At 56.8% G+C, this 56893-nt stretch carries 53 protein-coding genes and 5 pseudogenes (1 of these 58 cut by a window edge); 24 read left to right on the top strand and 34 right to left on the bottom strand.

The window, feature by feature from the left end; translation table 11 throughout:
- From ACR0L4_RS15710 to ACR0L4_RS15680, 7 genes are all read right to left on the bottom strand, one after another.
- Window positions 1-955, bottom strand: the 5' portion of a protein-coding gene (locus ACR0L4_RS15710; protein WP_480514060.1) for a dihydroxyacetone kinase subunit DhaK. The gene continues 668 nt to the left of window position 1, outside the view; the window shows 955 of its 1623 coding nt (coding positions 1-955); its start codon is at window positions 953-955; its stop codon lies beyond the left edge, outside the window.
- 11 nt (window positions 956-966) lie between these two features.
- Entirely contained in the window at window positions 967-1959 is a 993-nt protein-coding gene (locus ACR0L4_RS15705; protein ID WP_480514058.1) for an ABC transporter ATP-binding protein, read from the bottom strand.
- On the bottom strand, window positions 1952-3049 hold the full coding sequence (locus tag ACR0L4_RS15700) for an ABC transporter ATP-binding protein (RefSeq protein ID WP_170752745.1): 1098 nt from the start codon (window positions 3047-3049) through the stop codon (window positions 1952-1954). The genes ACR0L4_RS15705 and ACR0L4_RS15700 overlap by 8 nt, the downstream gene beginning before the upstream one ends.
- Window positions 3050-3051: 2 nt before the next feature.
- Window positions 3052-3240, bottom strand: coding sequence for a hypothetical protein (locus tag ACR0L4_RS15695; protein WP_480514056.1), 189 nt, complete (start codon window positions 3238-3240; stop codon window positions 3052-3054).
- Window positions 3237-4175: a carbohydrate ABC transporter permease gene (locus ACR0L4_RS15690; protein ID WP_170752749.1), complete on the bottom strand. Its 939-nt coding sequence runs from the start codon at window positions 4173-4175 to the stop codon at window positions 3237-3239. Before ACR0L4_RS15690 ends, ACR0L4_RS15695 begins: the two co-directional genes overlap by 4 nt.
- Window positions 4172-5119, bottom strand: coding sequence for a carbohydrate ABC transporter permease (locus ACR0L4_RS15685; protein ID WP_170752751.1), 948 nt, complete (start codon window positions 5117-5119; stop codon window positions 4172-4174). The genes ACR0L4_RS15690 and ACR0L4_RS15685 overlap by 4 nt, the downstream gene beginning before the upstream one ends.
- Window positions 5120-5200: 81 nt before the next feature.
- A complete protein-coding gene (locus tag ACR0L4_RS15680) occupies window positions 5201-6520 on the bottom strand; it encodes an ABC transporter substrate-binding protein (protein ID WP_480514053.1) in 1320 nt (439 codons plus the stop codon).
- Between the two features lie 378 nt (window positions 6521-6898).
- On the opposite strand from ACR0L4_RS15680, the gene ACR0L4_RS15675 reads away from it, so the two are divergent.
- A complete protein-coding gene (locus tag ACR0L4_RS15675; RefSeq protein WP_480514051.1) occupies window positions 6899-7696 on the top strand; it encodes an MOSC domain-containing protein in 798 nt (265 codons plus the stop codon).
- Between the two features lie 159 nt (window positions 7697-7855).
- On the opposite strand, the gene ACR0L4_RS15670 is transcribed toward ACR0L4_RS15675, so the two are convergent.
- The 7 genes from ACR0L4_RS15670 to ACR0L4_RS15640 all read right to left on the bottom strand — a co-directional run bounded on the left by ACR0L4_RS15670 (window position 7856) and on the right by ACR0L4_RS15640 (window position 14431).
- Complete coding sequence (locus tag ACR0L4_RS15670; RefSeq protein WP_480514049.1) at window positions 7856-8527, bottom strand: lipid-binding SYLF domain-containing protein; 672 nt, start codon at window positions 8525-8527, stop codon at window positions 7856-7858.
- 218 nt (window positions 8528-8745) lie between these two features.
- On the bottom strand, window positions 8746-8955 hold the full coding sequence (locus tag ACR0L4_RS15665; RefSeq protein ID WP_480514047.1) for a hypothetical protein: 210 nt from the start codon (window positions 8953-8955) through the stop codon (window positions 8746-8748).
- Between the two features lie 370 nt (window positions 8956-9325).
- Window positions 9326-10264, bottom strand: coding sequence for a glucokinase (locus ACR0L4_RS15660; protein WP_480514045.1), 939 nt, complete (start codon window positions 10262-10264; stop codon window positions 9326-9328).
- 4 nt (window positions 10265-10268) lie between these two features.
- Window positions 10269-11366 carry an ABC transporter ATP-binding protein gene (locus tag ACR0L4_RS15655; protein ID WP_480514043.1) on the bottom strand — a complete coding sequence of 366 codons (1098 nt, stop codon included), beginning with the start codon at window positions 11364-11366 and terminating at the stop codon, window positions 10269-10271.
- Between the two features lie 5 nt (window positions 11367-11371).
- Window positions 11372-12265, bottom strand: a complete 894-nt coding sequence (locus ACR0L4_RS15650; RefSeq protein ID WP_170752762.1) for a carbohydrate ABC transporter permease — start codon at window positions 12263-12265, stop codon at window positions 11372-11374.
- Window positions 12258-13130, bottom strand: coding sequence for a carbohydrate ABC transporter permease (locus tag ACR0L4_RS15645; RefSeq protein ID WP_170752764.1), 873 nt, complete (start codon window positions 13128-13130; stop codon window positions 12258-12260). Before ACR0L4_RS15645 ends, ACR0L4_RS15650 begins: the two co-directional genes overlap by 8 nt.
- A 56-nt stretch (window positions 13131-13186) precedes the next feature.
- Window positions 13187-14431, bottom strand: a complete 1245-nt coding sequence (locus tag ACR0L4_RS15640) for an ABC transporter substrate-binding protein (protein WP_480514040.1) — start codon at window positions 14429-14431, stop codon at window positions 13187-13189.
- Between the two features lie 218 nt (window positions 14432-14649).
- Between ACR0L4_RS15640 and ACR0L4_RS15635 the strand changes: the two genes are divergently transcribed.
- On the top strand, window positions 14650-15387 hold the full coding sequence (locus tag ACR0L4_RS15635; protein ID WP_170752768.1) for a response regulator transcription factor: 738 nt from the start codon (window positions 14650-14652) through the stop codon (window positions 15385-15387).
- Window positions 15384-16835: a sensor histidine kinase gene (locus ACR0L4_RS15630; protein WP_480514038.1), complete on the top strand. Its 1452-nt coding sequence runs from the start codon at window positions 15384-15386 to the stop codon at window positions 16833-16835. The genes ACR0L4_RS15635 and ACR0L4_RS15630 overlap by 4 nt, the downstream gene beginning before the upstream one ends.
- Window positions 16836-16958: 123 nt before the next feature.
- Here the strand turns inward: ACR0L4_RS15630 and ACR0L4_RS15625 are convergent, their stop codons facing one another.
- A complete protein-coding gene (locus ACR0L4_RS15625) occupies window positions 16959-19865 on the bottom strand; it encodes a hypothetical protein (RefSeq protein ID WP_480514036.1) in 2907 nt (968 codons plus the stop codon).
- A 345-nt stretch (window positions 19866-20210) separates the two neighbouring features.
- On the opposite strand from ACR0L4_RS15625, the gene ACR0L4_RS15620 reads away from it, so the two are divergent.
- From ACR0L4_RS15620 to ACR0L4_RS15570, 11 genes are all read left to right on the top strand, one after another.
- Window positions 20211-21311: an MHYT domain-containing protein gene (locus ACR0L4_RS15620; protein ID WP_480514034.1), complete on the top strand. Its 1101-nt coding sequence runs from the start codon at window positions 20211-20213 to the stop codon at window positions 21309-21311.
- A gap of 139 nt (window positions 21312-21450) precedes the next feature.
- Window positions 21451-22284: an FAD binding domain-containing protein gene (locus ACR0L4_RS15615; RefSeq protein ID WP_480514032.1), complete on the top strand. Its 834-nt coding sequence runs from the start codon at window positions 21451-21453 to the stop codon at window positions 22282-22284.
- Between the two features lie 12 nt (window positions 22285-22296).
- The gene (locus ACR0L4_RS15610) at window positions 22297-22791 is read left to right on the top strand and encodes a (2Fe-2S)-binding protein (protein WP_170752777.1); all 495 of its coding nucleotides are present in this window, start codon (window positions 22297-22299) and stop codon (window positions 22789-22791) included.
- Complete coding sequence (locus ACR0L4_RS15605; RefSeq protein ID WP_480514030.1) at window positions 22788-25205, top strand: aerobic carbon-monoxide dehydrogenase large subunit; 2418 nt, start codon at window positions 22788-22790, stop codon at window positions 25203-25205. Before ACR0L4_RS15610 ends, ACR0L4_RS15605 begins: the two co-directional genes overlap by 4 nt.
- A 119-nt stretch (window positions 25206-25324) precedes the next feature.
- Complete coding sequence (locus ACR0L4_RS15600; RefSeq protein WP_480514173.1) at window positions 25325-26176, top strand: AAA family ATPase; 852 nt, start codon at window positions 25325-25327, stop codon at window positions 26174-26176.
- The gene (locus ACR0L4_RS15595) at window positions 26176-27363 is read left to right on the top strand and encodes a vWA domain-containing protein (protein ID WP_480514172.1); all 1188 of its coding nucleotides are present in this window, start codon (window positions 26176-26178) and stop codon (window positions 27361-27363) included. Before ACR0L4_RS15600 ends, ACR0L4_RS15595 begins: the two co-directional genes overlap by 1 nt.
- A gap of 12 nt (window positions 27364-27375) precedes the next feature.
- Complete coding sequence (locus ACR0L4_RS15590) at window positions 27376-28188, top strand: XdhC family protein (protein ID WP_480514028.1); 813 nt, start codon at window positions 27376-27378, stop codon at window positions 28186-28188.
- Between the two features lie 107 nt (window positions 28189-28295).
- Entirely contained in the window at window positions 28296-28748 is a 453-nt protein-coding gene (locus ACR0L4_RS15585) for an SRPBCC family protein (RefSeq protein ID WP_480514026.1), read from the top strand.
- Between the two features lie 323 nt (window positions 28749-29071).
- Window positions 29072-29746, top strand: coding sequence for a phosphatidylserine decarboxylase (locus tag ACR0L4_RS15580; RefSeq protein WP_170752787.1), 675 nt, complete (start codon window positions 29072-29074; stop codon window positions 29744-29746).
- Window positions 29747-30505, top strand: coding sequence for a CDP-diacylglycerol--serine O-phosphatidyltransferase (pssA, locus tag ACR0L4_RS15575; protein WP_480514024.1), 759 nt, complete (start codon window positions 29747-29749; stop codon window positions 30503-30505). It abuts the gene before it with no gap.
- Between the two features lie 9 nt (window positions 30506-30514).
- The gene (locus tag ACR0L4_RS15570) at window positions 30515-31138 is read left to right on the top strand and encodes a class I SAM-dependent methyltransferase (protein ID WP_170752791.1); all 624 of its coding nucleotides are present in this window, start codon (window positions 30515-30517) and stop codon (window positions 31136-31138) included.
- 105 nt (window positions 31139-31243) lie between these two features.
- Here ACR0L4_RS15570 and ACR0L4_RS15565 read toward each other — a convergent pair whose 3' ends face one another.
- The 4 genes from ACR0L4_RS15565 to ACR0L4_RS15550 form a co-directional block, all read right to left on the bottom strand.
- Window positions 31244-31984, bottom strand: coding sequence for a maleate cis-trans isomerase family protein (locus ACR0L4_RS15565; RefSeq protein ID WP_480514021.1), 741 nt, complete (start codon window positions 31982-31984; stop codon window positions 31244-31246).
- 8 nt (window positions 31985-31992) lie between these two features.
- Complete coding sequence (locus ACR0L4_RS15560; RefSeq protein ID WP_480514019.1) at window positions 31993-33156, bottom strand: M24 family metallopeptidase; 1164 nt, start codon at window positions 33154-33156, stop codon at window positions 31993-31995.
- Entirely contained in the window at window positions 33153-34307 is a 1155-nt protein-coding gene (locus ACR0L4_RS15555) for an amidohydrolase (protein WP_480514017.1), read from the bottom strand. Before ACR0L4_RS15555 ends, ACR0L4_RS15560 begins: the two co-directional genes overlap by 4 nt.
- A gap of 193 nt (window positions 34308-34500) precedes the next feature.
- Window positions 34501-34965 (bottom strand): Lrp/AsnC family transcriptional regulator, encoded by a 465-nt coding sequence (locus ACR0L4_RS15550; protein WP_480514015.1) that lies wholly within the window; start codon window positions 34963-34965, stop codon window positions 34501-34503.
- Between the two features lie 125 nt (window positions 34966-35090).
- On the opposite strand from ACR0L4_RS15550, the gene ACR0L4_RS15545 reads away from it, so the two are divergent.
- From ACR0L4_RS15545 to ACR0L4_RS15525, 5 genes and pseudogenes are all read left to right on the top strand, one after another.
- Window positions 35091-36140, top strand: coding sequence for a pyridoxal-phosphate dependent enzyme (locus ACR0L4_RS15545; RefSeq protein ID WP_480514013.1), 1050 nt, complete (start codon window positions 35091-35093; stop codon window positions 36138-36140).
- 23 nt (window positions 36141-36163) lie between these two features.
- Window positions 36164-37216: a TRAP transporter substrate-binding protein gene (locus tag ACR0L4_RS15540; protein ID WP_480514011.1), complete on the top strand. Its 1053-nt coding sequence runs from the start codon at window positions 36164-36166 to the stop codon at window positions 37214-37216.
- Between the two features lie 93 nt (window positions 37217-37309).
- A complete protein-coding gene (locus tag ACR0L4_RS15535; RefSeq protein WP_480514009.1) occupies window positions 37310-37846 on the top strand; it encodes a TRAP transporter small permease in 537 nt (178 codons plus the stop codon).
- A gap of 61 nt (window positions 37847-37907) precedes the next feature.
- A complete protein-coding gene (locus tag ACR0L4_RS15530; RefSeq protein WP_480514171.1) occupies window positions 37908-39191 on the top strand; it encodes a TRAP transporter large permease in 1284 nt (427 codons plus the stop codon).
- 125 nt (window positions 39192-39316) lie between these two features.
- Window positions 39317-39844, top strand: a pseudogene (locus ACR0L4_RS15525) (pyruvate carboxylase); the annotation flags it as partial.
- A 359-nt stretch (window positions 39845-40203) separates the two neighbouring features.
- Here the strand turns inward: ACR0L4_RS15525 and ACR0L4_RS15520 are convergent.
- The 4 genes from ACR0L4_RS15520 to ACR0L4_RS15505 form a co-directional block, all read right to left on the bottom strand.
- Window positions 40204-41610 (bottom strand): bifunctional enoyl-CoA hydratase/phosphate acetyltransferase, encoded by a 1407-nt coding sequence (locus ACR0L4_RS15520; RefSeq protein ID WP_480514007.1) that lies wholly within the window; start codon window positions 41608-41610, stop codon window positions 40204-40206.
- Window positions 41600-42373: an enoyl-ACP reductase FabI gene (gene fabI, locus ACR0L4_RS15515; RefSeq protein ID WP_480514005.1), complete on the bottom strand. Its 774-nt coding sequence runs from the start codon at window positions 42371-42373 to the stop codon at window positions 41600-41602. The genes ACR0L4_RS15520 and fabI overlap by 11 nt, the downstream gene beginning before the upstream one ends.
- Before the next feature lie 3 nt (window positions 42374-42376).
- Window positions 42377-44032, bottom strand: a complete 1656-nt coding sequence (locus tag ACR0L4_RS15510) for a PHA/PHB synthase family protein (RefSeq protein ID WP_480514003.1) — start codon at window positions 44030-44032, stop codon at window positions 42377-42379.
- 287 nt (window positions 44033-44319) lie between these two features.
- Window positions 44320-45078, bottom strand: a complete 759-nt coding sequence (locus ACR0L4_RS15505; protein WP_480514001.1) for a sulfite exporter TauE/SafE family protein — start codon at window positions 45076-45078, stop codon at window positions 44320-44322.
- Window positions 45079-45164: 86 nt separating this feature from the next.
- On the opposite strand from ACR0L4_RS15505, the gene ACR0L4_RS15500 reads away from it, so the two are divergent.
- On the top strand, window positions 45165-46025 hold the full coding sequence (locus ACR0L4_RS15500; RefSeq protein ID WP_480513999.1) for a LysR family transcriptional regulator: 861 nt from the start codon (window positions 45165-45167) through the stop codon (window positions 46023-46025).
- A 50-nt stretch (window positions 46026-46075) separates the two neighbouring features.
- Here the strand turns inward: ACR0L4_RS15500 and ACR0L4_RS15495 are convergent, their stop codons facing one another.
- The 8 genes and pseudogenes from ACR0L4_RS15495 to ACR0L4_RS15460 form a co-directional block, all read right to left on the bottom strand.
- Window positions 46076-46618: a GNAT family N-acetyltransferase gene (locus ACR0L4_RS15495; protein WP_480513997.1), complete on the bottom strand. Its 543-nt coding sequence runs from the start codon at window positions 46616-46618 to the stop codon at window positions 46076-46078.
- Between the two features lie 63 nt (window positions 46619-46681).
- A pseudogene (locus ACR0L4_RS15490) lies at window positions 46682-47143 on the bottom strand (sulfurtransferase).
- Window positions 47144-47220: 77 nt separating this feature from the next.
- Window positions 47221-47384: pseudogene (locus ACR0L4_RS15485) on the bottom strand (IS3 family transposase); the annotation flags it as partial.
- Window positions 47385-47386: 2 nt separating this feature from the next.
- Window positions 47387-48160, bottom strand: a complete 774-nt coding sequence (locus ACR0L4_RS15480; protein WP_480513995.1) for a citryl-CoA lyase — start codon at window positions 48158-48160, stop codon at window positions 47387-47389.
- Window positions 48157-49344, bottom strand: a complete 1188-nt coding sequence (locus ACR0L4_RS15475; RefSeq protein WP_480513993.1) for a CaiB/BaiF CoA transferase family protein — start codon at window positions 49342-49344, stop codon at window positions 48157-48159. The genes ACR0L4_RS15480 and ACR0L4_RS15475 overlap by 4 nt, the downstream gene beginning before the upstream one ends.
- Entirely contained in the window at window positions 49334-50845 is a 1512-nt protein-coding gene (locus ACR0L4_RS15470) for a tripartite tricarboxylate transporter permease (RefSeq protein ID WP_170754910.1), read from the bottom strand. Before ACR0L4_RS15470 ends, ACR0L4_RS15475 begins: the two co-directional genes overlap by 11 nt.
- 1 nt (window position 50846) lies before the next feature.
- On the bottom strand, window positions 50847-51329 hold the full coding sequence (locus ACR0L4_RS15465; protein WP_170754908.1) for a tripartite tricarboxylate transporter TctB family protein: 483 nt from the start codon (window positions 51327-51329) through the stop codon (window positions 50847-50849).
- 67 nt (window positions 51330-51396) lie between these two features.
- The gene (locus ACR0L4_RS15460) at window positions 51397-52380 is read right to left on the bottom strand and encodes a Bug family tripartite tricarboxylate transporter substrate binding protein (RefSeq protein ID WP_480513990.1); all 984 of its coding nucleotides are present in this window, start codon (window positions 52378-52380) and stop codon (window positions 51397-51399) included.
- A gap of 108 nt (window positions 52381-52488) precedes the next feature.
- Here ACR0L4_RS15460 and ACR0L4_RS15455 point away from each other — a divergent pair, with 108 nt between their 5' ends.
- The 3 genes from ACR0L4_RS15455 to ACR0L4_RS15445 are packed head-to-tail and all read left to right on the top strand — an operon-like array spanning window position 52489 to window position 55500.
- Window positions 52489-53157 (top strand): response regulator transcription factor, encoded by a 669-nt coding sequence (locus ACR0L4_RS15455; RefSeq protein WP_480513988.1) that lies wholly within the window; start codon window positions 52489-52491, stop codon window positions 53155-53157.
- Window positions 53147-54514: a sensor histidine kinase gene (locus ACR0L4_RS15450; RefSeq protein ID WP_170754902.1), complete on the top strand. Its 1368-nt coding sequence runs from the start codon at window positions 53147-53149 to the stop codon at window positions 54512-54514. The genes ACR0L4_RS15455 and ACR0L4_RS15450 overlap by 11 nt, the downstream gene beginning before the upstream one ends.
- A complete protein-coding gene (locus tag ACR0L4_RS15445) occupies window positions 54493-55500 on the top strand; it encodes an ABC transporter substrate-binding protein (RefSeq protein ID WP_480513986.1) in 1008 nt (335 codons plus the stop codon). Before ACR0L4_RS15450 ends, ACR0L4_RS15445 begins: the two co-directional genes overlap by 22 nt.
- A 71-nt stretch (window positions 55501-55571) precedes the next feature.
- Here ACR0L4_RS15445 and ACR0L4_RS15440 read toward each other — a convergent pair.
- Both ACR0L4_RS15440 and ACR0L4_RS15435 read right to left on the bottom strand, forming a co-directional pair.
- Window positions 55572-55820, bottom strand: a pseudogene (locus ACR0L4_RS15440) (SRPBCC family protein); the annotation flags it as partial.
- Window positions 55821-55838: 18 nt separating this feature from the next.
- Complete coding sequence (locus tag ACR0L4_RS15435; RefSeq protein WP_480513984.1) at window positions 55839-55988, bottom strand: SRPBCC family protein; 150 nt, start codon at window positions 55986-55988, stop codon at window positions 55839-55841.
- 110 nt (window positions 55989-56098) lie between these two features.
- On the opposite strand from ACR0L4_RS15435, the gene ACR0L4_RS15430 reads away from it, so the two are divergent.
- Complete coding sequence (locus ACR0L4_RS15430; protein ID WP_480513982.1) at window positions 56099-56662, top strand: helix-turn-helix transcriptional regulator; 564 nt, start codon at window positions 56099-56101, stop codon at window positions 56660-56662.
- A gap of 72 nt (window positions 56663-56734) precedes the next feature.
- On the opposite strand, the pseudogene ACR0L4_RS15425 reads toward ACR0L4_RS15430, so the two are convergent.
- Window positions 56735-56893 (bottom strand): annotated as a pseudogene (locus ACR0L4_RS15425) (type III glutamate--ammonia ligase); the annotation flags it as partial.

Genomic DNA, 56893 nt, shown 5'->3' with positions numbered 1-56893 from the left:
CCACCAGACCAACCGGAGCTTCAAGCGCCGACAATTCGTCCTGATTGGCAGGCAGCACCGAAACCGAGAACCCGTGCATGTCCAGCGATGTCATCATAGGCGCAGGGCCAACAATGTGGCGTGCCAGCTCTGTCTCGGTCAAAGCGTGCGTCAGCACGGCCATTTCCAAAGGCGTTGTGGATCCAAGGTTGTTGACCAAGGCCACACACTCCCCTGAACCCACCCGTTGTTTCAGCTTTTCCACAACGGTGGACATAGCCGTGACGGCATTCGCGAAATCCACCTGCTCGACACCGGGTTCGCCGTGGATACCCAGACCCAACTCTGCTTTACCCGGCGCAATTCTGTCTTCTTTCGGAGACCCGGGAACGGTGCAAGTGTCCAAACTCATCCCGATGCTGACCACTTTGTCGATGACGCTTTTTGCGGCCTTGGTCACCGTGTCCAGGTCTGCTCCGTCCTCTGCAAGCGCGCCCGCGATCTTGTGCACAAACAAGGTTCCCGCCACACCGCGCGGTTGCGGCAGGTCGGGCAAGGCGATGTCGTCATCCACCACCACCATTTCTACCTTGCGTCCCAACGCACGGGCGCGTTCAGCGGCAAGCCCAAAGTTCAATCGATCACCAGTGTAATTCTTGACGATCAGCAAACACCCCGCCTTGCCGGTCACGGCAAGAATACCCGCAAGCACCGCTTCGACCGATGGCGATGCAAAGACTTCTCCGCAGACAGCGGCGGTCAGCATCCCTGCCCCGACAAAACCCGCATGCGCGGGCTCGTGACCGGAGCCGCCACCAGAAACCAGCGCCACTTTCGTTTTGTCCCAATCCGAGCGGTAGACCACCTTGATATGCGGATAACCGTCCAACCGGGTCAGTGTTCCTCCGGAAGACGCCAAAAGACCGTCTATCGCCTCTGTTACAAGAGTTTCCTTTGTGTTGAGGAACTGGGCCATGCTTTTGCTCCTTAAGTCACACGCGCGCCAGACGCGTCAAAATACAAGGGGTTTTGAGGGCGGATTTTTATCGTTTGTCCGGCGGGATAGTCCTGATGAACATCAATCAGGGTCACAACCACGTGGCCGTTCAAATCCAGGTGTAACCGCGTTTGGTCGCCCAGGTGTTCGGCACGGATCACGCGGGCATCGCTGCCCTCACCTTCCACGATATTCTCGGGACGCAGGCCAATCTGAGGGCCCTTGTGATCCCCGCCGAACAATTCGGATGGCAGGATATTGATCCTCGGCAAACCCAGTCGGCTGGCAACATACACACTACGCGGGTTTTCATAGATGTCCCGAGGTGTGCCGTATTGAACCAACCGGCCCTCTTCCAGCACGCCGATATGTGTCGCCATCGTCATCGCCTCGACCTGATCATGCGTCACGTATAAAAGCGTAGACCCCAAATCCGCCTGAATCCGCTTGAGTTCGACCCGCAAATCCGCCCGCAACTTGGCATCCAACGAACTGAGCGGTTCGTCCATGAGAAAGATCTGTGGATCGCGCACCAGCGCACGCCCGATCGACACGCGCTGCATCTCGCCACCGGAAAGCTCAGTGGCCTTGTTGTCCAGTTTATGCGGGATCTGCAGAATCTCTGCGACTTCGTTGACCTTCCTTGTGATCTCGTCTTCAGGCGTCCGGAGGATCGGGGATCGCAGCGGAAACGACAGGTTCTCGCGCACCGTCATATGCGGGTACAGCGAGTATTGCTGGAAGACCATGGCCACATCACGCTGTGCGGGCGTTTCAAGCCCTACGTCCCGTCCTGCAATGCGAACCGACCCTGAATCCAATTTCTCCAACCCGGAAATCAACCGCAGCGTTGTTGTTTTTCCTGCGCCGGTCGGACCCAACAGCACCACAAAAGCCCCGTCAGAGATCGTCATCGAGATTTCGTCGACTGCTTTGATATTGCCGAAGGACTTTGAGATGTTTTCCAGAACGACTTCAGCCATGCCCTAGCACCTCATCGTTCAAAACGGACCTTAACGCCCGGCCCGTGGACTGTTCAAAAAGGCTCACGGTCGGGGAACGAAACTCCAGACCGACGGTTTCCCCGGGGCTGACTGTCTCGCGCGCGTTGATGCGGGCCTTCAACTCGCCATTCGGGCTTTGCAATGTCACAATCTGGGTGGTCCCCAGATATTCAGCCGCCAAAACCTTGGCGCGGTAGCCACTTGCGTCTGACAGAAACACATGCTCGGGCCGGACACCAAAGACAAGATCACCTTCGGCCCCTTCCATCAGTTTCGGGACAGCCTCGTCATGGCCGTTCAACCGTACCAATTCAGAACCGGGTGCGACCTTGCCCTGAAACGGCAGGAAGTTCATTGAAGGAGAACCTATGAAATCCGCGACAAACATGGTCGCCGGTTTGTCATAGATTTCCTGCGGCGTTCCGAATTGCTCGATCACGGCGTTGTTCATCACGACGATTTTGTCGCCCATCTGCATCGCTTCGAGCTGATCGTGCGTAACATAGACGGTGGTCGCGCCCATGCGATCGTGCAGCGCGCGCAATTCCTCGGCCATATGTTCCCGAAACTCAGCGTCCAAGGCGCCAAGAGGTTCGTCCATCATGAAGGCCTTGGGTTCACGTACAATCGCGCGTCCAAGCGCAACACGCTGTCTGTCACCACCTGAAAGCCCGCCGACCGGACTGTCCAGAATGTCTGTTATCCCCAGAATTCCGGCAACTTCCTCCACCTTGGCTTTGACAGCCGCGCGCGGCATCCCCTGCGAAATCAACGGATAGCTGATGTTCTTGCGTACATTCATGTGCGGATACAGCGCGAACATCTGGAACACAAAGGCGATATCCCGTTCGGATGGCGGCCTTTGGCTGATCTCTTCTCCGTCGAGATAGATCTCACCCGATGTCGGAAGCTCCAACCCTGCAATCATCCGCAGCGTCGTTGTCTTGCCGCACCCCGATGGTCCGAGCAGCATGAAGAACTCACCATCCTCAATCGTGAACGAGCTTTCCCGGACAGCCGTGAAATCGCCGAACATCTTCTTGACGTTGTTAACTACGATCTGGGCCATTTCTACTCCGGAAAATGGCTGACGATGATGAACATGACGGTTCCGGTCAGCGTGACGACAAAGGAATAGGTGAATGCCCAAAGGACAAAGGGCTGCATCAGCATAAACACACCAACAGCTATCAGTATGGTCGCAACCATCTCCCATGGTCCGCGGCGAAATCGCATCAGCCCTGTCAGAAACTCGCTCATTTGCGCACAGCTCCGAATGTGATCCCGCGCAGCAGGTGCTTGCGCATCAGGATGGTGAAAATCATGACCGGGATCAGGAAGATCGTGGCGCCCGCAGCGACGGCAGGCCAGTCCAGACCACCGATACCAATGATGGTTGGGATAAAGGGCGGTGCAGTCTGCGCGTTGGCCGAGGTCAGCAGCACCGCAAAGGCGTATTCATTCCAGGCGAAGATCAGACAGAAGATTGCAGTCGACGCTATGCCAGTTGCTGCCTGCGGCAGGACCACTTTGTAGAACGCCTGAAACCGGGTGTAGCCGTCGATCAGAGCTGCTTCTTCGTATTCTCGCGGGATTTCATCGATAAATCCCTTCAGCAACCAGACCGCCAATGAGATATTCACGCCGGTATACAACAGGATCATGCCCAGATGCGTATCACTCAGCCCTAGGTTCCTGAACATCAGGAAAATCGGGATCGCGACCGCCACAGGAGGCATCATTCTGGTACTCAGGATAAAAAACAAAAGATCATCCTTGAGCGGCACCTTGAACCTGCTGAACGCGTAGGCCGCCAATGTCCCCAAGAAGATGCTGAGGAACGTCGATCCGAACCCGATGATGACCGAGTTCATGAACCGCTCGCCAAACTTGGAAGGGCCAACGATCACCATGTCGTATTGGCGCACAATCTCGTCGGCCCAATTCTGCGGCGGGTTCGCTTCCAAAAACTCCTGTGTCTGGCGCGTGCGGGTGGTGAACAGGTTGACGTAGCCCTCAAGCGTTGGATCAAAAACCACCTTGGGCGGATAGCTGATGGCATCAGAAGGGGATTTGAATCCGGTCAATAGAATCCACACCAAGGGGATCATTGTGATCAGCGCGTAGGTGATGACCAAGCCACCTGCGATCCATTTTGATCGTTTCGAAGGTTCGGTGACGGAAAAACTGCTCATCTCTGTTTCACCTTGTTCAGGGCTTTGACGTAGATCGACGCAAGGCCGAACACGGTGACAAAAAGGATGATTGCATAAGCCGAGGCATAGCCCGTGCGCCATTTCTCAAAGGCTTCGCGTTTCAGGTTGATCGAGGTCAGTTCCGTGACAGACCCCGGCCCGCCACCGGTCAGCTGAACCACCAGATCGAACATCTTGAAGTTCTCGATCCCCCGGAACAGCACCGCCAGCATCAGGAACGGCAGCACCATCGGAATGGTGATCGTGAAGAACTGCCGGAGCTTGCTGGCTCGGTCGATTTCGGCGGCTTCGTAGATGTAGTCGGGAATGCTGCGCAGCCCGGCCAGACAGATCAGCATCACAAACGGCGTCCACATCCAAGTGTCGACAATGACGATCGCCCACGGCGCCAGCGTCACCGATCCCAGCATTTCAAAGCTCGACGGGTCTTTGCCCGTGAACCACGACACAATGTAGTTGAACAACCCGATCTGAGGCTGATACAGGAACTTCCAGAAGTTTCCGACCACGGCCGGGGACAACATCATCGGAAGCACGATGATGGTCGTCCAAAGATCATTGCCCTTGAATTTCTTGTTGATCAGCCAAGCCAGCGTGAACCCGATCAGGACCTGAAAGAAAATCGTCCAGAACAGGAAATGCGCGGTGGCCTGCATGTTCAGCCAGGTGTCCGAGTCGGTCAGGATTCGTTCATAATTCCTGAACCCGACATCCTTGACCTCTCGCCCGATCCGGTTAGCCTTGTAGTTGGTAAAGCTCAGCTGGATGGTCCAGATCAATGGAAAGATGTTGATCGCCAGAAGCAGGAAAATCGTAGGAGAGATAAAGATCCAGGCGATCGCCCGATCCGATAACCCTCTGATTTTGCGCGCAACTCGCGCGGGCGTTGCCCGGGCAACGCGATCTACGGTCCTGTCAGACATCTCTTTGCCAGTTCTTGTCGGTTTCGGACGAGGGGGGTGATGGAGGAGCGGGTCACTGCCCGCTCCAACCCTGGTGCCGGATTACAGCTTGCCTTCGTCTTCGAAGACTTCCGTCCAGTCCTCGATCAACAGATCAAGTGCTTCCTGAGCCGTGCCCTGATCAGCAACGACATAGTCGTGGATGCGTTTTTGCATGGCCAACAGTAGCTCCGCATACGCGGGTTCCTGCCAGAAATCCTGCACCCCACCCATTGCTTCTAGGAAATCACCGGCAAACGGTTGGCTGTCCACGAACCCGGGGTCTTCCAGCACCGAGTTATGTGCGGAATAGCCACCCAGTTCCCACCATTTGGCCTGAACTTCGGGCTGAGCAAACCACTTGATATATTCAAGTGCTGCATCCTGTTTGTCAGAATAGCTGACAACAGAAATCCCCTGCCCTCCCAATGTCGAACCAGCCTGGTTCTGGGGCGGGTTCACGAAGAAGTCGATCTTGTCGCCGCCCGTGTTCGGATCAGCATAAAGACCCGGGAAGAACGCAAACCAATTCATCGCCATGGCGACCTGACCAGACTTAAAGGCGTCCAGGCTTTCACCCATGTACGAGTTGGTGTAGCCCGGCGGCGTCGCGGTCTTGTAGAACTCTTTGTAGAATTCCAATGCCTCAACCGCTTCCGGTGAGTTCACGGCGCCTTCCATGTCATAGGAACCGGGCGTGTTTTCGTATTTGAATCCCCAAGGATACAATGCCCCGGTCACGCCCATCGTGATCCCTTCGGACCCGCGCTCTGTAAAGATTGCTGCGCCGTAAACCGTCTTTCCGTCGATCTCGCGACCCTGGAAGAACTGGGCAATCTGCAGCAGTTCTTTCTGGGATTGAGGCTCACGCAGGTCCTGACCGGTGGCCTCTTTATAGGCCGCCTGGATATCCGGGTTTTCGAACCAGTCCTTGCGATAGAACCAACCGTTCGCATCTCCCATGGCCGGAAGCGCATAGTAATTCGGCGTGCCCTTTGGCCATGTCGAGTAGGCATAAACCGTAGCAGGTGCGAAATCGTCCATGCTGATGCTCTCGGCATCGAAGAAGTTGTTCAGCTTCACGTAGTGCCCGTTCTCGGCGCCACCGCCGATCCATTGGCTGTCTCCGATCAACAGATCACACAGCTTCCCGCCAGAGTTCAGTTCGTTCAGCATCCGGTCCGCAAAGTTCGGCCAGGGCACAAATTCAAAGTTCATCGTGTGGCCGGACTGAGCTTCGAACTCTTTGGAGAGCTCGACAAGTGCATTGGCCGGGTCCCACGCCGCCCAACACAGCGTCAGATCTTCGGCATTTGCCTTGGTGGAAAGAGTAGTAGCGGCAAGGACTATTGCGCTGGCCGAAGCCAGTTTCGTGTAAGTCATCCATTCCTCCCTTTTTTGCGCCGTCAATCGAGGATGTGCGAATCGCGGCATGTTTCCAAGGCTATTTGAGGTACGCACCTCAAGTCCAGAATTTTTTGAGGTTCGTACCTCATACTTCACATTAAGGGTCACCTTATATCGATATAACATATTGTTTTAATAACGATTATTGACAAAAAAATGACAAAAAAATCAAACACGGCGACGTGGATTGATCCAATAAGGAAGCCGTCAGTTGGTTTATTTTTTCACCTCGACACTGTCTTGCTGCATCGATCCCGGCAGAGTTTTCGACTCCCAAGTGGTTAAGTGCTGACAACATGTACAAGACCATCCATACCAACGGAGGGACCACTTCGGTCAATCAGGGATGAACATATGAACAACATCACGATTGCCGCCATCAACCGTTACCCAATCAAAGGTTTGAGCGCCGAACCTCTTGGCACGGTGGAACTGCGTCAAGCAGAAGGCATTCCTGATGATCGGCTATACGGGTTTGCGCGCTACAACTCCGGTTTCGACCCGCTTAGTCCTCAACCCCTGCCAAAAGATCGTTTTGTGGTGCTTCTCAAAAACGCGGCTCTGGCGGGTTTGAAAACGGTCTTCAATTCAGACACACAATTGCTGGAGATTGACAACGGTGGAAAAGTCCATCGTTTCGATATGCACGCGCCTCAAAATCAAAGGGAGGCTGAACGCTTTATTCACACCACCCTGGGCCTAGAGGACCCTGAACCCCCAACGTTTGTTTCCTCCCACCCACACCGCTTTACCGATGTCTCGGTTGTGTCGCCGCAAATGATGAACGCGATATCCATCCTGAACCTGGCCTCTGTCGACGCACTATGCAGAACGCTCGATGAAAATATCGACCCTGCGCGTTTCCGGGCAAACATTGAAATCGACGGCTTGCCTCCGTATGCCGAATTGGAGGCCGTCGGGTCCACCATGAGATTTGGGACTGTCGAACTAAAAATACTCTCCAGGACCAAGAGATGCGCCGCGACCGAAGTAAATCCGAAAACAGCACAGCGTGACCTGAGGGTACCCTATCTGCTTAGAAAGCACTTGGGTCACATGGATATGGGCGTCTATGTTGAGGTGGCGACCGGAGGCGCACTCTCCGTTGGACAATCCGGTAAGCTGGTGGGGTTCGACCAATCTACGATTTAGCGTAGTCCGGCCGGTTCTTCAAAAAATCCGACAATGCCACCAATTGCCCTCATACCCCCGATCACGGCAAGAAGACGTGTTTGTCCAAACTACTTCGCCCAACTTGCCCGTAGGTTCGATTGTGAGGTGAAGAACTGCGCGATCGGGTTTGGGACGATTTCAATTCAAGTCCGGTGCCCGCCAGTACTTTGTTCCTGTAGCATTTGCAGCAACGCGCCAGCCCTTTTTGGTGAGTACGAAAAAAGACCGGCCATCGACAAACCTGATGTTTTCACCGGCTTTGCCGCCTCCGAACATCGCGGCGGTTTCCGCAGTTGCATCGTATCCGTCATTGATAAACTTCAGAAAATCGCCGGATGTTTCGAACAGGATCACGATCTGCGACTCGAACCCGCCAATACCCAATGCGGCCCCCACACCACCTGTTCCCATGTTCATGTAGGTCTCGGAACCATTTTCTCGCGAGATTGCAACACCACGTCCATACCCCGCTGTAACGGGCATGATCGTAATCTTTCGTGTGTCAAAAACGGCGTACCCGGCACTGATCTGATAGAGAGCATCCGCATCCGGATTTTCGGTTGTCAGCCTATCGATCACCGTGGTGGCCATTTGATCCAGTTCGGCCCGGGTTTCGTCTGCGGTGGCTTCGTTTGTCACCAGATCTACAGTGGAATCGACGGTCTCGCCCACACGTTCAATACCCGTTTCGACCGAAGCACCAACTTTTCCGGCACCTTTTTTCAGTCCTTGCAAAAAGTTCTCCGCAGAGGCTTCACACCCCAGAACCACACCGAACCCAATTGCAACTACCTTTTTGAGAATGCTCATTGTTCCACCTCCGCGCCGTTATTGTCTTTGGGCGTGTGCGTGCGCAGTCCGAGTGTGCTCTGACATCTGGATCGGCGCAAGCGCTGAAACAGCTCATCGCACTCAGAGCAATGTAGCAAAACCCTTTGAGGATCGCCGCTCAGTCCCTCACCCAAACAATATATGACGCGAATAGGCCATCTTTATCAAAAACAGTTGGAAACGAATTCACCAAACATTTATATCTTCACGGCAGTTCGGGCCTTGGGCAGATAGACAAACCATGTTGGAGCGTCAGGCGCCCACAATGTCCCGGGGAAAACTTCTATCAGGAGTCCCTTTCCCAGTTCTTCCTTGATCGCCAGACGCGATTTGATTGAAAGGCCCAGACCGTACAGTACGGTTGCAGTCAACGCCTCATAGTTCAAGACAAGCACGCTTGAACGCACGGTTGCCTCTTTCTGATGTGCCTTTCTATCAGCAATCGCGATCCAGATGTGCCATGCCGGGACAGGTAGTCAGGCGAGGCGTAGATGATGCGCTGTTTCTCGGTCAACTTGCGGGCAACAAGGGCGCTGTCCGGCAAGTTGATTACGCGGATTTCCGTCGCTCGGAATCGCGATCAACGTGAGATGAAACCATACTGCGGTGTTTACAATGCACAGTGAAACACGACACCGCGTGGCAACAGACCTACTGTCTGGCCGGTGGGGAGAAGAGGCTCTTGGCACCAAATCGGTCAGCGTCGTCAGTTTCGGAAGAAGGCTTGTGAACCCAGGGGGATTGCGATTGTCGAAGTCAGTTCCCCGATACGCTTGATCAATCGCTCTTTGGCTTACCTATCACCAGCGAGGCACATCCGGTCAAAGCCGCCGCGTCGTCGTCTACGATCCAGACAGACGGCGAAAGAGATACGTATTCGTTGTCATGCAATAGCGCCGAACAGCAAATCCCGGCCCGTTCCCCCACAAGCGAACTGCGGGCCACACCACCGGCCAGAAAGATGCCTCCGGTGGGCAGATAGGCAACTTTCAACTCGCGCAACAACACGCCGATTAAATGTGCGTAGCCGTCGAGTACGGCATCAAACTCTTCATTTCCGGGTCGACCAGTTTTGGCGATGTACGGCGTTGCGCTGGCAGCTGTCTCATCAGTAAGCAAGGACAAAAACCTGCGACGACCACGACCCGAGAACAGTGTCTCAACGGTCGGGAAAGCAGCCGAAAGACCCGGTTTCAGGTTGTTCAACTCTGCGCTGACCGAAGCATAGAGGCTGGTATGGCCGGCCTCGACTGGCAGGCAGACGGTCTGATCCCCCAGATCAATCGCGGGACTGACATTGAAGCCGGTACCAATGCCAACCACCAGCGCCTGTCTTTGCCGGGATCGTGGTGCATCGTTGGTAACAAGCGATACCAGTTGCGCAGGTTGCAAATGGAACGCGGCATGTCCCAAAGCCGTCAAATCGTTGATTATGCACACGGTGGCACCCGAGAACCGGGACGACAGAGCCGCGCCATCGATCACCCAATCCAGATTTGTCAGCCTGCCCCTGTTTCCATTGACCGGCCCGGCCATTGCGACCACAATCTGTTCCGGAATGCAGGTGCCGACCTCATCGAAGAAGGCAAGGATCACATCCTCGAAACAGGCGTAGTCCGCGTTCCTGTACCCCCGAGGGCTTTCGACCTCGGCGGTGTTGGGTCCCGTTAGGGCCAGCCGTGTGTTCGTACCGCCGATATCCGCAACCAGACGCATAGTGCTAGTTCAACCGCTCGCCGGTCTCTTTTGCGAAATAAGACACTTTGCTCATATCGATGGCAAAGTTCAGCACTTCGCCGGCCCTGGCACTGGTTTCAGCGTGCAGACGCGCCGTAACCTGTTTACCACCCAATTCCGAGACGACATATGTGTCCGCACCAGCGGGTTCGACCATATCGACCAGACATGCGGCCTCTTGCACCCCTGCCCCGGCACGGAAGCCAGCCTCGGCAATATCTTCGGGACGCAAGCCGAGGATCACATCCTTAGGCAGAGAAAGATCGCGGGCGTCGTTCAGAACCAACGTCTCGCCTGATGCACGCGAAATGGCAATCTGCGTGCCCGACCCGTTATTAGTGGCCTGTGCCGGGATTAGGTTCATCGCTGGCGAACCCATGAAATCGGCCACAAAAAGATTGGCCGGATTGTTGTAAATCTCGGCCGGGCTGCCAATTTGTTGCACGACCCCGCCTTTGAGAACCACGATTTTGGTGGCCAACGTCATGGCCTCGATCTGGTCATGGGTCACGTACACGATGGAAGCATCCAGCGTCTGGTGCAGCTTTTTGATCTCGGTCCGCATCTCGACCCGCAGCTTGGCGTCGAGGTTCGATAGGGGTTCATCAAACAGAAACAGCTTGGGATCACGCACCAGCGCCCGGCCCATCGCGACCCGCTGACGCTGACCGCCCGACAATTGGCTTGGGCGACGGTTCAGCAGCGGTTCGATCTGCAAGAGCGACGCGACCTCTTTCAGCTTGGCGTCCTGCGTCGTGGGGTCTACCCCGCGCACTTTCATACCAAAGGTGATGTTTTTGGCCACGGTCATCGTCGGGTAGAGCGCATACGACTGGAACACCATCGCTATGTCGCGATCCTTGGGGCTGACATGGGTCATGTCGTTGCCGCCGATGGAGAGCGTCCCACCGGTTATTTCCTCCAGTCCGGCGATACAGTTCAGCAGGGTGGATTTACCGCAGCCAGAGGGACCAACCAGAACCAGAAAATCACCGGGTTCGATCGAGATGTTGATGTCTTTCAGAATCTCGGTCGCGCCGTAATTCTTATAGAGCTTATTGATGTCGAGAATAGGAGCCATGGGTCTTACCCCTTCACTGAGCCAGCGGTCAGGCCGCGGATGAAATACTTACCGGCAACGACATAGACGAGCAGCGTCGGCAGCCCCGCGATGATCGCGGCAGCCATGTCGACGTTGTACTCTTTGACGCCGGTGGTGGAGTTTACGATGTTGTTAAGCGCAACAGTCACGGGCTGCGTCCCCGCCTGGCTGAACGACACACCGAACAGGAAGTCATTCCAGATCTGCGTGAACTGCCAGATCACTGTCACCACGATGATGGGCAACGACAGCGGCAGGAAGATCGACCAGAAAATCCGCAGGAACCCAGCCCCGTCGACACGGGCGGCCTTGGTCAGCTCTGCCGGAATGGTGACATAGTAGTTGCGGAAGAACAGCGTGGTGAAGCCCAGCCCATAGATCACATGGACGAAGATCAGGCCCGGAATGGTTCCGGCGATCCCCATCATGCCCAGCAGACGCGCCATCGGCAGCAGGACAACTTGGAACGGGATGAAGCAACCAAACAGCATCAGTGAGAAGATGATGTTGGCCCCTTTGAATCGCCATTGCGCCACGACATAGCCGTTCAGCGCACCCAGCAGGGTCGACAAAAACACCGCAGGCACCGCGATCAGGACCGAATTCCAGAAATAGGGCCGCAAGCCTTCACACTGGATGCCGGTACAGGCCCCGGACCATGCGGTTTTCCAGGCATCGAAGCTGACCTCACGTGGCAGCGAAATCAGGCTGCCGGTGCGAATTTCCTCAAGGCTTTTTAGCGATGTCGTCAACATAACGAACAGCGGCATCAGGTAATACAGCGCAAACAGGCCCAGCAGGACATACAGCAACCAGCGCAGGGCAATCTTGCCGGCGGCACTTTGGCTGCGGGTTTGGGGCATCGACAGATCAGTCATTTTTCGCCCTCAGCTCTGAATAAAGATAGGGAACCACGATGGCAAAGACGACCAGCATCATGATCATCGCAGATGACGCCGCCTGACCGATATCGCCGCGCGAAAAGGCCATTGCATACATGTAGGTGGCGGGCAGATCGGTGGCATAACCGGGTCCACCACCGGTCAGGGCGATTACCAGGTCAAAACTCTTGATCGCCAGATGCGCCAGCACGATGAAGGCGGACAGGAATATCGGAGCCATCGAAGGGATGATGATCGCCGTATAAATGCGCCATGTGGGGATACCATCGACCTGCGCGGCCTTGATGATCTCTCCGTCCACTGACCGCAGGCCGGCAAGAAACAGCGCCATGACGAAACCCGAGCTTTGCCAGATCGCGGCAATCACAATGGTGTAGATTGCGTAATCTGGGTTCACCAGCCAGTCGAATTCGAAATTCGTAAAGCCCCAACCCTGCACCATGGATTCAATACCCAGGCCCGGGTTCAGGATCCACTTCCAGGCTGTCCCGGTCACAATCATCGACAGCGCCATGGGATACAGGTAGATCGTGCGAATGGCCCCTTCGACCCGGATCTTCTGATCCAGCAGGATGGCCAACAACAGGCCCAGCACCATCGCGATCACGATGAACAGAGCGCCAAAGATATAAAGGTTGTTGATTGCCGTGTCCCAACGGGGCGAGTCGAACAGGCGTTCATATTGAATGAAGCCATTGATCTCGTATTTCGGCAGTAGTTTAGATCGGGTCAGCGACACCCATGCGGTCCATCCGATAAATCCGTAGACAAAGATCAATACGGCGATGAACGACGGTGCCAGCACCACCTTGGGTAGGTGGTTTTCCAGCCATTCGGACATTTTAGCCTCCGGGGAAAGGTGCTCTGCCCCGCATCATGGGGGCAGAGCGTGTTGGATCAGTAGCTGTTTGCTACTGCGGTCGCCAATTGCTGAACCGCGTCAGCCGACGACATATCCGAGTTGAAATGCGCGGTTACAACATCCGTTATCGCACCGGACTGCGAGCCGCGCAGCGCCATGCCATGGGCATAGGACGGCAGCAGGGAGCCCGCGTCCGAGGTCGAGCCCATGTCTTCGGCCGACAGGTTGGCACAGATGTCGAAGTCATCCAGCGCAACGTCGGTTCGCGCGGGGATCGAGCCCTTGTTCAGGTTGAACACCTTCTGGAAGTTCGGTGCCACGATCAGCTTGGCCAGCAGGTCCTGACCAGCTTTCTTGTCATCGCCATCCACGTCGAACATGGCAAAGCTGTCGACGTTGTACAGGTAGCCGTCGCCAGGGGTCGAGGCGCACAGGAAATCCTCGCCGGGCTTTTTGCCTGCCGCCAGAAACTCGCCCTTGGCCCAGTCACCCATGATCTGGAACGCGGCTTCGCCGTTCATGACCATTGCAGTAGCGAGGTTCCAGTCGCGGCCCGAGAAGTTCTCGTCCACGTACCCGCGCATTGTACGCATCTGGTCAAAAACCTGAACCATTGTGTCCGATGTCAGCGCCTCGGGGTCCAGATCAACCAGTGCTTTCTGGAAGAACTCGGGCCCGCCGATACCCAGAACCACTGTTTCAAAAACGGTTGCATCCTGCCACGCCTGACCACCATGGGCCAACGGGATCACACCCGCGGCTTGCAGCTTGTCAGCGGCAGCGTTGAATTCGTCCCACGTGGTCGGCATCTCGATGCCGTTTGCGGCCAGTACGTCTGCATTGGCCCAGATCCAGTCAACACGGTGAACGTTCACTGGCGCCGCACACCAGGCACCATCGCATTTCATGTGACCCGCAATTGACGCTGGCAGCACATTGCCCCAGCCTTCAGCTTCGGCGACAGATGAGATATCGGCCAGTACGCCTTCTTCATACCATTCCTGAATGGCGGGGCCTTTCAGCTGAACGGCGGTCGGTGCGTTTCCCGACAATACGCGGGCTCGCAGCGCAGTCATCGCCGCGTCACCACCGCCACCTGCAACCGGCATATCGGTCCAGGTGCCACCGTTCGAGGCGAACTCTTCCTGCAACACCGCCACCGATTTGGCCTCGCCACCCGACGTCCACCAGTGCAGAACCTCGGCCTCTGGTCCGGCCAGAACCGACGACCCGGCCACAACGGCCAGCGTCGATACGGTTGCAAACGCAAAACGCTTCATATCGTGTCTCCTCCCTAGAGAACTCTGTAACTGCAAATGCAGCGATGCCCGCCATGTTGCGGGCTGTTCTTCATCTGGCAACGCGGAATCCGCTCTGAAGCTGCGCCACCATCCAGATTTTCACCGCTTTTGTTACAGCGTGTTACGTTGACATTGAATTTGTTTCCGTTCGTTACAATGCATGATGTCGGAGACGCAGGAGTTGGGAGGAAATCCGCGTGAGCATTCCGCGACTATTGGTGGTGGACGATGACCCCGAGATGCGGTCAATGATGACCCAGTTCTTGCAACAGAACGGATTCATTGCCCTGCCTGCCAGCTCAGAAAACGAAATCCGTACGCATCTGACCTCAGGCCGGATCGACCTGATCCTGCTGGACGTATTGCTTGGGGATGAAAACGGGGTCGAGATATGCGCCCGTCTGCGCGCCGAGCAGGATGTTCCGATTATCCTGGTCTCAGCTTTGTCGGCCGATCATCAGCGCATGGCGGGGTACGAGGTTGGGGCCGATGACTATATCGCCAAACCCTTCAACCCCAAGCTTCTGCTGGCGCGCGTCCGCGCTGTGATGCAGCGCGCCCGGCGCACACCTTCTTTGACCTATCGCCGTCGCACCAAGTGCTTTCGTTTCAACAACTGGACCTATGATGGCAAACGGGATGAGGTTCACTCGCCCGAGGGTTATCTGGTCTCGCTGTCGCAACGGGAAACGGCGCTGCTCAAGGTTCTGCTGGCCAATCCGCATATCCCCCTGACCCGGGACGAGATCGCCGTCGCGCTGGATGTCACTGGCAGCACCGACAAACCCGAAGCACCAGGCCGCGCCATTGACATGCTGGTCGGGCGGCTACGCTCAAAGCTTGAGACCAACCCGAAAGACCCACAGATGCTGCGAACCGAACGCGGGGTCGGCTATGTGTTCGCCGCCGAGGTCACGGTGGAAGAGGACGCATGAACGCGCGCGCGCCGCGCCTGCGCAGCCTCGGCTGGATTTGGACCGGTGCGGCTTTTGCTTCCGGCCTGCTTGCAGCGGGACTCTGGTTCGCTTCGGCCCGCGCCTGGGATGACTTTTTGACTCGCGCGTATGTTGTTGGTTTCGCGGTTTACGAGGATCTGCGAGCAGGACAAACCCCGCCGCCGGGAATCTCGATCATCCCCTTGCCACCAGAAGTCGCCCGGCTTGCGGATGCCGGTCTGTTCGAACAACTGCCGGGCTTGTCAGATCGCAGTTTTGTCACCAACCTGTCGATCCTGTCTGACAACACCGACCCATTGGGCGGTCGTGAGCTGACTCTGGCAGTGATGTCCGACCGGCTGGTTTATCCCGTTTCGGACATTATGTCCGGCATTGATCAGACCGGACCCGAGAAAATGGGCAACCTCACCCGCCTTCTGGCCACCTATTGCAGCGAACCGATCCTGATCGCTCAGTTTGGACGCAGCCCCTGGCAGCGTGTGGATGGCAGCAAATTCTGGGGTTGTGGTGCCGCCCCCGCCGATTTGCGTCTACCCGCCATGCTGGCCGCAGTCGTGGCGCTTGCGGTCATTCTGACCTCGGTCGGCAACGTCTCGGACAGCTTCACCCGGTTTGCCACTGCGCTGCGCGATCGCAAGCGCCGGGGTGGGCCGAACAACTATGACGCAGATGGCCCTTTGGAACTGCGCGAGATTGTGTCGGCGGTGAACGCGCATCTGGACGACGAACGCATGCAATTGGAAAAACGCGCGACGGTCTTGTCCGGTGTCAGTCATGATCTGGGCACACCTGCAACCCGCGTGCGCTTGCGGGCGGCATTGATTGACGATGAAGAGCTACGCGAAAAACTTGAAGCCGACGTGGACCAAATGACCGGCATGATCGAAAGCGTGCTGACCTACACCCGATCGGAACTGAGCATCGAAGAGCCTCAGCAGATTTCACTGACCGCCCTCGTCGAGTCTCTGGTAGCCGATTATCAGGACATGGACCTGCCGGTCTCGCTCAGAAAAATTGCTCCGGTCGAAATGAAAGGGGCCTCTTCCCTGTTCATGTCGCGACGAGGGCATGGGTCATTGCCGGAAACGCGAAGGATGCTTGTGATGGCTCGACCGATCTCGCTGAAGCGAGCGCTGACCAACCTGATCGACAATGCCCTGAAATATGGGCGCCGCGCCGAGGTGCAGCTGGAAACCGACGCCACCACCGCGACGATCACGGTCGAGGACAAAGGCACTGATCTGTCAGTTTCGGATATCGAAGCGCTCATGTCGCCGTTCCGGCGCGGTTCGAATACCGGGTCATCGGACGGGTTCGGCCTGGGTCTGACCATCGTCGCGACTGTCGCAGAACAGCACGGTGGTGCGTTGCGCTTCGAGGCCGGTGATCCGGGTCTGCGCGCGCAGTTGCAGATCACCCGGCAGTAGGTGCATTGCGATCCTTGCCGCAGAAACCAGCTGGGCTTGAAGGCGAACCGGCATTCGGTGCCATGAATTGGCGAATCCCTCAAGCAGGTTGGGTCGCCGTACTTGGCTAGGCTATCGAAATTCCTACAAATTGAGTCTGCGAACAAAATTGTTGTCGAAACTTGCAGGCTGCCCTTCACCAAACATCTGCCGGATGGCGCGCCAAGCGTCGATGCGGCGGTAGCCGGGGTTGGATACCATGGGCTGTCTCACCGGCATGTGGTTGAGATCGTCTGCGATCATCTGGTCCGTTTCGAGTCCCCAGTGCAACACGCCATCAAGGCCGTCCTCACGGTTCAGGCGAAGTGTTTCGCGTTGAATCTCGTCCATCAGGACATTGGATTCGATAGTGCGCAGGCCCACGACCTCGACCATAACCGAATAGGGCTCGAACTGCTGCATTCCCATTAATGTCCGCGTGGCTGGGCAAACACGGATCGAGATGTACCCAATGAGCGGGTTGTTTTCCCCATTCATGAGCGGATCCAGAATGGCATCGAAAATCGTGCGCTGAAGATAGGTGAAGGCGACATCACGATGCAACGCAACCTCAATGCCTCTACCCGGTATGCCGCCTTCTGGCCAGCCTATGGCGCCGACCTCGTAGGACACTCCTGTCGTGGTTGACGTCAGTCCTTCGCGTGTTCCCTGAAGAGCGTGCAGAACCGTGTCGAGGATGTCGCCAAGGAACTGATGACCGCGATCGGCGGGTCTGTTTTCGATCTCGTTCAGAACCGCCTGCACATTTATTGTGGACAAAAGCGTCGCCAATATCTGTGGGCGCGACGTCACGAAACCGATCAGACGGGACAGTTGATCCACATTGTTCGCAAGGTCCAGCACACTTGTGCCGTAGCTCAGGAAATCATGGAGCCGACCCAAAGTCGCGTCCGCCAGGAGATCGGCCACAAGGATAGTTTTTGAGTTGCGTGACAGCATTGCATCCGCAGTCGAAAGATACGTGTCAAAATCCAGCGGAAGTGGATTGGGATCGAGCGGTAGCCGCTCGGTGACCCGCCGATTGACCACCCAACACGCGCGGTTGATCGGATTGATGGCAAGATCGACATAGACGTTGTCGGTCGCCGCAATCCCGGATCCATTGGCGGCACCGTCAATCAGAAAATCCAACACGCGATGATTGCTTTCGATATCGCCGTCTCGCAGATCGTCCATGCGGACATCGGCAAGCCCAAGAAGCCGTCCCCATGACCCCAGCGAAACGGTGCGCTGTTCCAACCCATATTGTTCCACCACTTCAAGTACGATGGAATAGGCAACACCCATAGTTCCCATCGATACGATCAGCGCGTTTAACACGTCCTGCCCGGTCAGATCGTCCAAGCCCTCCCATGCGCCAGTAATAAAACGCTCTTGTTCCACACCGGGGTACAAGGCATGAACAGCTTCGAAATCCGCAATCGGGGTCTCGCCTTCAATCCACCATTCCAGACCGCCGGGACCGACAAGATGTATCGCGCGGACCATGTCGACCAGAAGCGGCCAGCGGAACTCGCCCCCATGGGTTGCGGTTGCAATGGTTCCGGCCAAAGTAGCACCCGGTGATCCCCCACTGGCTCTGAGCGCCAACCGCGGGCTCTGGTGATCAAGCAACACGTTCAGGTTTGCCATGGTGATCCCTGCCTCAACCCAGACATAGTGGGACCCGTTTTCAATTGCAGCCTGCGCGTCCTGTCCCAGGACGCGCGCCATGTCCGCTTGCAGGCTGCCTCGAAGACCGCGGGTATCAATGATGCTGTAGCGGTCCGACGCGAACGGCATGTTCGGTCCCGGCGCAACCTCCTCTGCCAGCGCTTGTTGATTGTAGCGCCGTCCCTGACGATAGCCCTGATCAAAGGTCTGGGGTCTGAGATCAATTGGCAGACGTTCGCGACCACCCCGCCCCATAAGCGTGTTTCGAAAATCGTGTTCTACCGGACCCCGGCCATCCTGAATGGAAACAGCATTAACTTCATCCTGAGTTGCGAAGGGTAGAACCGCGTCACCGAAGGACCACGCCCCTCCCATCGCTTTCACCCTGTCGTCCGCCCCGAGGTCCTGAATTGCCGCCACCAGTTCTGCCAGACTTTGCGGTTGAATGCGTTTGGAATACGCGAACCCGTAGCTCCAGCCCCAGTTGCGGAACAGCGTTCCGGATTCGCCATCAAAACTGCCAGGACAGGGCCAGACGCCGCCAATCCAGTCGGTCTCAAGAACGGTATCGTCGTCGGTTTCGCCCTCGATGGTCAACGCACCTTCAGGCCAGAACTGGACGCTTGTGTTGTTGTCCCGCACATTACCTGCAACAACGATCCGGGATGACTGCGCCGCAAGGCGCACAGCCGCCCCGCGAACGATGTCCCCCGTAATTTCGATTTCACCGCAGGCAACGAAGTCCACACGGCATTCATCGCTGATTTTTCCGTCGACAAAGATGTCTTCGCCTGCGGTGGCGCGGACATCACAATCATTGTTTATCTTGCGTTCATCGTCACCTCCTTCGGTGGCAATCGAGACCGACCCGCCCGCAGAAATCTCGACCTTGCAGGCATTGTCGATCTTTCCTCCGATGCTCACCGAACCATCGAGACTGGTCAGGCGTACGTTGCTGTCCTTGTCAATCTTCCGATCCCCGCTGCCGCCCGTCGTGCCGATCGAGATATCGCCACGGGCCTCGACGCGCACATTGCTGTTGCCGTCTATCTTGCCTTTTAGTTCGACGATGCCGCCGCTCGACGTCGCCACCAAGGTGCTTCGGCCATCACATTTTGATCCACCTGGGTCATCCTCCGTTCCGATAACGATATCGCCAAAAGCCGTCAGCGACGCAGAGCTGGCACCGTCAATTTTTCCATCAATCGTTATAGACCCGGTTGTGCTGACAAGATTGAGCGCGCTTCGACCGTCAATTTTGCCCTCAAGGTGAATGTCGTCATCAATGACCAGATTGAAGGTCTCGCCACCGTCAATATCACGAGAAATGGTATGCATCGTCCGTCCTCCAAACGTCTGTGCCAAACCGAAAAACTCGTGAAAACAAAAATGGGTCACACAACGGTCCGGCCTCGCCATTCGACGATCATCGAAAATGGAGTGATTGGCAGAAGTAGGGGTGGGTTTTCCGCCATTTGCCCATCTTGCTCAAACCGTCGGCAAAGCATAATCGACCTTGCTTTTGGCCATGATACCATGAATTTTCGCTATGTGTTGACCAAGACCCTCGCATGAGACAGGTCCAATAGGTCACTGGGAAAAACACGTACAAAACTGACATTTGTATCACGAATTTCAGTTTGATAACGTCAAACACGCGCTGGGGAGGGCGCGTACATCTTCATGTTGGACTATTCGCACAATGCGTGGCTCGTGGCGGCCTCTTTGGCCGTGGCACTTATGGCCGGGTTTACAGGTCTCTACCTGACCCATGGCGCGTCTAAACTAGATAGTCAAAAGCGGAAATTCATAGTTGCGCTTGCCGCCATCATTTTGGGTGGTGGCATCTGGTCCATGCACTTTGTCGCGATGTTGGGTCTGCAGCTTCCAATCCTGTTCTACTATGACGCCTTGGTGACATTGATTTCGGCGCTGGTTGCCATTCTGATGGTGGGTTTGGCGTTACTTTTGCTGCATTTTCGTCCCAGAACTCTGCCAACCATCGTTGGTGCCGGCGTGATCGTGGGGCTTGGCATCGTCGCAATGCACTACATCGGAATGGCCGGGATGGAGCTTTGCCGCCCGGTCTACAATGTGCAGGACGTGGTGATCGCAACGTTAGCATCCGTGGTGTTGTCGGTTCTGGCCATCTGGGTGGCCTATGACAATCGAACGCAACGCAACATTCTGCTTGGTACGGTCTGTTTCGGAATGGCGGTGTTCACCATGCACTTCGTGGCAACGGGACTGACCGACTTTGTCGCCAGCGAGAATACAGGCGGCGCCGGTCCGGCGCTGAACAATCAGGTGCTTGCCATGGGTGTTACGGTGGCGGTTTTCCTGATCTGCGGAGCTTTTCTGCTGACAGGGGTGACATTCTTTGGGTTTGAGCCAGAGCAAGAGGCGCAGCTGGACACGCCCGATCCGGAACAGGCTGCCCCGGTTCAGATGCGGGCAGGTGTCCCATTCGAGCGTGAGGGCCAGACATTTTTCAGCCCGGCTGGTGATATCGCGGCAGTCCGGGCCGAAGGGCACTACACCGTTCTTTACCTGGGTGCCGAGAAACTGTTCTGCCCCTGGTCGATCACCGAGGCCGAATCGCGCCTGAAACCTGACGGTTTTCTGCGGGCGCACCGCAGCTATCTGGTGAACCCAAAACATGTATCGAGCTTTGAGCGCCACAAGGACAACGGCACCTGTTATTTTGACGGCGTCGACGCATTGGCCAAAGTTCCAGTCAGTCGATCCCGCCTCAACGACATCCGCGAGGCTTTGGGCCTCTGATCGCAACTCGTGCAGCTTATTCGCATTTCGTGAAACAAGCTGCGCGCCCTGTTTTCATTGGCTGGCACAGACGGTCCTCCCATCTTTTCCTGAGGCCAGGTTCCCCAAGGCAATTTGTCCGGACCCAGGGAGGAAAAAGATGATACCAGCCGGTTTCGAGTATCACCGGCCAGGCGATATCGCCTCGGCCATTGGCATTTTACAGGAGCACGGAGACGAGGCGCGCGTGATCGCGGGGGGGCACAGCCTGATCCCGATGATGAAACTGCGCATGGCCGAGATGGGCCATCTGGTCGATCTTCAGGCCATTGACGAACTCAGGGGCATCGAATTCGGGTCCGACACCGTGACCCTGGGTGCGATGGTCACGCAGCATGAGTTGATTACTCATGACGGTCTGGCCGCGGCCATTCCTTTGATCCGCGAGGCGGCATTACAGATTGCGGATCCCCAAGTGCGGTACATGGGCACCGTTGGTGGCAATGTGGCCAATGGCGATCCGGGCAATGACATGCCGGGGCTGATGCAGTGTCTCAACGCAACATTCGTACTGGCAGGTCCTGACGGAAGCCGCAACGTGGCCGCGCGTGATTTTTATGAAGCTGCCTATTTCACGGCGCGGGACGATGAAGAAATTCTGACGCGGATTTCGATCCCTGTGCCGGGTTCAGGTGTCGGTCAGGCCTATGAAAAGCAAAAGCGCAAGATCGGGGACTACGCGACTGCTGCTGCGGCTGTAATCGTCGGCAACGGTCAGGCCTCGGTTGCGATGACCAATCTCGCCGATACGCCCATCTGGTCCGAAAGCGCCAGCAGCGCCCTGGCGGGCGGAGATGTCGAAGGCTGTGTGACCGCAATGCTTTCCGCAATCGATCCGGTGGCCGACAATCGTGGGCCTGTCGAATTCAAGAAACATGTGGCCGCCGTGATGCTGCGCCGCGCCATCGACCGTGCGCAAAGCCGCGCGGGTTGAGGGGAGGAAATCATGTCCAAAATGCACGTCAAACTGACCGTGAACGGCAAGCAGGTCGAAGGTCTGGCCGAGCCGCGCACGCTGCTGATCCACTTCCTGCGGGAAGATCTGAAAATCACCGGCCCTCATATCGGTTGCGAGACCAGCCATTGCGGCGCCTGCACCGTCGATATCGACGGCAAGTCCGTCAAGTCCTGCACCACTTTTGTGGCGCAGGTGAACGGGGCCGATGTCACCACCGTCGAAGGACTGACCAACGATGACGGCAGCCTCGGCGTTCTGCAGGAAATGTTCCGCGAACATCACGGGCTGCAATGTGGCTTCTGCACGCCTGGCATGATCACCCGCGCGCATCGCTTGCTACAGGAAAACCCGAACCCGACCGAAGAAGACATCCGCTTTGGCATGGCCGGGAACCTTTGCCGCTGCACCGGGTATCAGAACATCGTCAAGGCGATCTCGGCTTCGGCTGACATGCTGAACGCTCAGAAGGAGGCTGCGGAATGAATGACCAGACTCTGACCCCCGAAGAACGCGCCGCCAATCTCAAAGGGATGGGCAGTTCGCGCAAACGCGTCGAAGATGTCCGTTTTACCCAGGGCAAAGGCAACTATGTCGATGACATCAAGCTGGATGGAATGTTGTTCGGTGACTTTGTACGCTCCCCCTATGCGCACGCACGCGTCGTCAGCGTGAACAAAGAGGCCGCTTTGGCGTTGCCCGGCGTGATCGCCGTTTTGACTGCCGAAGACCTGTCGCCACTTGGCCTGCACTGGATGCCGACGCTGGCCGGTGACAAGCAAATGGTACTTGCCGACGGAAAGGTCCTGTTTCAAGGCCAGGAAGTTGCCTATGTCGTTGCCGAAGACCGCTACATTGCGGCAGATGCGGTGGAACTGGTCGAGGTCGACTATGAAGAACTGCCGGTTCTGACCGACCCGTTTGAGGCCCTGAAATCCGATGTTGTCCTGCGCGAAGACCTTGAGGGGCAGACCGAAGGCGCGCATGGCCCTCGCAAGCATCACAACCACATCTTCACCTGGGAACAGGGCGACAAAGACGCGACCGAGGCTATTCTGGCCGAGGCCGATGTGGTGGCCGAAGAGATGGTCTACTACCATCGCACCCACCCGTGCCCGCTGGAGACCTGTGGCTGCGTGGCGTCGATGGACAAGGTAACCGGCAAGCTGACGCTCTATGGCACCTTCCAGGCTCCACATGCGATCCGGACGGTTGTGTCGCTGATCTCGGGTCTGGCCGAGCACAATATCCGGGTGATCAGCCCCGATATCGGTGGCGGTTTCGGCAACAAGGTTGGGGCCTACGCCGGATATGTTTGTTCTGTAGTTGCGTCGATCGTGACTGGCCAGCCCGTGAAGTGGGTTGAGGATCGGATGGAAAACCTGATGTCGACCGCCTTTGCGCGCGACTACTGGATGCAGGGCAAGATCGCCGCGACGAAGGACGGTAAGATCACCGGCCTGTGGTGCCACACCACGGCAGACCACGGCGGTTTTGACGCCTGCGCCGACCCGACCAAGTTCCCAGCGGGGTTCATGAACATCTGCACCGGGTCTTATGACATCCCGACAGCCTATCTTGCTGTGGACGGCGTATACACCAACAAGGCGCCGGGTGGCGTGGCCTATCGTTGCTCTTTCCGGGTGACCGAAGCCGCGTATTTCATCGAACGCATGATTGAGGTTCTGGCCATCAAGCTGAACATGGACGCAGCCGAGCTGCGCCGGATCAACTTCATCAAGGCCGATCAGTTCCCATACCAGTCCGCGCTGGGCTGGGAGTATGACTCGGGCGATTATCACACTGCCTGGGACAAGGCGCTGAAGGCAGTCGACTATGACGGTCTAAGGGCCGAACAGGCGCAGAGGATCGAGGATTTCAAAGCAGGTAAGACACGCAAACTGCTAGGGATTGGCTTGACGCATTTTACTGAAATCGTCGGTGCAGGACCTGTGAAGAACTGCGATATCCTTGGGCTGGGCATGTTCGATAGTTGCGAAATCCGTATCCACCCGACGGGCTCTGCCATCGCGCGACTGGGAACAATCTCTCAGGGTCAGGGCCATGCGACGACCTTTGCACAGATCATCGCCAGTGAAATCGGTCTGCCCGCCGATGATATCACACTGGAGGAAGGCGACACCGACACCGCACCTTATGGGCTGGGAACCTATGGGTCCCGGTCGACGCCAGTGGCCGGTGCGGCAACGGCAATGGCCGCGCGCAAGATCCGCGCCAAAGCGCAGATGATCGCGGCCTATCTGCTGGAGGTCCATGACGACGATGTCGAATGGGACGTGGATCGGTTTGCGGTCAAAGGCGCGCCCGAGCGGTTCAAGTCCATGAAAGAGATCGCCTTTGCCGCCTACAATCAGGCGATCCCCGGTCTCGAACCTGGGCTGGAGGCGGTCAGCTACTATGACCCGCCGAACATGACGTATCCTTTCGGAGCTTATGTCTGCGTCATGGAGATCGACGTAGATACCGGCGAATGGGAGGTCCGGCAATTCTACGCTTTGGACGACTGCGGCACGCGCATCAACCCGATGATCATCGAAGGCCAGGTCCACGGCGGAGTGACGGAAGCTTTGGCCATCGCCATGGGTCAGGAGATTGCCTATGATGAGATGGGTAATGTGAAGACCGGCACGCTGATGGATTTCTTCCTGCCGACGGCCTGGGAGACGCCGAATTACACCACCGATCACACGGTGACACCGTCGCCGCATCATCCGATTGGGGCCAAGGGTGTCGGGGAAAGTCCAAATGTGGGCGGCGTGCCTGCTTTCTCGAACGCGGTGCATGATGCGTTCCGACCGTTTGGGTTGGTTCAAAGTCACATGCCGCACGACCACTGGCGAATCTGGAAGATTGCCAATGGGTTGGGGATGCATGGATAACTGGGTTCGGACCGGCTGATGCCGGTCCGACCAGGCGGAGGGGGTCAGCCTCCTCCGCACCTCCCCCGGGATATTTTTGGCCAGATGAAGAATGGATCCTGGTTTTGACTTTAAGTGAAATGCAGAATGGATTGGCCGCGCAGGGTTATGTTGCCGATAACAGGTTGGCGATGGCGTTGCATCTGGCACAGGCATTGGGCCGGCCGTTACTGTTGGAAGGACCGGCTGGGGTCGGTAAAACCGAAGTCGCAAAGGCACTTGCCGCTCATCGAGACGCGCGGTTGATCCGTTTGCAGTGCTACGAAGGGTTGGATGCGAACCACGCCATCTATGAGTGGAACTATCAACGGCAGTTGCTCGCTATTCGCGCAAGCGATGCACAAGGCGGTACACGCGAAGAACACCTGTTTTCGGACGACTACTTGTTGAAACGACCTTTGCTGGAGGCAATCAGCCAAGACGTCCCGCCGGTACTGTTGATCGATGAGATTGATCGAGCGGATGAAGAGTTCGAGGCCTATCTGCTTGAGATACTTTCGGACTTTCAGATCACGATTCCTGAACTTGGCACAATAAAAGCGCGATCTCGGCCAATCGTTGTCCTGACGGCCAATGGAACTCGGGACCTGTCTGATGCACTGCGCCGTCGGTGCTTGTACAGCCACATTGACTACCCGTCTCGCGAAACAGAGTTGGCCATATTGAAAGCACGCATGCCCAAAGTCGAGGGCGTGTTGGCTCGGCAGATCATTGGTGTTGTCCAGGCGATGCGGAAGGAAGATCTTGAAAAGACGCCCGGTATTGCCGAGATGCTGGACTGGGCGGCCGCTCTTTCAGGATTGGGCGTAAATGATCTGGCTCGGTCCCGCGAAGAGGTTCAGGCCACCCTTGTGTGTCTGTTGAAAACCGCGTCTGACTATGATGCTGCTCCGCCCGAAGTCCTGGATCGGCTGATCGGAAAGGTCGCGTGATGCAGATCACCCGCTTTCCTTCCCGCGCAGCAGGATTGGCGGACCGCATGGGCGGATTTATGGCGCATCTTCGCGTGAACGGGATAGGCGTGGGGCCCGCCGAAACCGCGGATGCGCTGGCAGCGCTTGCCGCCATTGACGCGACGGATTTCAAACAAGCCCGGGAAGCCCTGCGCGTTCTGTTGTCCGGCAGCAGCGAAGACTGGCAGCGGTTTGACGATCTGTTCGAAGCCTACTGGTTCAACGTCGGAAAACAACGCAGCGGAACCGCAAACACCAAACATGTTCGGGTGCAGTCCGCCAAGCCAATGATTTGGGAGCAGGCCGCAACGGACGCGCAGGATGCAGGTTCGGGCTTGGACCAAAGCACAACACCCGACCCCGGCGATGGCGAGGCCGAAGGCAAAGACGGGCAACTGATTGCAACCCAGACTGTCAATCTGGCGCGTCGCGATCTGCGCGAATTGATGGATGACGCGGCATTGAGGCAGGCAGAACAGGTCGCGACCCGGTTTGCAAAAGCCATTCGCGACCGGCGCTCGCGGCGTCGAAAACAGGCCGCAAGGGGGAAGGCTTTGGATATGCGGCGTATCCAACGCGCCAGCCTGTCAAGAGGTGGAGAGCCGTTGTACATTTACTATCGGGCCCGCCCACCACGCCCGATGCGGATCGTTGCGCTGTGTGACGTCAGCGGGTCGATGACCGTCTACTCACGGGTTTTTCTCTCGTTTCTCAAAGGTTTGGTTGGCAGCGGAACCGAAGCGGACGCTTATCTGTTCCACACGCGTCTGATGCGTGTCACGGATGCACTGCGCGATCACGATTCGTTGCGCGCGGCCGGACGGTTGTCTCTCATGGCCGAAGGATTCGGTGGCGGCACTGATATTTCGGGCAGTCTGGAGCGGTTTCTGAACGCATACGGGGCACGGGCATTGAACGGGCGAACCGTCGTCGTGATCCTTTCGGACGGCTATTGCAGTTCGGCTCCACAGGCGTTGGCAGATGCATTGGCGCGGATCCGGCGCAAGGCCCGGCGGATTGTCTGGCTGAACCCTTTGAAAGGCTGGCAAAACTATCAACCCACTGCGGCCGCCATGCAGGCCGCAGAACCTTACCTCGACGCGCATCTGCCCGCCAACACGCTCGACGCGCTGGCGGCGCTGGAACCTGAATTCCGTAAACTGTGAAAGGGCACGATCATGGCAGCTTTTGACATTTTCGATACGATTGAAGAGTTGCGCCGCAACGGTGACACCTTTTGCCTGGCAACGGTCCTGCGCACGGCCGATGCAACCTCAGCCAAAGCAGGCGGCAAGGCTGCGGTCACTCGGGATGGGCGCATTTTGGGACATCTGGGCGGCGCCTGTGTACAGCGCGCCGTTCGAGCTTCCGCGCAGGAGGCCCTGCGGGCGGGCACCCCGCAAATGATCCGCGTAAAACCCTCGGATAAGGTTGTGGCTATGACAGACCCGGACGGTGTTCAAACCTTCAAAAGCGGGTGCCCGTCGGGAGGCACGGTTGATCTGCTGATAGAGCCTTACCAGGCGGCACCGCGTCTGATCATTTTTGGAGACTCGCCGATCGCGCACGCGCTTGCCTCTCACGCATCACTTGCTGGGTTGCGTGTTTTCGTGCCTGAGGATTCTGAGAACGCTGTCGAGTTTAACGGCTTCGACCCGAACGATCTCAGAACCCTGAGCGTAGAACCACGCGACTTCGTTGTGGTTGCCTCGCAAGGACAAGGCGATGGCGTTGCCTTAAAGGCGGCGTTGGAAACCCCGGCCCGGTGTGTGTCAATGGTTGCGAGCCGGCGGAAAGCCAAGGTGCTGTGCGACAGGCTTGAGGCGCAGGGACTTGCCGCCGAGAAGACCAAGCGGCTCAAGTCCCCTGCAGGTCTGGACATTCACGCTATTGATCCGCACGAAATTGCCCTGTCGATCCTGGCAGAGATCATCCTGTGGCGGAACTCTGGTACATCCGAGGAGACATCGCATGATGAAAAAATGGCTTAGCTGGTTGAAATCCATCCGGGGGGAACACCCGAAGCTGACACCGGAAGAAGCAACCGAAGCTGCCCTCCGCGTATTCCCGAAATGCTGTTGAGACAAGGACCTCTCAAATGGAACTGACAGACGAAATCCGCATCGCCGCCCCGCAAGACGCAGTGTACCGGGCACTGAATGATCCCGATGTACTGCGCGCATGCATTCCCGGGTGCGAGGAACTGATACAACATTCGCCAGAACATCTTGAGGCCAAGGTTGTATTGAAAGTCGGCCCGGTCAAAGCGCGGTTCAGTGGCGACGTGACTTTGGATAACTCAAAAGCACCGGACGGGTTTTCGTTGACCGGCGAAGGAAAAGGCGGCGCTGCCGGTTTTGCCAAAGGGGGTGCGGATGTCACCCTTGTGGCCGACGGGGATGAAACCGTTCTGTCATACACCGCCAAAGTTGATGTCGGTGGAAAGATCGCGCAACTGGGCAGCCGGTTAATTGCGGGAACCGCCAAAAAACTTTCAGGCAAGTTTTTTGACAGCTTCGCGGACATCGTCGCCGAGCAATTTGTGGACTAAGCGCGGCACCGCAAAGGACTGTTTAACCGTTCCGTCGGAAGGCTGGGGCTTGTATTTGGGTGACTGTGTTTAGGGAGCATCCCAATAGAGCTGCCAATGACAATTCCGAGCGATACGCTCATTCGATTGGGCATTGCGGTTTTGCGCCAAGAGACCGGGTGATGTTTTACCCCCAAAAGCGAATATGCACCGCTGTTTGGTGCGGTAAGTCTTTCGGTGTCGGACAAAACTGTTTTTCCGGTTCAGTCTTGGCCAGTCACGCTTGCGTTCCGCTCCAATCTACTTATGAAAGTGCCATACATTGACCTAAGGGAAAGATTGCGATGCGGATGCGCGATACGTTCATCAAACCGATGCATCCGGAAGGTATTCGGTTTGTCGCGATCTTTGCCGCCATAACTGTCGGTCTGTTTCTGCTTTCAGACATTCTGGGCTGGATTGGCGTTGGCCTGACGATCTGGTGCTACTATTTCTTTCGCGACCCCGAACGCGTGCCGCCGAAAGGGGACGGCCTGATCGTCAGTCCGGCAGACGGGGTCGTCTCGCTGATCGAAACGGCAGTGCCGCCGAAAGAACTTGGGATGCCCGACACGCCCCTGACCCGCATCAGCGTGTTCATGAGTGTCTTCAACTGTCACGTGAACCGGACTCCCACAAAAGGCGAGGTTACGGCAGTTGCCTATCGCCCCGGCAAGTTTTTCAACGCATCCCTGGACAAGGCTAGCGCCGACAACGAACGCAACAGTCTGCGCATCAGGCTTGAGACGGGTCAGGACCTCGCCGTCGTTCAGATTGCCGGTCTGGTGGCCAGACGGATTGTCTGCTTCGTAAAACCGGGCCAAGCGATGCAGACCGGAGAGCGATTTGGGTTGATCCGTTTCGGGTCTCGGCTGGATGTCTATCTTCCCGAAGGCGTAGGCTTGCAGGTGCAGGTCGGGCAAACGATGATTGCGGGCGAAACCATCCTTGCCAGTCTTGGCAGGTCTGAAGAAAAATAGGTGGCTGGAACAGTGGCAGACCCATCCAAGCAGGAAGAGACCGGTTTTACACTGATCCACTTTTTGCCCAATGCCTTGACCATAACGGCTATTTGCGCGGGACTGTCAGCTATCAGATTTGGCGTTCAGGGCAACTACGTGCTTGCCGTGCAGCTAGTCATCGCGGCCTGCGTGCTGGATGGATTGGACGGACGCATTGCGCGACTGCTCAACAGCGACAGCAAAATGGGGGCCGAGCTGGATTCACTTGCAGATTTCCTGAATTTCGGGGTCGCGCCGCCGCTCGTGCTCTATTTCTGGGCCTTGCAGGATATTCGAAGCGCGGCATGGCTAGCCGTTCTGATTTTTGCTGTGTGCTGTGTCATGCGCCTTGCCCGGTTCAATGTGGACAGCAAATCCGAGACCTGCGATCACGACAGCGCTTATTTCCAGGGGGTCCCGGCCCCTGCGGGGGCGCTGCTGGTCATGCTCCCCATGTATCTGTCTTTCGCATTCGCGGATGCCCCATTGCTGCCCAGTGTATTGATATGCCTCTATATGGTTTTCATTGGCCTTCTGCTTGTCAGTCGCATACCGACATGGTCTTTCAAGACCACGCGGATTTCGCGCGAGAACGCAAAGTTTTTCCTGATTGGTGTCGCTGTTGTGGGGGCGACGCTGCTGACATTTGCCTGGATTACGCTGATCGCGCTTTGTGTCGGGTATGTGGGAATGGTTGCGTGGGCATGGCTCGAAAAGGAAGTACCTTCTAACCGCTAGGAACCCGATATGGACATCAAAGCCGTTCAAACCTCATATGCTCGCTGGGCACCTGTCTATGACAAGACCTTTGGGGCCCTCACCAATGCCGGCAGACAACACGCGGTAGACTACATCAATAGACATCCTGGAAAGGTTCTCGAGGTTGGCGTGGGCACCGGGCTGTCACTTGAGCATTACGGGCCCGACACGCTGGTGACAGGAATCGATTTCAGCGAGGACATGCTGCAAAAGGCACGCGAGAAAGTCAGGTCCCTGTCGCTCAGCCATGTCGCGGAACTAAGGCAAATGGATGCCCGGACGCTCGACTTCCCGGACGAGTGTTTCGACATGATTGCAGCGATGCATGTTCTGTCCGTTGTTCCGGAACCGGAAAAGGTGATGATGGAAATAGCGCGGGTTTGCAAACCCGGTGGAAGAGTGGTGATAACCAACCATTTCAAACGAAATCAGGGGCTGCTTGCTGCGTTGGAACGCGCGTTTGCTCCTATCGCAAATACAATCGGTTGGCATTCCGATTTCGACATCGAAACCGTGCTGCAAGAGGACACGCTAACCGTTGAAGAACAAAGGCCTCTTCCACCGATGGGTATGATGACTTTTCTTGTTCTGAAAAAATCTGCAGGTGCATAGCAACTGGAAAACAACCAGATGCCGTCACACACAGGACGCTGAGCAACCCCATGTGTGTCCTCCAACTTGGTTTGTATTGCAAAGGGTAAACCCAAGCCGACCGCCCTATTGGAAGAGGCGACCATACCCGGTGCAGGGGTCATCGACACCAGCCAAACGAAGCATGTGCCAGGCCAGCGCCTGGTTGCTTGTAAGGACCGGAACCCCGATCTGCTCTTCCGCCTGACGGATGACGTCAAGGCATCGCAGATTCGTGCAGGAAACAACCACGGCGTCGCAGGGTGCCTGCGCCGCCACCTTTTCAATGGCTGCAAGGATCGATGTTTCAGTTATTCGGGCAACAACTTGATCGTTGCCTTCCTCGAACGAGCCAAAACTGGTGATCTGAAACCCGGCCTCCTCAAGTTTTGACCGCATTCCGGCAGAAACCTCGGGGACGTATGGGGTCACAAAACCCAGCTGTCGTGCCGCTAGGTGTCGACCCGCAGCGATAATTGCCGCCAGCGGATCAGTGACACGTGCGTCCGGACAGACGGTCCTGATGGCGTCGGCGACATTCTCGGACCCGATTACCGTTGATGCAGAGGTGCAGCCGAAACCAATGGCGTCAAAACGCAGAGAAGGTGGCAACAGCCGCGCCGAGGCGGGCAAGTCCTGTTCCATTCGCGCCAGGGTTTCAGGCCGGATCTCGGGCACCATGGGTATTCTGCTGTGATAAAGCGCGACGCCGCTCAGGTTCATGATGCGGGAAAACTCATTCTCCAGCGTCTCGTCCGTTTCAAGGACGATCACGCCAAGATTTGCGCGCGTCCCGATGCCGTCGTCTGTTTGAAATTCAAGCTTCATGATGGGCCTCAGATGATGGGAAGCTGGGGCGCGGCACGCGTGGTCAGAAGTTCCGCGCCACCCGCGCGCACAACGATGTTTTCTTCATGCACCATGACCCGACCGTCGCCGTAGCCAAGCGAAGGTTCAAGGGTCAGCACCATGTTCTCGGTGATCTCGGTCGAATCCCATGTCGTGTGTGACGGCCATTCGGTCAGCTGCATGCCAAGGCCATGACCCAACCTGCCTACGTCGCCGCCCTGATCGTCCAACTCGGAAATCACCTTCTGCATGGCTTGGAAAAGATCTCGGCAAGAGGCGCCGGGACGGGCAGCAGCGATCCCTGCTTCGGTCGCGCGCCAAAGTACGTCATAAGCGCGACGCGAAGCATCATCAGCACTGCCGATGGCCCAGTTTCGGTCAAAATCGCAGAAGTATCCGTCCCAGATAGCACCTGTGTCGAGCATCAGGATATCACCGTGCCCCAGCGGGCGGCGCGACGGCGGAGAGATCACGTCATGGTAGCCACCGGCATCCGCCCCCCCCACAAGATACGGAACATCGTCGGCACCTTGCGCCAACCCTTCGCGGCGGAACGCTCTGAACAGGTCTTCAAGCGGCTGACCTTCCTGCGCAATTTCGGGCACTCGGGCAAAGATACGCGACCCGATGGCACAGATATGCGACAGTTTTTCGATCTCGGCCTCGGATTTCACCATTCGCAATTGCCGCATGATCGGGGTTGCGTCGTCGATCACGAGCCCGTTCAAGCCAGCAATCAGCCGTTCGTAGTCACCAAGAGGCATCCTCAGATGGGTTTCATGGCCCTTCATCAGACCAACCGTCTCGCCACGGTTGGCATACGGCGCCAGCAGATCAGTCAAGAGGCTGATACCGTCATCTTCGGGGGCCGGGGCGCTCCAGGTGCGGATATCAGTGACCCAGGTGCGGCGCATGAGGTCCGCACCGATCTCGGGAATGATTGCAACGGGCTTGCCTGATGCGGGGATGAACAGGAACCACGGGCGGGTCGGGCTTTGCCAGAACAAAGTGTAAAACCCGCTGAAATATCGCACATCCGGTTCGGTGGTTAGCAACATGCCTGCCATGCCGGTTTCGGCCATCTTCGCTTGTGCCGCCGCCGTGCGGGCTGCGTATTCTTCGTTGCTGAAACCGCGAACTGGGGCGCTCATGACTGTTGATCCTTTCGAACGGGCAAACGGTCTTGGACCAGTCTGACCCAAAAATCAGACCCAATCGGCAGCAGGGCATCATTGAAGTCATAGTCCGATGAATGAAGTGGCCTGCCATGGGGTCCGGTTTCACCGTTGCCGAGCAAAAGAAAACAGCCCGGTATGGCGGCCGAAAACTGCGCGAAGTCTTCAGAAAAGCTCATTGGTTCGCGCGCGCGGATCAGATCGGACCCACAGGCCTCGGCTGCGCGATATACCGCCTCGACCGGGGCTTTGGCGTTTATGGTTTCGACGAATTGGGTGTCGAACGTCACTGATGCCTTAATTCCATGCGCCGCGGCCACACCTTCGGCAATCTGGTGCATGAAGCCTTCTATGGCGACACGATCCTCGGGTGATCTGGCCCGGAAATCGCCCTTAAGCGTCGCATTGCCCGGCAGGACGTTTCGCTGACCGTCGGTCAGGAATTCGGTGACGGAGACAACTGCGCCAGAAGCGGGCGCGAGTTTTCGCGCGACCACTGTTTGCAATGCAAGCACAAGTTCAGCGCCGACCGTTATGGCATCGACACCGGTCTGCGGCATCGAGGCATGGCCGCCTTGTCCTTCCAGGGCGATCTCAAAAAGTGTTTCGCTGTTGCAGATAATTCCGGTGCGCGTCGAGATTTGGCCAGTGGGTGCACCGGGAAGATTGTGGATTGCATAAACCTCCTCAACCGGAAACTGTTCAAGTATCCCTTCGTCGATCATCGCACGCGCGCCCAGGCCGTGTTCCTCATTCGGTTGGAACAGGAACACGACAGTGCCGTCAAAAGCAGGGTCTTGGGTCAGACGTTCCGCAGCTCCGAGAAGCATGGTTGTATGCCCGTCGTGACCGCAAGCATGCATCACACCTGACGACGTCGAGACATAGTCATGTTCCGAGGTTTCGGTGATTGGCAGGGCATCCATGTCGGCACGCAACCCGATGGCCTTGTTGCCGTCCCCGGACCTGAGCACGCCGACAACACCAATGCCTTCGTGCACGTCTATCCCAAGGTCGCGCAGACGCTCTGCCACGACCAGCTTTGTCCGGGTTTCGTGAAAGCCCAGTTCGGGGTTGCGATGCAAATCCTGCCGAAGCTGTATCAAACGGGTCTCAAAGTCGCTCATGTCGTCATCCACGTATCGTTGCGTCGACCTTACACAGCCGCGATGCACGAGTTGCATCAAGTTTCCGCCTGCAAGGCAGAAAAACTTGCGCCAAAGCTGCAAGTCCAGATGGAATTATACGAAAGTACGATGTTTCGATGGGAAACAACCGACTCAACGCATTGCGTCGGCTACCGGTATGGCCGTCGACTGGTCAGATCGGCAGGTCCAGGCCGATCTTCGTGCGATCCATCGCGACAGACGTACGAAAGCGGCGCACGTTCGAGTTGTCGAAGAACAACCGATGGGTCAGTTCTTCGTAGTCCTGCATGTCCCGGGCAACACAGACGAGAATAAAGTCGGCGTCACCGGTCACGTAATAGCATTGCTGGACCTGCGGTTCGTTTCTGGCGCGTTTGCGAAAAACATCGAGTTGCTGAAGCGATTCCCGGTCAAGTTCCACAAGAACGACGAATGTCATTCTGAAATCGAAATGCGACGGATCAAGGACGGCCACCTCCTTCAGAATAAGACCGGAGTCCCGCAGCCGTTTCAAGCGTCGCTGCACAGACGGCACCGAAAGGCTGCACTCTTGCGCAAGCTGTTCCAGCCCGATTCGACAGTCCTTTTGCAGCGTTCTTAGGATTGTCGTGTCAGCATCATCAAGTTCGGCTCTCATGAAAAATCTCCGCTGCTACCATGTCAGGTGTGCAATTTATTATCGAGATTACGGCGAATAACGATAAATAGGAACAGTCGAGTTATGCAAAATCTGTGTTGATGACAAACGCAGATAAAAAAACCATGACACTTACCGAAAACCTCAGCTTTGAACCGGATTTCGCCCGCGCCCTGAAGTTTTTTCAGGCACAGGACCGCTATTCGGCTTCACCGCTGACCGAGTTCGAAGGTCCTGACGGTCAACACGTACTTGTCAAGGATGAAACGGATCGAATGGGCCTTGGCGCTTTCAAAGCCTTGGGTGCGCCTTATGCCGTCGTACGTATCCTTGAGGCGGCCTGGCGGGACGAAACCGGTAAAACGCTTTCTCTTGCACAACTGAGAGATACCGATTTTCGCAACTTTGCAGCGACCCATACATTTGTGTGCGCCAGTGCCGGCAATCATGGCCTGGGTGTTGCCGCCGGGGCGCGTGCGATGGGTGCTACGGCACGAATACATCTTGCCAACACCGTACCCGAGGGGTTTGGTGAACGGCTTAGGGCGTTGGGGGCCGAGGTTGTCCGTTCGGGCGATGTTTATGACGACAGTGTCGCCGCCGCCATTGCTGACGCCAAAACCACTGGCGCAACGCTTTTGGCCGACGGCACCTGGCCCGGCTACACCGAGATTCCGAAACTGGTGATGGAAGGCTATTGCGTCATCGCCGAGGAATTGCGCCAGCACTTTCAGGCGTCGGGCTTGTGGCCCACCCATGTCTATCTGCAGGCAGGTGTCGGAGGGCTGGCCGCAGCGATGGCCCATATGATCCGTCTGAACTGGGCGGAACAGCCTGAACTGATCATTGTCGAACCTGACGCTGCATCCTGTTTGCGGGCCAGCCATCTGGCCGGACAGGCCACGCGCAGCGACGGGCCGGATTCCAATATGGGCAGGTTGGACTGCAAGGCACCCTCGATCGTGGCCTGGGATGTGCTGGAACGCTGCGACGTGCGTTACGAAACCCTTTCCGAAGAAGAAGGCAAGGCAGCCGCAGAAGCTGTCACGGCACTTGGCATCGCGACCACGCCCTCGGGGGCGGCGGGTTACGGGGCGATGTGCAAAAGACCCACCCAACAGGCGAGGACGAAGGAATTGCGTCCTCTTGTCATCATCTCAGAAGGGCTCGCATGAGCGGGCAAGAAAGGACCAACAGAATGAAATCTGTCTTTAGCAAGCTGTTTACCTCGGCCGTAGTCGCCGCAGGTCTGACGACCGCAGCCTTTGCGGATACCTGGAAGTTCGCCTCGGAAGAGGACAAGGGCGATGTGCAGGATATCTTTGCCCAGGCCTTTGCCGAAAGCATCAAAGAACAGTCCGGCGGCGATATCAAAGTGCGCATCTACTATTATGGCCAGCTGGGCACCGAGAACGATATTGTCGAGCTGACATCGAAAGGCACGGTTCAGTTCGTATCTGTCGGCACCGGCCACCTGGGATCATATGTGCCCGAGGCGCAGGTTCTTGATCTGCCCTATGTTCTGGGCGGCGATGTCGACGTAATCCGCGAAGTTCTGACCACCAGCCCGACCATCTATGAAGACCTCAGCGAGAAATTCGAGAAGGTGAACCTCAAGCTGCTGACCATGATCTCGGAAGGTGACATGGCCTGGGGCGCGAACAAGGCGATCCGCAGCCCGGCGGATTTCGAAGGTCAAAAGATCCGTACCTTCACCTCGACCATTCCCGTGGAAACCTTCAAAGCATTTGGCGCCAACCCGACGCCGCTGTCCTGGGGCGAGGTCTATGGCGCGCTGCAGTTGAAGACCGTCGATGGCATGGTGAACCCGATCTATTTCATCTACAACGCCAAGTGGCATGAGGTTCAGGATTACCTGATCTTCCCGGGCCAGCTGCCTTACGTGGGCACCGTTTCCACCAACAGCGAATGGTTCAGCGGTCTGCCCGCAGATCAGCAAGAGATGGTCAAGAACGCCATCGCCGAGGGCGAACAGGCGGCGCATGACTATCAGATCAAGATCAACCTGGAAAACATGGACAAGATCAAGGCCGAGCGCCCCGATCTGCAGGTCATCGTCCTGACCGAGGATGAGCGCGCGGTCTTTGAAGCCCAAAGCGCCACGCTGCACGAAACCTTCTTTGACGTGGTCGAAAACGCCTATGACGACGCCGAAAAACCTGCGGCACGTGAGCAAGCCCAGAAGATCCTGGCCGGCCTGCTCAACGAGGTGAGCAATGCGTCGCAATAAAAGCTGACACGACTGGAAGGCGCGGCGTCTCGTTCAGGCGTCGCGCCTTTCATTTACGGACCGCTGAGGGGGCGGGCCGAGGGAGGGAAAGTCATGAAAAGCGCATTGATCGCCCTGAGCAAGGGCACCGAGTTCATCGAGAAATTCGTCATCATCCTGGCCATTTTGCTGATGATGGTGAATTCGACCGTAAACGCCATTGGCCGCTATGCCTTTGGCAAAAGTCTGTTCTTTTCGGAAGAGCTGAACCAGTTCCTGATCGTCAGCGTGACCTTCTTTGGCTTTGCCTATGCGGTTCGCAAAGGTCGGAACATTCGCATGACGGCGGTTTACGACACGCTGTCCCGCCGGTCCAAAAAGGTGATCCTGACGCTGATCTCGATCACTACCAGCATACTGCTGGCCTTTCTGGCCTATAAATCCGTGTTCTACGTGCTTGAGATCAAAGAGCTGAACCGCCTGAGCCCGGCGCTGCAATTCCCGGTCTATATCATCTATTCAGTGATCCCCGTGGGCCTGTTCATGGCCAGCCTGCAATATCTGATCGCCTTCATCATGAACGTCACCCATGTCGGTGTCTGGCACTCGTACGAGGTCGAGGACAAAGACGCCCTGGATGTGGGGGTCTGAAATGTCGGAAATCCTAGCATTTTTCGGGGATATTCTGGCCGGTGAGCTGGATATTTACGTCATAACCTTCACGCTTGTGGTGACCATGGTGGTGTTGCTGTTTCTCAGCTACCCGATGGTCGTACCTCTGGCTGTCGCCACGCTGATCGGTCTTGTCCATTTCTCGCAAAGCGATACCGGCGTCGTCATTCAGCAGATGGTGACGGGTATCTCGCCAAACGCGCTGATCGCGGTGCCGATGTTCATACTCGCCGCCGATATCATGGCGCGGGGGCATACGGCCAATAACCTGCTGGGCCTGATCGAGGCCTATGTCGGGCATCGCCGGGCGGGGTTGCCGATCACGGCCTGTATCAGCTGCACATTGTTCGGCTCGGTTTCGGGTTCGACCCAGGCGACGGTGGTTTCAATTGGTCAGATTATGCGGCCAAAGCTGCTGAAGGCGGGGTATAAGGACAGTTTTGTCATGGCGCTGATCATCAATGCCAGCGACATCGCCTTTCTTATTCCCCCGAGCATCGGGATGATTCTGTACGGGACGTTGGCCAATACCAGTGTGGGCGAGCTGTTCATCGCAGGAATTGGTCCGGGCGTTGTTCTGGCGCTGATGTTTTCGGTCTATTGCTATTTCTACAGCGTCCTGCAGGGCGACCAGATCGCGCTGGTGCCAAAGAAATCCGGGGCTGAACGACGCGCCGCGTTTCGCAAGGCCATATTGCCGCTTGGGTTCCCGGTCCTGATCGTTGGCGGTATCTATTCTGGTGCAGTAACCCCGACCGAGGCGGCCTCATTCTCGGTGCTATACGCGCTGATCGTGGAATGCGTGATTTACCGCGAGCTAAAGCTGAACGACGTGCTGGATTCCGCGCTCAGCACTGGATTGATTACGGCGGTTGTCTTCATCCTTGTCGGGATCGGTCAGGCGTTTTCCTGGTATATTTCCTTCGAACAAATCCCGCAGGGCTTGTTAGAGCCGCTGAACCTGGAAGGCGCGTCGCAGGAATACATCCTGTTCATTATTGCGCTGTGTTTCTTTGTGGGGTGCATGTTCGTCGACTCGCTGGTTGTGCTGGTGATCCTCACGCCGATCTTCGTGCCGATCGTGGATGCCTCGGGACTCGATCCGGTTCTGGTCGGAGTGATGGTCACGCTGCAAATGGCCATCGGATCGGCAACGCCACCGTTTGGCTGCGATATCTTCACTGCTATTGCGATCTTTAAAAAACCATATCTGGAAGTGATCCGGGGGACTTTGCCGTTCTTCGCGATTCTGGCAATGATGACGGCCCTGCTGATCTTTTTCCCAGGCATCGCGTTGTTTCTCCGGGATCTCGCAGCGTTCTGAAACAGGGTGGCTGGGGCTTGGACAAGCCCTGCCACCTATGAACACGGCCAAACCACAAAGACCGGGACTTCCAATGACCGACTTCACCAAGATCCTGATTGCCAACCCCGGCGAGGTAGCCATTCGCCTATCGCTCGGCCACCGGGATGGGCATCCGTCTGGATGGTGGTACCGCCTATGCGGGTGGTGTGATCACACGATATTACGATTCACTGCTGACCAAGGTGACCGCATGGGCGCCCACACCCGAGAAAGCTATTGCCCGGATGGACCGCGCGTTGCGGGAATTCCGCGTGCGTGGCGTGTCCACCAACATCGCGTTTGTCGAGAACCTGCTGAAGCACCCGACCTTCCTGTCGAATGAATACACCACCAAATTCATCGATGAGACGCCGGACCTGTTCCACTTCAAGAAGCGCCGCGACCGGGGCACCAAGGTTCTGACCTATATCGCGGATATTATCGTCAACGGCCATCCCGAGACCAAGGACCGCCCCGAGCCTCGCGCCGACCTGAAAGACGCCAAAGCGCCCGCGCTGAAGGCTGAACCGCAGATGGGGGCACGCAACCTGCTGGAACAAAAAGGCCCGCAGGCAGTTGCCGACTGGATGAAGGCGCAGCGTCAGCGCGACCTGCGAGAGCCAACACCGAGATCACAAGCGTAAACGATACACTTCAACGTTTCCGCTTGGGGCATTTCCGACAAACTTTATGCAACAAAGGGCGTTTTGTTGGAGGGACAACAATGAACTCTATCCCATGTCCTAACTCTTGCTCCAGACAGTTTACGACACCCTCGGCATCAAATGCACTTTTCGCCCAAAGCCGACTTGCATCAGAGACAACAACGGCATGTTGTTGCCCGTTAACATCAATATAGGACAGCAGAGACGGAATAAGGCAGATGCCTGGAAAGGCGTTCGATTGACAATAGTCGACAGTCACCTGTTTTCTCTGCTGGGGCTTGCCTTTTGCAAAAAACGGGGGGCTGGCGTTGGCAGTGTTTGGCCGATCAGTGAATTGTCTGGGTAAACATAGACGCAATGGCCGCCGATGCGATGCGCGCGCGCCTGTCATCAGCCCGGCTGGTCAACATAATCGGAACCTGTGCGCCCAGCACCAGCCCGGCCGCTTCCGCACCCGCAAGGTACATGAGTTGTTTGGCAATCATGTTGCCCGCCTCAAGATCCGGGGCCACAAGCACATCTGCCTGACCTGCCACATCTGATTTGATGCCTTTGGTCCTGACCGCATGCATGGAGACCGCATTGTCAAAGGCAAGCGGACCATCCAGAACGCCTCCGGTAATCTGACCGCGATCAGCCATTTTACATAGTGCAGCTGCCTCGACCGTGGATTGCAGCCGTGGGGTGATAGTTTCGACGGCCGACAGGATTGCGACCTTGGGTTCTTCGATGCCGATGGCCCGTGCCAGATCAATTGCATTCTGAACCATGTCGGCCTTTGCCTGCAGGTCAGGGGCAATGTTGATGGCAGCGTCGGTAATCAGAAGCGGTTTCGAGTATGCCGGAACGTCCATGACATAGATATGGCTCATGCGGCGTTCACTACGCAGGCCATTGGCCTTGGACACGACCGCAGACATGACTTCGTCAGTGTGGAGTGCGCCTTTCATAAGCGCATTTACCCGCCCGTCTCGGGCCAGATGCACGGCCTGCTCGGCAGAAGCATGGCTGTGCGGTGTATCGACGATTTCCAGTCCTTCAATGTCCAGTCCTGCCGCTTGAGCGGCGTCTTCGATACGGGATCGCGGTCCCACCAGAACAGGTTCCAAAATCCCCAGATCTCGCGCGGACAACGCGCCTTCCAGTGCACTTGCATCGCAGGGATGAATCACTGCAGTCGGCAACGCTGGCAATTCCTGTGCGGCACTCAGCAACCGGTCATACCCTGCACCTTTCTGGTGCAGAACCAAATCCGGCATGACCACCTTTGGTCTGCGCACTTTCCGGTCTGGCGCGATCACGACCGCCTGGCCCTTGATAACCGGTTCGGTCTTCTCGTTTTCGCACAGACAATCCAGAACGACCCGCTTTTTTCCGGCCTGTTTCTCGGTCACGGTCACGCGCACTGTGACGGTATCGCCAATAGCCACGGGTTTCAGAAACTTCAGCGTCTGATCCAGATAAATTGTTCCCGGGCCGGGCAGTTGTGTGCCCAGAATGTTGGAGATCAGCGCGCCCCCCCACATACCATGTGCGATCACCTTGTGAAAAATGTCATCCTGCGCAAATTCTGCGTCGACATGTGCGGGATTTACATCGCCAGAGACAATCGCAAAGGCGTCTATGTCCTGCGCGGTCAGAGTTCGGGACAACTCGGCGCTGTCACCGACCTTGATCTCGTCAAAAGGTTTGTTTTCGATAAAGCCGATGTCGGTATCGTGATCAGACGACATGGTGCCCCCCGTCGATATAGGCAGTGTTGCCACTGACTGATCGGGCAAAATCCGACACAAGACAAGCGGCCATCGCACCAACCTCGTCAATATTGGTCAGCCGACGCAGCGGCGCATGCTGTCTGGCGTCTTCGATCAACTCATCGAAATGTTCGATACCAGATGCTGCGCGCGTTTCCAGCGGGCCGGGTGACATGGCATTGACACGGATATTGCGTTGTCCAAGCTCAACGGCCAAATAGCGCGCCGTCGCTTCCAGTGCCGCTTTCACAGGCCCCATGATATTGTAGTGGTCCACCACCTTTTCGGCCCCATGATAGGACACCGTCAGGATCGTACCGCCTTCGGTCATCAAAGATTCCGCCTGTTTGGCCAATCGGATCAGGGAATGCACCGAGATGTCCATCGCTACACCAAACCCTTCACGCGAGCAGTCAACCACCCGCCCGTGCAGGTCATCGCGTGGGCAATACGCAATCGAATGAATCAGAAAGTCCAGGCGCCCCCATTGCCTGCGGATCGTATCGAATACAGCGTCTATCTGGGCGTCATCGGTCACATCCAAAGGCTTCACAATATCAGCCTCAACAATATCTATGACCGGCTGGACAAAGCGCAGCGCTTTTTCCGACTGATAAGTTAGGGCAATGTCAGCGCCCGCCGCGCGGCAGGCCTGTGCGCAGCCTGCGGCAATGGACTGATCATTGGCCACCCCCACCACAAGACCCTTCTTTCCTTTCAGAAAACCTGATTCTACCAGCATGCTTCACTCCATCCGCACATAAGAGCCGGGCGCGTCACATAGCGCGAATTTGATTTCCGGAGGGTCCCGCTGATCGCTCGACTGATCAGAGAGCCACTGTGCCCATGCAGGCCACCAACTGCCCTCTTGCAGTTCTGCCGCCTCAAGCCAGTCTTCGGGGGTCAGCGTCTTGTCCTGATCACGGGTCATGTGCAGGCGGAAATGGCGTCTTTTGTGCCCGCGCTCGGAAATCACGCCAGCATTGTGCCCACCATTGGTCAAGGCAAAGGTCACATCAGCATGACCCAGATTGTGGATCTTGAACACCGATTTCCATGGCGCGATATGGTCCGTCTCGGTCCCCAGGCCAAAGATCGGAATGCGGATGTCCCGCAGCGAGACAGGGTGTCCGTCAACGGCAAACCGCCCTGCTGCCAAATCGTTGTTCAAAAACATCCGCCGCAGATATTCCGAATGCATGCGCGCAGGAAGCCGCGTGCTGTCCAGATTCCAGGCCATCAGGTCGTTCATGGGCGCGGCCTCCTCTCCCATGAGATAGGCGCGGATCATCCTTGACCAGATCAGATCGTTCGACCGGATCATCTGGAAGGCGCTGCCCATCTGGGTCCCGTCCAGATAGCCTTGGGCTTCCATAACGTCTTCCAGCATCGAAACGTGACTTTCGCTGATGAACAACATCAGCTCTCCCGCGTCGATGAAATCGGTTTGAGCGGCAATCAGGGTCATGCTGCGCAGGCTGTGATCGTCCTCTCTGGCAAGTTTCGCTGCAGCAATTGACAACAATGTCCCGCCCAGACAATACCCGGCACTATGAACCTGTGCCGCGCCGGTTGCCTCTTTGATATACGAAACAGCTGCCAAAGGACCCTGCTTCAGATAGTCCTCCATTCCCAGATCAGCATCCTCGGCATCCGGGTTGCGCCACGAGATCATGAAAACGGTAAACCCCTGTTCAACCAGATACCGCACCATCGAGTTTTCCGGGCTCAGATCCATGATGTAGTATTTCATGATCCATGCGGGAACGATCAGCAGCGGCTCGGCATGAACCGTTTTGGTCGCGGGTTCGTATTGAATCAGTTCCATCAGGTGGTTCTGATAGACAACCTTGCCCTGTGTGATTGCAATGTCCTGCCCGACCTGTTGATCTGGCCGGGGTTTGTTTCCACAAATCTGCGCCTGCCAGTCCCTGAAGAAGGCCGCGCCACCCGATACAAGGTTGGCGCCCGAGGTTTCGATAGTTTTGTCCAGTGCCTCGGCGTTGGTTAACAGGAAATTTGACGGCGCGTATGCATCCATCATCTGACGGGCCAGGAATGTCATCGCAGCATCATTGGCCGGGCTCAGGCCAGGAACGTCGGACGTCGCATGATCAACGTAGTCCTCGGCCAGCAAAAATGCCTGGGCCCACGCTGCAAACGGAGGTTTCGTCCAGGCGTCTGCCGAAAAACGCCGATCCCGTTTCGCAGGTGTAATCGGCAGATCGGCGGTATCAGACGGACACCCGTTAAGGACGAAATCCAACCAGTCGACCCAGTTCTGTTGCGCCTTGTGTGCCAGCGAAAGCTGCTTGTCTGGGGCAGTCATCACGTGAAATGCCCAGTCTGTGATCAGACTGGCTGTCGCAGCAGGCGAAGCGCCCCCGAAAAACTGGGCCATCTCGCGCCGTATAGGGCGATGGTTTTGAAACTTTTGCAAATTTCTCAAGTTCACATTTGAGGAATTTTCGGTCTCGAAATCTCTCATCTGACGCTCTCACCCACCTTGTTCGGTAGGTGACTATGGGTTCAACGTGACAGCAATGTGTCCGAGCGCTCAACGAGAGCAACAGGCATCGCATTGTCCAAGATTTAGTCGCGCAAACGCGGTGTCCGCTCAGATGTTCGGCAGAGAACCCGCAGTGAGGCCTGCCGTGCGACGTACAAGCGGCAGGTTTCAGATTTGACCTATCTAAGATAGACCGACCCACTGTCGTACAAAAGCTTCATCGCCGTCAGTGCCAGAAAGCCATACACAACTTTCACAAAAACGTTCTGATCCACGACCCTGTGCAGCCGGAATCCGGCAAGGACGCCAAGCAACAATACCGGAGACAACAGGGTGCTTGTCTGCAGACTGGATATCGAAAGCGTTCCAACAGCCCCATAGGCGAAGGTCTTGAGGAAATTCAACGAGAAGAAGAACATCGTGTTGGTTCCGATAAAGCAGGATTTCTCCAGCTGCTGTTGCAGCAGATATCCCTTTACCGGTGGGCCACCCGCATGGGCGATAAAACTGGAAAAGCCAGACAGAAGCCCAAGCGCAAACACAACAGGCCGGGGCGTCCGGCCTCGCGGCCGGTTACCACTATGCGACACCACAAACTGAAAAACGAAGAACGCCGCCAGCAGTCCGACCAGAAACTTGACCGTATTCGCGTCCATATACCGGAACGACAAGCTGCCGAGACCCAACCCAATGATGGCAGCAGGCAACAAGCCAAAGACGATCCGCCGATTCCAGGTCGTGCGATAGCGCCAGACGACCAGCACGTCCATCGCCAGAAGTATGGGCATCATCACAGCTGCCGCAAACTGAGGTGTCACAAACAACGACATCATGGGAACAGCCATCACGCCCAAGCCGCCCCCAAAGCCACTTTTGGAGAACCCGGTGAGTAAGACGGCAAATGCCGCTACGGCAAAAAACGCGATTGTATGATCCATTTTAGCGTGCTCTTGGCAGTTTTGCCGAGGCATATTGGACGCAATGAAATCTGTAAAACATTCTTATATGCGTTTATAAATCTGGAATGACGATTTATTTTGACCACCGGGAACTGCGTACCTTCGCCATGCTGGCGGATGAGTTGAACTTCACAGCTGTCGCCGCGCGGCAAAACACCGTCCAGTCCGCGATCAGTGCGCAGATCAGCAAACTTGAAGCGAATCTAGGCCAGCATCTCGTCTCCCGCGGGCGGGGTAGAAAAGTCTCGCTTACACGGGATGGTGAGGTTTTTCTGGTCTATGTAAAACGCATCCTGTCCCTCTCTGAAGAAGCTGTAGAGGCGGTGCAGACTGTCAACTCCCGACAGGTTCTGAGGTTGGGAACAACTGTGACATTGGCCATGTCGATCGTTCCCGAAACCCTTGGCGCATTTGCCGTCCAGCGGCCAGACGTTCAAATCCAGATTCAATGTGACCGCAGTGATCGTCTCCTGCGGCGGCTGGAAGACGGGGAGATTGATGTGGCTTTCATGATGGATCAAGGCCGTCACGGCTGTCGGGCGTTTGTGCATTCGATGGATCTGGAATGGGCCTGCTCTCCGAAGTTTGAGTTGCCTCACGAGGGACCAATCCCTTTGGCGTTCCTGACGGACGGGCGCGATCTCAGGCGATATGCTTTGCAGGCGCTGGATGCCGTGGGGATGAAAGGGCGTGTCTCTCATCTCAGCCCGCACCCGGTCGGTGTGAGAACTCTTGTTCAAGCAGGATTGGCGCTGACCGTGATGCCATCAAAATCAATCGTAGCACCTTTGGTTTCGGCCCCAAAAGCGCTTGGTCTTCCGCAGCTCTCTCCTATCGCGCTTGCGGCGTACAAATCCCCAAAAGATCCCGGAGATTGTTTTGGCCTACTCATCGAGCAGCTCTCGGGAGCGTCAAGAGCATCCTAGTGGCGAATTTCTGCGTGACTGCTGCGCCTGCGGTCCAAGCGCCATCCCGGCTAGTTCGTAGCAATCGGCCGATAAAGACTCAGCTGGTACAGGATGAGTTCGTGCACAACACCCGGGCATTTCCCAGTACGCTCAAAACCACAGGCAGCCAGCAGTCGATGTGAGTACGCGTTCGGCGCATCAGCCGCCGCAACAAGACTGGTCAGTTTCAATCCATCACGCGCGTGATGGATCAGCGCGGACAAGGCCGCCCTTGCCAGTCCTTGGCCCCAAGCCCCCGGCTCAAGCGCAATTGTTGGCTCGATCCCTCCGGCCATCCTAGGTTCGCATAGAAGCGGGCCTGAAACCGGTACAAGACCGGCCATGCCAACTTCACCATGGGTATCCGTCTCGATCAACCAAAGTCCAAGCCCATCTGTTTCAAACCGCTCGTTCTCAGTCAGCAAAGCGCTGACATCTGCTTTAGTTTGAATTTTGCCGTCGCAGAGATATCGTCGCACTTCGGGAATATTTAGAAATTCCAGCAAAAAACCAGCATCGAATTTGGTTGTCGGTCGTAACCGCCCCCCATGAAATTGAAGCAAAGGCTGCATGGTGTCTCTCGGTTTACGTTCGTGTATCGTGGTGCGCGCCTGTATCAAACGCGCACCGTTTAGTCAGGACGTGGTTTTGGGCAGAGCAGGATCACTGCCCCATTCAGCCCACGAGCGATGATACACCCGCACGCGCGGGAAACCCAAAAGACGCAACGTGACATAGCTGTGTGCCGACGCAAGCCCGTTTTGACAGTGCACAATGACGTCTCGCTCGGGCACCACGACTTTGGATTAGAAAAGTGCCAACAGATCGCGGGCAGACCGAAAGCGCCCGTTATCCGTCAGGTTTTTGGCCCATGGAATGTTCACAGCCCATGGTATGTGCCCCTCGTCATCCATCTTTGCCGGGCGGACGTCGATCAGAACAGCGTCTGGCTTGCCACGTTGGTTCAGAACATTTGCGGCTGACGCATGTCTTCTCGGACTGAGCTCGACTTGGAACGTCTCATCATCATGTTTCCTGTCGTCGGTCTCAGCAATACCACCGACTTGCAGCCAGGATGCCCACCCTCCATTCAACACCGAGGCATTGCCATGGCCCACAAAACCCTGTGCGTCTAGCGGGGCTGGCCGAGACGCGGCACGGTCCCGCACCGCTTAATCTTGTCCAGCGTCAGATCCGACGCGACGCTCCTCAACCGTAAGCTCTGCTTTTGCAGGCTCTTGAACTCCCTGAGTAGGTCGGGCCCATTCCACCGTATTGCTTGCGCCAGCGGTAGGAAGTCTGCTTTGGAATGCGAACTTCGCGGAGTGCAACCACCCGCGCTATTTCGCGCCATCTACAAAAGTCCATCGATACTGTGGCGGTGTCGGTCCCTTGTTTCGACCACCTTGCTGCATCTGCTCCCAGGCGTGAGTCAGGATGCCGACGGATCGAGACAGGCAAAACAGGCCGCGCGCCAATGGTGCTGCAAAGCCCAACTCGGCATAGATCACTGCCGTCGCCCCATCGATATTCATCGGGATGGGTTTACCCCTGCGGCGCGCCATCTCGGTTTCTATGGCATCCGCGATCTGCATGACCTCGCCCCTGCACGCCCCCTGATCAGCGGCTTCTCGCACCATCGCCATCAAACGCGGTGCGCGTGGGTCGGTTGGGGTGTGAAAGCGATGGCCGAAACCGGGCAGGATCTTTCCGTGATTTTCCATCCAGGCATCCAAAGCGCCCGGCAGATCCTGGGTGTGGTTCGCAACGAATTGATACAGCTGTACCGCTTGTTCTCCAGCACCGCCATGCACATCCCCCAACATGTTGACGGCGCTTGCCATGGCATTGTTCAAAGGCAACCCACAGGTAACGGCCATGCGGGCCGTAGCAATTGAAGGCGCTTGCGGTCCATGATCCACCGCAGCCACCAGTGCGGCCTCGAACAGGCGTGCCTGCGCCGATGTCGGCTTGTCGCCGCGCAGCATAAACCAGATCATCTCGGCAAAACTCAGATTGCCGATGAGGTCCTGGATCGGCTCACCGCGCAGATCGATCCGCCCCGGTTCCATGTCGATGATTGCGGTTTTCCACCAATCTGAGACGTCACTCATATAACACCTTCGTGTTGCAAGGCCTCGATCTCGGATTTGGCTAGCCCAAGTTCGGACCAGATTGCACCGTTGTCAGCCCCCAGACGAGGTGGTGCAGAGTGAGGTTGATTGCGCGCACCGTTCACGACAACCGGACTCCCCGCGAGGTGCAGCGCTTCTCCATCTACATCGAGTGTACCGATCAACCCGCGCTGCGCGATCTGCGGGTCCTGAAGTGCATCTGGCACCGTCAGAACCTGACCAGTCGGCACACCCAAGCTGTTCAGTTCCCGAACCCAGTCTGATGCAGGTCGTGTACAAAGTGTCTTCTCCAATTCCTCGCGCAACACATGGCGGTTCGTTTTTCGGTCTTCGCGAGTTGCATAGGCTGGATCTTCCAAAAGGTCCTGCCGACCCAGATGCCGGGCCAACGCCTCCCACTGCTCATCGCGGTTGGCGGCGATGTTGATCTGACTGTCTGCGGTAGCAAATGTGCCGGAGGGCGCTGATGTTGTGTTCTCGTTGCCATGGGCTGCGGGTACGACCCCCCCGATCAGGTGGTTTGAGATCACCCAACCCATTGTCGATATCACCGCCTCGGTCATTGCGACATCCAGAAAAGCCCCCCGCGGATCAGCATTCAAAGCGGATGAAACGGCGAAGGCTGCGGTTAGTCCGCCAACGGTATCGGCCAGAGGGTATCCTACCCGGTACGGGGCCGTATCCGGTGCGCCGGTGATGGACATCACGCCACTGATCCCCTGCACGATCTGGTCATAGGCCGGATCATCGCGTCGGGGTCCATCCTGTCCAAATCCGCTGATTGCGCAGTAGATGAGGCGGGGATTCTCGGCTTTGAGGACTTCATATCCCAGGCCCAACCGCTCCATCACACCGGGCCGGAAATTCTCTACCAGCACATCCGCTGTGCGGACAAGGCGCTTCAACAAGATTTTTCCCTGATCGGATTTCATGTCCAGCGTGACGGATTTCTTTGCCGCGTTCTGGGCCAGAAAACTGATCCCCATGCTCGCCGCGTTGCGCTCGGGATCAGCTCCGAGCACGCGGGCCAGATCTCCTGAACCGGGGCGTTCCACCTTGATGACTTCGGCCCCCATCAGTGCAAGTTGATAGCAGCAATAGGGGCCTGCAAGAACGTTGGTCAGGTCAAGAACACGAACCCCGGCAAGGGGATCAGTCGCCATCTGCAACCCCGGCCGCCCGCGCCTTGGAACGCCGCGCGCGGTAGCTGGGAACCAGCACCAGAAGGACCGCGATCACCAAAAGGCCCAGTGTCATCGGACGTTCCCATATGAAGGCGATCCCATCATAGAGCTGCATCGAGCGAGAGAAGTTGTCCTCCATCATCCCGCCAAGGATGAAGCCGATCAAAAGCGGCGCCAGCGGGTAGTCGGCGAATTTCAACGCCGTGGCACAGATGCCGAAACCCACCAGAATCAACAGCTCGGTGGCGTTGTTCTGCCCGATATAGGCCCCCATCAAAGTAAAGAACAGGATGAACGGGATCAGGTAGTTGCGAGGAACGGTAAGAACCTTCGCGATGTACGGGATCAAAGGTAGGTTCAGGATCAACAGCACCAGATTGCCGATGAACATTGACATAATGACTGCCCAGAAAATCTGCGGCTCGTCCACCATCAGGCGCGGGCCGGGCGTCACGTTCAGGGCAATCAATGCCCCCAACAGGATCGCCGTGGTTCCGGACCCCGGGATACCCAGTGTCAGCAGAGGCACGAAGGACCCGGTACAGGCCGCATTGTTGGCCGATTCAGGCGCGGCGAGACCCTTGATCGAGCCTTTGCCAAATTCGTCCTGTTCCTTCTTCGGCGCAATGTTGCGTTCGACCGCATAGCCCAGAAAGCTTGCAATCGTGGCACCGGCCCCCGGCAGAACACCGATGAAGAAGCCCTGGATCGACTGGCGACCAATCACCGGAGCAATTGATTTGGCCTCGGCCCTGGTGATGCGCAGGTCTTTGATCTGCCCATCGTCGCCTTTCAGGTCTTTGGGCTTCAGGACCAGAAACAGCGCCTCGGGCAAGGCAAACATCGCCATGGCGAGCGTGATGAACCCGAACCCCGACTGCAGGTCCATGATACCCATGGTGAAGCGGGGCAAGTTGAACAACGCGCCTTCGCCGACGGTTGCCATGATCAAGCCGAGGATCGTCATGATAAGCGCTTTGGCCACTTGGCCGGACCCGGCAAAGGCCGCGATGGCCGACAGACCGACAACCATCAGGGCAAAGTATTCAGCCGAATGGAACAGCAACGCGACTGACGATAACGCAGGTGCAAATATCATCAGCAAAACCGCGCCCAACGTGCCGCCTGCGAAACTGGCAACCGCGGCGATGGTCAGCGCTTTGCCTGCCTTGCCTTGTCGCGCCATCGGGTAGCCGTCAAAGCTGGACGCGACAGTGCCCGCGACCCCCGGCGCATTCAGCAGAATGGAAGAGGTCGAGCCGCCAAAAATCGCGCCATAGTAGACCCCGGCAAGCAGGATCAGTGCTGCCGACGGATCACCCATGGAGATCGCGACCGGGATCATGATTGCGATAATCGACATTGGGCCCAGACCGGGCAGCATGCCGATGAATGTGCCGATCAGGCAGCCTGCGATGACCATCAGCAGGTTTTGGATTGAGAATGCCGTTTGCAGGCCGATCAGAAGTCCTTCGAGCATGTCAACCTCCGAAAATGCCCGGCAGAGGGCGCATGTAGATGCCAAGGACTTCCTGAACCAGATACCAGACCGCGCCAGTGGCAATGAAGGCGACAGGCAGCATGATATGCCATTTGCGTTCGCCCAGCAGGAAAGAGCCCAAAATCAGAAAGGCGGACGTCGAAATCAGAAAACCAACAGGCCGCAGACACAGTGCATACACCACCATCAGGGCCAACAGCATCAATGCCTGATCCAGATGGTAGTCCCCCAGACGCCGGTAGTCGATCTCAGCCTCTTTCGGTTGGGATTTTTCGAAACCAAGCAAGATGACGGTGCAGGCGATGATGCCCAGAACGGACAGCACTTTGGGGAAGGTGCTTGGCCAAATGGGGTTGCGCTGCATAAAGGGGGGCAGACTGCCATCCATCGTGAACCAGGCGGTATAGCCGTACGTCAGACACACCCCAAGCAAAACAAGCGCGATCCAGCGATCCAGCGCCATGACGTCCCCTCCCTCGTGTATTTTTGGTTGCGGCAGAGCGGACGGGCCGCTCTGCCAAGAGTGGTGTTTAGAGGAAGCCCAGCTTTTTCATCAGATCACTGATCTGCTGTTCCTGCTGTTCGAGAAAAGCCGAGAAATCATCGCCCGAGTTGTGGATGTTCACCCAACCGTTGCGCGCGCGTACTTCTTCCCATTCGGGTGTGTCATACATCTTGGCAATCGCGTCCTGATAGGCGGACAGCTTGTCCTCGGGCAGGCCGGGGGCTGCGAAAAAACCGCGCCAGTTGACGAAGGTGGTGTCGATGCCCTGTTCCTTCATGGTCTGTGCGTCCGGGGCGGCATCCACCCGCTCATCCGAGGTCACGCCGATGATTTTCACTTCACCTGCATTAGACAAATCGACGGCTTCCGAAAACCCGGTGGACAGCGCGGCAATCTCACCCGACAGAAGGGCCGCCATGGCTTTGCCGCCTGCATCGTAAGGGATGTATTTGACGCCAAGCGCATCCTTGCCCGCGGCTTCCATAACCATGGCCGCAACCAGATGGTCCATGCCGCCCGGCACCGACCCGCCGCCGATGGCGGTTGCACCTGGGTCCGCGTCATAGGCGGCCAGCAGGTCGTCCATCGAGTTGATGGGGCTGTCTTTACCCACAACGATAGCCGCATAGTCGCCGATTGTGCCCGAGACCAGCGTCAGGTCACGGAAGTTGTGCGGGAACACACCGGTCAGCGAACGGATAACGATGGGGGTCGAATTCACCATCAGGGTTCCGTGGTTACTGTCGGCGTTTTCGATCAGATAGCCAATGGCTTTACCACCGCCGCCGCCCGACATGTTCTCGTAGGATGCGGTACCTACGAGGCCCGCCTTGGTCAGCGCTTCGCCGGTCCCGCGCGCGGTACCGTCCCAGCCACCGCCTGCGCCGCCTGGGATCAGAAAGTGGACGCTGTCCACGACCTTGTGGCCGTCGGCCAGAACCGGTCCGGTCAGACCAACAGCGGCCACAGCTGCGATTAGGGCGCGACGGCCCAGTTTGAATGTCGTCATGTTTTCCTCCCATTTGACAACCGGCCGCTTGGCGGCTCAGATTGCACGATACAAAAACACATCAACCTGACATCAACCTGTCACGCGCAAAAATACTGCAAAGGTCTCATGAAATTCCTTTTGGTCGAAGACAATATGGACCTCGCGAACGCGATAAGTTCGCGAATGCGCCTGGACGGGCATGTCGTTGATCATGCAGCGAAATTAGAGGACGCAACGGCCTTTGTAGACACCGAAGACTATGATCTGATCCTGTTGGATATCATGCTGCCTGATGGCGACGGGCGCGATTTCCTGAAACGGCATCGCGCCAGTCATCTGGACACTCCGGTCATCGTTCTGACAGCCCGCAGTCAGGTGTCGGATCGAATCGGGTCGTTGGATCTGGGGGCCGACGACTATGTCACCAAACCTTTCGATCATGCCGAACTTGAGGCGCGCTGTCGCGCCGTGCTGCGTCGCAAATCAGGTATAACCAAGTCAACGATTGAGTTTGGAGGGATCGTCTTTGACCCTGTCGCTGGTCACCTAAGTGTGGGAGCCCGGACCGTGTCCCTGCGCAATCGCGAATTACGTCTGCTGGAGTTGTTCCTGAACGCGCCCGGTCAGGTGTATTCGAAACAGAAACTTGCGGATCGGCTTTTTTCTTACGACGACGATGTCTCGGACAACGCGATCGAAGTATATGTCGGTCGCCTGCGCAAGCATTTGGAGAATTCGGATCTGAAGATCACGACCTTGCGCGGACTGGGCTACAGGTTGGATCATGTCAGCTAGCGCTGCCGTATCAGGGTCCCTGCGAAACCGGTTGGTGGTGACGCTGATCGGAGGCGCGGCCATTCTGGCGCTGTTGCTGTTTTTTGCCGTGCGCAGCTATGCGGCGCGCGTCGCGCAGCAAGGGCAGGACAATATTCTTGGCGCTTCGGTCACATCGATCCTGGATGCTGCGGCGCTGAGGGATGGTGAGATTGAGGTCGACATTCCTTATGCTGCGTTCTCCATGCTCAGTACATCGTCGGATGACCGGGTGTTCTACGCTATCTTTCAGGATGGCCAGCTTTTGTCAGGGTATAGTGACTTGTCAGTGACCAGTGCTGTTCCGGATGGTAGATGGACGTTTCGGTCCGGCGAAGTCCGCGGCGAGGTTGTACGGCAAGTCAGCGCCAGCCGAACCCTGGTCGGCCTGGGGATGCGAACCGAGGTCGAAGTAGCTTTGGGTCAGACCCAGGATGCCTTGGCCGAGACACTGGACCAGATCTCACGCAATGCCGCGCTACTGGGATTGGGTTTTTTTGCGCTGGCTGCGGGCTTGTCGTTCTGGGCGGCCTCGACCGCCATCGGTCAGTTGAACAAGTTGACCACGTCGGTCACACGTCGCGGTCCACAGGACCTCAGCCCGTTTCGCAAACCGGTTCCACGCGAAATGGCGCCTTTGGTAACGTCGTTGAATTCCCTGATGGGACGGTTGGACCAATCGCTCAGCCAGTCCGAGGACTTTATCGCCGAGGCAGCCCATCGGGTTCGAACCCCTTTGGCAACGGTACGATCCTACGCGGACGCGACCCTGCAACGTGTCGAGAAGGAAGAGAACCGCGAGGCTTTGCGCTCGATGGTGCGGGCGATCGACGAAAGTTCGCGCGCGGCGGGGCAATTGCTGGACCATGCGATGATCACGTTCCGCGCCGACCATCTGGAGCGCGCAGACGTTGATCTGGTGGCGCTGGTCCACGATTTGGTGCAGCGTCTTACGCCGATTGCCGAGATGAAGGATTTGGCCTTGTCTCTTACCGGTGATCCATCCGTGCCCTATTCGGGAGACCCCATTCTGATTCAGAACGCGGTTCGAAACATGATTGACAATGCTCTGAAATACGCGCCCGCCGACAGCACGGTTGGGATCGAGGTGACCGCACACCCAAATCCCAAGATTTCGGTCAGCGATCAGGGACCGGGTTTTCCGCCCGACGAAATCGATTTGCTGACCCGTCGATTTGAACGTGGGCAGAACGCCGTTGGCACAATCGGATCCGGTCTGGGCCTGACGATCGCTCAGGATGTGGCGTCCGCTCATGGCGGAGAATTGATCCTATGCAACCAAGAGCGGGGGGGCGCGTGCGTTACCTTATTGCTCTAGCAGTATCCGCGCTGCCCCTGGCCGTCGACGCACAGGAGTGGGAGGACCGGCAACTCTTCAACACAGAGACCGAAACGGCAACACTGCGTGTTGTCTCCAGCACCGACACGGCGCTGTTTGCGCCACTGATAGAGGGCTTCGTTTCTGAGAACCCCCTGATCAGTATCGAGTATCTGGTGACCGGGACCGCCGATATCGACCATTTGGTGCGCGCGGACCCCAGCACCTTTGATGTCGTCATCTCAAGCGCGATGGACTTGCAGTTGAAACTGGCCAATGACGGGTTTGGACTGCGGATGCAGGACATCGTACATCCGCCGTGGGCCCAATGGCATGACAGCCTGTTTGCCTTCACCTCCGAGCCCGCATCCATTGTCATCAACCGCGCCGCATTCGAGGACGGGCCAATCCCTGAGACACGCCAGCAACTGATAGAAATCCTGCGCGCCCGACCGGACGACTTTCGCGGCAAAGTCGGCACGTATGACATACGGGACTCTGGGCTTGGGTATCTGTTCGCGACGCAAGACGCGCGCGCCTCTGAAACCTATTGGCGGCTGATGGAGGTCATGGGCGGCCTTGGGGTGCGGCTTTATTGCTGTTCCGGGGACATGATCGATGATCTGGCGGATGGCCGCATCCTTGTCGCCTACAATGTGCTGGGCAGCTACGCAGCAGATCGCACTGACAGGGTTGATGTTTTACAGGTCATTCTGCCGACCGACTTTCAGACAACCATGATGCGAACGGCGATGGTGCTGGCAGATACGCCCCAGCCGCAAGCCGCTGAATTGTTTGTCAGGCACCTTATTGCAAACAGTTTTGGATCGGACGACGACACACTGTCCTTGCCGGCACTTCAAGTCGACGGAACTGCGACCACGCAAGGAACGATTGTTCTGGACCCGGCTTTGCTGACCTATCTTGATCAGTTGAAACGGCGCAAATTCCTGACAGATTGGGAAAACGCCGTTATTCAAAGGTAGCGCAAAGGCTGGCGTGCTGTTCACGGATGGCTCTGGGCGGAATTGCTTTTTTGAACCTTTTCAGAGAGCCCCTAAAGATTGGCGTCGATGATCTTGCTCATCATCATTTTCGTATTGATTTGCCCCATAAGCCATCCAAGCGGCCCGAACTTGACCTGAAAGTCAAATGTCCATGAGACTTTCGATTGTTGGCCTGCCGGAGTGATACGGATTTCCGAACGCGCCTGATGCAATGGCATCGCCGCCATCTCAGACAGCGCGACCGTGTAGCCTGTGCCCGGTTTCCAATCGATCACTTCCTCGACCACCGACGTTCCGTTGGCGAAACGGTTGCAGCGCTAGGACCCGAGGCCCGCCTCCCCTACGGTCAAAACATCGACTGACATAACCTGCGGCGCGAACTCATCAATATGCATATACCGGCTCAGAACCTCCCAAACGGCATCAGGGGTCGCGTTGATTGTCATGCTGCGTACATGGTGGATCATGTCTGGCTCCGTCGGTTTGCGCACATATCGCGCGATGTCGATTTCCGAACCTGCCCTGGAACTCTGCTGCTCTCACCGTTGTGACAGCAGCGTGAGAGGAGGAGCAAAAAATGCGGCGCACCGAATGCTTTTTCCAGATCATCCAGATATTGCGATCCACAAGCTCGCCGGCTGATCCATCGCTCGCCCGCGCTGCGCGCGATCATGTATCAAAACTCTCACCCGCCATTCCGAAAGAGCTTCTCCCTGTCGTGCTCGACGGCAGCGCGAAACCCATTCAGACCGATATAAAAATGCTCGAACCCTTGGACAGCGCCCTCCTGCGTCACACCATTCGAGAGCGTTACCAACTTGAGCTTGTGTATACGAATCGTAAGAGCAGAACGACAAACCGGGTCGTCTGGCCGCTGTTGATCGCCTTTCTGGATCGCAAAAGATCTCTTGTTGCCTGGCGCGAAACCAGGAATGACTACCGGCATTTCAAGACCGAACGTGCGCAAGACGTGCACGTCTTGGGCAAAACGTACCCCGGCCGTTGGGCGGCGTTGCTGAAGGGATGGGAAGACGTTATGGCCAGACGGACGCAAAGCTGTTCTTGGTGCGGTGCAAAGCGTCTGCGGGATGGCCCGTATGTCGTTCAACAACTGACACTACCCACCCACCCCTTTTCTTGAGGCCGTTCCGTCAGAAGGGTTGCGACGATACGCCGTTTGGCCAGTTCAGTCCCGGCATCGATGCCTAAGAACTCAAATATCGAGGGTGTGGTCCTTTTCCCAGCGTGAGAAATGGCTGACGAATGAGTTCCATTCCTGGTGTTTCATTTTGAGGAATGCGCTTGAGAATTCCTGTCCCATCATGGCTTTCAGCTCGGTATCGTTGTCGTATTCGCGCAGCCCGTCGAGCAT

The organism is Ruegeria sp. AB5, from assembly GCF_056542645.1.
Note: the sequence above shows the minus strand (reverse complement) of the source record. Positions and strands in the feature narration are given on the sequence as shown.

Coding starts and splice junctions, on each gene's coding strand:
- ACR0L4_RS15705 (WP_480514058.1), bottom strand. CDS start 1,959: ATGGCTGAAGTCGTTCTGGAAAACATCTCAAAGTCCTTCGGCAATATC.
- ACR0L4_RS15700 (WP_170752745.1), bottom strand. CDS start 3,049: ATGGCCCAGATCGTAGTTAACAACGTCAAGAAGATGTTCGGCGATTTC.
- ACR0L4_RS15695 (WP_480514056.1), bottom strand. CDS start 3,240: ATGAGCGAGTTTCTGACAGGGCTGATGCGATTTCGCCGCGGACCATGG.
- ACR0L4_RS15690 (WP_170752749.1), bottom strand. CDS start 4,175: ATGAGCAGTTTTTCCGTCACCGAACCTTCGAAACGATCAAAATGGATC.
- ACR0L4_RS15685 (WP_170752751.1), bottom strand. CDS start 5,119: ATGTCTGACAGGACCGTAGATCGCGTTGCCCGGGCAACGCCCGCGCGA.
- ACR0L4_RS15680 (WP_480514053.1), bottom strand. CDS start 6,520: ATGACTTACACGAAACTGGCTTCGGCCAGCGCAATAGTCCTTGCCGCT.
- ACR0L4_RS15675 (WP_480514051.1), top strand. CDS start 6,899: ATGAACAACATCACGATTGCCGCCATCAACCGTTACCCAATCAAAGGT.
- ACR0L4_RS15670 (WP_480514049.1), bottom strand. CDS start 8,527: ATGAGCATTCTCAAAAAGGTAGTTGCAATTGGGTTCGGTGTGGTTCTG.
- ACR0L4_RS15660 (WP_480514045.1), bottom strand. CDS start 10,264: ATGCGTCTGGTTGCGGATATCGGCGGTACGAACACACGGCTGGCCCTA.
- ACR0L4_RS15655 (WP_480514043.1), bottom strand. CDS start 11,366: ATGGCTCCTATTCTCGACATCAATAAGCTCTATAAGAATTACGGCGCG.
- ACR0L4_RS15650 (WP_170752762.1), bottom strand. CDS start 12,265: ATGACTGATCTGTCGATGCCCCAAACCCGCAGCCAAAGTGCCGCCGGC.
- ACR0L4_RS15645 (WP_170752764.1), bottom strand. CDS start 13,130: ATGTCCGAATGGCTGGAAAACCACCTACCCAAGGTGGTGCTGGCACCG.
- ACR0L4_RS15640 (WP_480514040.1), bottom strand. CDS start 14,431: ATGAAGCGTTTTGCGTTTGCAACCGTATCGACGCTGGCCGTTGTGGCC.
- ACR0L4_RS15630 (WP_480514038.1), top strand. CDS start 15,384: ATGAACGCGCGCGCGCCGCGCCTGCGCAGCCTCGGCTGGATTTGGACC.
- ACR0L4_RS15625 (WP_480514036.1), bottom strand. CDS start 19,865: ATGCATACCATTTCTCGTGATATTGACGGTGGCGAGACCTTCAATCTG.
- ACR0L4_RS15620 (WP_480514034.1), top strand. CDS start 20,211: ATGTTGGACTATTCGCACAATGCGTGGCTCGTGGCGGCCTCTTTGGCC.
- ACR0L4_RS15615 (WP_480514032.1), top strand. CDS start 21,451: ATGATACCAGCCGGTTTCGAGTATCACCGGCCAGGCGATATCGCCTCG.
- ACR0L4_RS15610 (WP_170752777.1), top strand. CDS start 22,297: ATGTCCAAAATGCACGTCAAACTGACCGTGAACGGCAAGCAGGTCGAA.
- ACR0L4_RS15605 (WP_480514030.1), top strand. CDS start 22,788: ATGAATGACCAGACTCTGACCCCCGAAGAACGCGCCGCCAATCTCAAA.
- ACR0L4_RS15600 (WP_480514173.1), top strand. CDS start 25,325: ATGCAGAATGGATTGGCCGCGCAGGGTTATGTTGCCGATAACAGGTTG.
- ACR0L4_RS15595 (WP_480514172.1), top strand. CDS start 26,176: ATGCAGATCACCCGCTTTCCTTCCCGCGCAGCAGGATTGGCGGACCGC.
- ACR0L4_RS15590 (WP_480514028.1), top strand. CDS start 27,376: ATGGCAGCTTTTGACATTTTCGATACGATTGAAGAGTTGCGCCGCAAC.
- ACR0L4_RS15585 (WP_480514026.1), top strand. CDS start 28,296: ATGGAACTGACAGACGAAATCCGCATCGCCGCCCCGCAAGACGCAGTG.
- ACR0L4_RS15580 (WP_170752787.1), top strand. CDS start 29,072: ATGCGGATGCGCGATACGTTCATCAAACCGATGCATCCGGAAGGTATT.
- ACR0L4_RS15570 (WP_170752791.1), top strand. CDS start 30,515: ATGGACATCAAAGCCGTTCAAACCTCATATGCTCGCTGGGCACCTGTC.
- ACR0L4_RS15565 (WP_480514021.1), bottom strand. CDS start 31,984: ATGAAGCTTGAATTTCAAACAGACGACGGCATCGGGACGCGCGCAAAT.
- ACR0L4_RS15560 (WP_480514019.1), bottom strand. CDS start 33,156: ATGAGCGCCCCAGTTCGCGGTTTCAGCAACGAAGAATACGCAGCCCGC.
- ACR0L4_RS15555 (WP_480514017.1), bottom strand. CDS start 34,307: ATGAGCGACTTTGAGACCCGTTTGATACAGCTTCGGCAGGATTTGCAT.
- ACR0L4_RS15550 (WP_480514015.1), bottom strand. CDS start 34,965: ATGAGAGCCGAACTTGATGATGCTGACACGACAATCCTAAGAACGCTG.
- ACR0L4_RS15545 (WP_480514013.1), top strand. CDS start 35,091: ATGACACTTACCGAAAACCTCAGCTTTGAACCGGATTTCGCCCGCGCC.
- ACR0L4_RS15540 (WP_480514011.1), top strand. CDS start 36,164: ATGAAATCTGTCTTTAGCAAGCTGTTTACCTCGGCCGTAGTCGCCGCA.
- ACR0L4_RS15535 (WP_480514009.1), top strand. CDS start 37,310: ATGAAAAGCGCATTGATCGCCCTGAGCAAGGGCACCGAGTTCATCGAG.
- ACR0L4_RS15520 (WP_480514007.1), bottom strand. CDS start 41,610: ATGTCGTCTGATCACGATACCGACATCGGCTTTATCGAAAACAAACCT.
- fabI (WP_480514005.1), bottom strand. CDS start 42,373: ATGCTGGTAGAATCAGGTTTTCTGAAAGGAAAGAAGGGTCTTGTGGTG.
- ACR0L4_RS15510 (WP_480514003.1), bottom strand. CDS start 44,032: ATGGCCCAGTTTTTCGGGGGCGCTTCGCCTGCTGCGACAGCCAGTCTG.
- ACR0L4_RS15505 (WP_480514001.1), bottom strand. CDS start 45,078: ATGGATCATACAATCGCGTTTTTTGCCGTAGCGGCATTTGCCGTCTTA.
- ACR0L4_RS15500 (WP_480513999.1), top strand. CDS start 45,165: ATGACGATTTATTTTGACCACCGGGAACTGCGTACCTTCGCCATGCTG.
- ACR0L4_RS15495 (WP_480513997.1), bottom strand. CDS start 46,618: ATGCAGCCTTTGCTTCAATTTCATGGGGGGCGGTTACGACCGACAACC.
- ACR0L4_RS15480 (WP_480513995.1), bottom strand. CDS start 48,160: ATGAGTGACGTCTCAGATTGGTGGAAAACCGCAATCATCGACATGGAA.
- ACR0L4_RS15475 (WP_480513993.1), bottom strand. CDS start 49,344: ATGGCGACTGATCCCCTTGCCGGGGTTCGTGTTCTTGACCTGACCAAC.
- ACR0L4_RS15470 (WP_170754910.1), bottom strand. CDS start 50,845: ATGCTCGAAGGACTTCTGATCGGCCTGCAAACGGCATTCTCAATCCAA.
- ACR0L4_RS15465 (WP_170754908.1), bottom strand. CDS start 51,329: ATGGCGCTGGATCGCTGGATCGCGCTTGTTTTGCTTGGGGTGTGTCTG.
- ACR0L4_RS15460 (WP_480513990.1), bottom strand. CDS start 52,380: ATGACGACATTCAAACTGGGCCGTCGCGCCCTAATCGCAGCTGTGGCC.
- ACR0L4_RS15455 (WP_480513988.1), top strand. CDS start 52,489: ATGAAATTCCTTTTGGTCGAAGACAATATGGACCTCGCGAACGCGATA.
- ACR0L4_RS15450 (WP_170754902.1), top strand. CDS start 53,147: ATGTCAGCTAGCGCTGCCGTATCAGGGTCCCTGCGAAACCGGTTGGTG.
- ACR0L4_RS15435 (WP_480513984.1), bottom strand. CDS start 55,988: ATGATCCACCATGTACGCAGCATGACAATCAACGCGACCCCTGATGCC.
- ACR0L4_RS15430 (WP_480513982.1), top strand. CDS start 56,099: ATGCGGCGCACCGAATGCTTTTTCCAGATCATCCAGATATTGCGATCC.